Annotated in this window: 46 protein-coding genes (1 of these 46 running past the window's edge); 24 read left to right on the forward strand and 22 right to left on the reverse strand. The window is 63.9% G+C overall.

Going from position 1 to position 47,466, the window contains the following annotated elements; all coding sequences use genetic code 11:
• Nucleotides 1-709, reverse strand: the 5' end (the start) of a protein-coding gene (locus tag AC1DX6_RS28205) for a leucyl aminopeptidase (protein ID WP_477319450.1). It extends 788 nt beyond the left edge of the window; only the first 709 of its 1,497 coding nucleotides appear in the window; the start codon lies at nucleotides 707-709; the stop codon falls past the left edge of the window.
• Nucleotides 710-1,050: 341 nt separating this feature from the next.
• Here AC1DX6_RS28205 and lptF point away from each other — a divergent pair, with 341 nt between their 5' ends.
• From lptF to rsmA, 6 genes are all read left to right on the forward strand, one after another.
• A complete protein-coding gene (lptF, locus tag AC1DX6_RS28210; RefSeq protein ID WP_477319452.1) occupies nucleotides 1,051-2,253 on the forward strand; it encodes an LPS export ABC transporter permease LptF in 1,203 nt (400 codons plus the stop codon).
• Nucleotides 2,250-3,335: an LPS export ABC transporter permease LptG gene (lptG, locus tag AC1DX6_RS28215; protein WP_477319542.1), complete on the forward strand. Its 1,086-nt coding sequence runs from the start codon at nucleotides 2,250-2,252 to the stop codon at nucleotides 3,333-3,335. The genes lptF and lptG overlap by 4 nt, the downstream gene beginning before the upstream one ends.
• Complete coding sequence (locus AC1DX6_RS28220; RefSeq protein WP_477319454.1) at nucleotides 3,335-5,761, forward strand: LPS-assembly protein LptD; 2,427 nt, start codon at nucleotides 3,335-3,337, stop codon at nucleotides 5,759-5,761. Before lptG ends, AC1DX6_RS28220 begins: the two co-directional genes overlap by 1 nt.
• 221 nt (nucleotides 5,762-5,982) lie before the next feature.
• On the forward strand, nucleotides 5,983-6,918 hold the full coding sequence (locus tag AC1DX6_RS28225; RefSeq protein WP_477319456.1) for a peptidylprolyl isomerase: 936 nt from the start codon (nucleotides 5,983-5,985) through the stop codon (nucleotides 6,916-6,918).
• Nucleotides 6,919-6,930: 12 nt separating this feature from the next.
• Nucleotides 6,931-7,959, forward strand: coding sequence for a 4-hydroxythreonine-4-phosphate dehydrogenase PdxA (gene pdxA / locus AC1DX6_RS28230; RefSeq protein ID WP_477319458.1), 1,029 nt, complete (start codon nucleotides 6,931-6,933; stop codon nucleotides 7,957-7,959).
• 10 nt (nucleotides 7,960-7,969) lie between these two features.
• Nucleotides 7,970-8,824, forward strand: coding sequence for a 16S rRNA (adenine(1518)-N(6)/adenine(1519)-N(6))-dimethyltransferase RsmA (rsmA, locus tag AC1DX6_RS28235; protein WP_477319460.1), 855 nt, complete (start codon nucleotides 7,970-7,972; stop codon nucleotides 8,822-8,824).
• A gap of 19 nt (nucleotides 8,825-8,843) precedes the next feature.
• On the opposite strand, the gene AC1DX6_RS28240 is transcribed toward rsmA, so the two are convergent.
• Nucleotides 8,844-9,281: a DUF4260 domain-containing protein gene (locus AC1DX6_RS28240; RefSeq protein ID WP_477319462.1), complete on the reverse strand. Its 438-nt coding sequence runs from the start codon at nucleotides 9,279-9,281 to the stop codon at nucleotides 8,844-8,846.
• 90 nt (nucleotides 9,282-9,371) lie between these two features.
• On the opposite strand from AC1DX6_RS28240, the gene AC1DX6_RS28245 reads away from it, so the two are divergent.
• On the forward strand, nucleotides 9,372-9,656 hold the full coding sequence (locus tag AC1DX6_RS28245) for a LysR family transcriptional regulator (protein ID WP_477319464.1): 285 nt from the start codon (nucleotides 9,372-9,374) through the stop codon (nucleotides 9,654-9,656).
• A 118-nt stretch (nucleotides 9,657-9,774) separates the two neighbouring features.
• Here AC1DX6_RS28245 and gmk read toward each other — a convergent pair whose 3' ends face one another.
• The 7 genes from gmk to fabD all read right to left on the reverse strand — a co-directional run bounded on the left by gmk (nucleotide 9,775) and on the right by fabD (nucleotide 16,320).
• Nucleotides 9,775-10,431 (reverse strand): guanylate kinase, encoded by a 657-nt coding sequence (gmk, locus tag AC1DX6_RS28250; protein ID WP_477248296.1) that lies wholly within the window; start codon nucleotides 10,429-10,431, stop codon nucleotides 9,775-9,777.
• A gap of 5 nt (nucleotides 10,432-10,436) precedes the next feature.
• Nucleotides 10,437-11,327: a YicC/YloC family endoribonuclease gene (locus AC1DX6_RS28255; RefSeq protein ID WP_477319466.1), complete on the reverse strand. Its 891-nt coding sequence runs from the start codon at nucleotides 11,325-11,327 to the stop codon at nucleotides 10,437-10,439.
• Nucleotides 11,328-11,502: 175 nt separating this feature from the next.
• Nucleotides 11,503-12,759, reverse strand: coding sequence for an endolytic transglycosylase MltG (mltG, locus tag AC1DX6_RS28260; RefSeq protein WP_477319468.1), 1,257 nt, complete (start codon nucleotides 12,757-12,759; stop codon nucleotides 11,503-11,505).
• A 90-nt stretch (nucleotides 12,760-12,849) separates the two neighbouring features.
• Complete coding sequence (gene fabF, locus AC1DX6_RS28265) at nucleotides 12,850-14,112, reverse strand: beta-ketoacyl-ACP synthase II (RefSeq protein ID WP_477319470.1); 1,263 nt, start codon at nucleotides 14,110-14,112, stop codon at nucleotides 12,850-12,852.
• Nucleotides 14,113-14,146: 34 nt separating this feature from the next.
• Nucleotides 14,147-14,383, reverse strand: a complete 237-nt coding sequence (locus tag AC1DX6_RS28270; RefSeq protein ID WP_056109445.1) for an acyl carrier protein — start codon at nucleotides 14,381-14,383, stop codon at nucleotides 14,147-14,149.
• A gap of 190 nt (nucleotides 14,384-14,573) precedes the next feature.
• Nucleotides 14,574-15,311: a 3-oxoacyl-[acyl-carrier-protein] reductase gene (gene fabG, locus AC1DX6_RS28275; protein ID WP_477319472.1), complete on the reverse strand. Its 738-nt coding sequence runs from the start codon at nucleotides 15,309-15,311 to the stop codon at nucleotides 14,574-14,576.
• Between the two features lie 67 nt (nucleotides 15,312-15,378).
• The gene (fabD, locus tag AC1DX6_RS28280; RefSeq protein WP_477319474.1) at nucleotides 15,379-16,320 is read right to left on the reverse strand and encodes an ACP S-malonyltransferase; all 942 of its coding nucleotides are present in this window, start codon (nucleotides 16,318-16,320) and stop codon (nucleotides 15,379-15,381) included.
• Nucleotides 16,321-16,551: 231 nt separating this feature from the next.
• On the opposite strand from fabD, the gene AC1DX6_RS28285 reads away from it, so the two are divergent.
• The 13 genes from AC1DX6_RS28285 to AC1DX6_RS28345 all read left to right on the forward strand — a co-directional run bounded on the left by AC1DX6_RS28285 (nucleotide 16,552) and on the right by AC1DX6_RS28345 (nucleotide 30,387).
• On the forward strand, nucleotides 16,552-18,513 hold the full coding sequence (locus AC1DX6_RS28285; protein WP_477319476.1) for an LTA synthase family protein: 1,962 nt from the start codon (nucleotides 16,552-16,554) through the stop codon (nucleotides 18,511-18,513).
• A gap of 311 nt (nucleotides 18,514-18,824) precedes the next feature.
• Complete coding sequence (rpsF, locus tag AC1DX6_RS28290) at nucleotides 18,825-19,325, forward strand: 30S ribosomal protein S6 (protein WP_477272221.1); 501 nt, start codon at nucleotides 18,825-18,827, stop codon at nucleotides 19,323-19,325.
• Complete coding sequence (rpsR, locus tag AC1DX6_RS28295; protein WP_006203718.1) at nucleotides 19,325-19,573, forward strand: 30S ribosomal protein S18; 249 nt, start codon at nucleotides 19,325-19,327, stop codon at nucleotides 19,571-19,573. Before rpsF ends, rpsR begins: the two co-directional genes overlap by 1 nt.
• A gap of 216 nt (nucleotides 19,574-19,789) precedes the next feature.
• Nucleotides 19,790-20,374: a 50S ribosomal protein L9 gene (rplI, locus tag AC1DX6_RS28300; protein ID WP_477319478.1), complete on the forward strand. Its 585-nt coding sequence runs from the start codon at nucleotides 19,790-19,792 to the stop codon at nucleotides 20,372-20,374.
• A 177-nt stretch (nucleotides 20,375-20,551) separates the two neighbouring features.
• A complete protein-coding gene (locus tag AC1DX6_RS28305) occupies nucleotides 20,552-21,835 on the forward strand; it encodes a class I SAM-dependent methyltransferase (RefSeq protein ID WP_477319480.1) in 1,284 nt (427 codons plus the stop codon).
• Nucleotides 21,836-21,940: 105 nt separating this feature from the next.
• The gene (locus AC1DX6_RS28310) at nucleotides 21,941-22,915 is read left to right on the forward strand and encodes a small ribosomal subunit Rsm22 family protein (RefSeq protein ID WP_477319482.1); all 975 of its coding nucleotides are present in this window, start codon (nucleotides 21,941-21,943) and stop codon (nucleotides 22,913-22,915) included.
• A gap of 65 nt (nucleotides 22,916-22,980) precedes the next feature.
• Complete coding sequence (locus tag AC1DX6_RS28315) at nucleotides 22,981-23,475, forward strand: P-loop nucleotide/nucleoside kinase family protein (protein ID WP_477319484.1); 495 nt, start codon at nucleotides 22,981-22,983, stop codon at nucleotides 23,473-23,475.
• Between the two features lie 289 nt (nucleotides 23,476-23,764).
• Nucleotides 23,765-25,255: a replicative DNA helicase gene (locus AC1DX6_RS28320; RefSeq protein ID WP_477319486.1), complete on the forward strand. Its 1,491-nt coding sequence runs from the start codon at nucleotides 23,765-23,767 to the stop codon at nucleotides 25,253-25,255.
• A gap of 248 nt (nucleotides 25,256-25,503) precedes the next feature.
• A complete protein-coding gene (radA, locus tag AC1DX6_RS28325; RefSeq protein ID WP_477319488.1) occupies nucleotides 25,504-26,907 on the forward strand; it encodes a DNA repair protein RadA in 1,404 nt (467 codons plus the stop codon).
• A gap of 47 nt (nucleotides 26,908-26,954) precedes the next feature.
• Nucleotides 26,955-27,629, forward strand: coding sequence for a CvpA family protein (locus AC1DX6_RS28330; RefSeq protein ID WP_477319490.1), 675 nt, complete (start codon nucleotides 26,955-26,957; stop codon nucleotides 27,627-27,629).
• A 130-nt stretch (nucleotides 27,630-27,759) separates the two neighbouring features.
• Nucleotides 27,760-29,229 carry an amidophosphoribosyltransferase gene (purF, locus tag AC1DX6_RS28335; protein ID WP_477319492.1) on the forward strand — a complete coding sequence of 490 codons (1,470 nt, stop codon included), beginning with the start codon at nucleotides 27,760-27,762 and terminating at the stop codon, nucleotides 29,227-29,229.
• Nucleotides 29,230-29,277: 48 nt separating this feature from the next.
• Nucleotides 29,278-30,033: an SDR family NAD(P)-dependent oxidoreductase gene (locus tag AC1DX6_RS28340; RefSeq protein WP_477319494.1), complete on the forward strand. Its 756-nt coding sequence runs from the start codon at nucleotides 29,278-29,280 to the stop codon at nucleotides 30,031-30,033.
• Nucleotides 30,034-30,165: 132 nt separating this feature from the next.
• Nucleotides 30,166-30,387, forward strand: a complete 222-nt coding sequence (locus tag AC1DX6_RS28345) for a hypothetical protein (RefSeq protein ID WP_477319496.1) — start codon at nucleotides 30,166-30,168, stop codon at nucleotides 30,385-30,387.
• Nucleotides 30,388-30,423: 36 nt separating this feature from the next.
• Here AC1DX6_RS28345 and AC1DX6_RS28350 read toward each other — a convergent pair whose 3' ends face one another.
• Both AC1DX6_RS28350 and AC1DX6_RS28355 read right to left on the reverse strand, forming a co-directional pair.
• A complete protein-coding gene (locus tag AC1DX6_RS28350) occupies nucleotides 30,424-30,930 on the reverse strand; it encodes an OsmC family protein (RefSeq protein WP_477319498.1) in 507 nt (168 codons plus the stop codon).
• Between the two features lie 269 nt (nucleotides 30,931-31,199).
• Nucleotides 31,200-31,631 carry a nuclear transport factor 2 family protein gene (locus tag AC1DX6_RS28355; RefSeq protein ID WP_477319500.1) on the reverse strand — a complete coding sequence of 144 codons (432 nt, stop codon included), beginning with the start codon at nucleotides 31,629-31,631 and terminating at the stop codon, nucleotides 31,200-31,202.
• A 329-nt stretch (nucleotides 31,632-31,960) separates the two neighbouring features.
• On the opposite strand from AC1DX6_RS28355, the gene AC1DX6_RS28360 reads away from it, so the two are divergent.
• Nucleotides 31,961-32,902, forward strand: a complete 942-nt coding sequence (locus AC1DX6_RS28360; RefSeq protein WP_477319502.1) for a DMT family transporter — start codon at nucleotides 31,961-31,963, stop codon at nucleotides 32,900-32,902.
• A gap of 134 nt (nucleotides 32,903-33,036) precedes the next feature.
• Here the strand turns inward: AC1DX6_RS28360 and AC1DX6_RS28365 are convergent, their stop codons facing one another.
• Nucleotides 33,037-33,900, reverse strand: coding sequence for a LysR substrate-binding domain-containing protein (locus AC1DX6_RS28365; protein WP_477319504.1), 864 nt, complete (start codon nucleotides 33,898-33,900; stop codon nucleotides 33,037-33,039).
• Between the two features lie 115 nt (nucleotides 33,901-34,015).
• Here AC1DX6_RS28365 and AC1DX6_RS28370 point away from each other — a divergent pair, with 115 nt between their 5' ends.
• Both AC1DX6_RS28370 and AC1DX6_RS28375 read left to right on the forward strand, forming a co-directional pair.
• The gene (locus AC1DX6_RS28370; protein WP_477319506.1) at nucleotides 34,016-34,423 is read left to right on the forward strand and encodes a tautomerase family protein; all 408 of its coding nucleotides are present in this window, start codon (nucleotides 34,016-34,018) and stop codon (nucleotides 34,421-34,423) included.
• A 159-nt stretch (nucleotides 34,424-34,582) separates the two neighbouring features.
• On the forward strand, nucleotides 34,583-36,805 hold the full coding sequence (locus tag AC1DX6_RS28375) for an AMP-binding protein (RefSeq protein ID WP_477319508.1): 2,223 nt from the start codon (nucleotides 34,583-34,585) through the stop codon (nucleotides 36,803-36,805).
• Between the two features lie 34 nt (nucleotides 36,806-36,839).
• On the opposite strand, the gene AC1DX6_RS28380 is transcribed toward AC1DX6_RS28375, so the two are convergent.
• Nucleotides 36,840-37,655 carry a CDP-alcohol phosphatidyltransferase family protein gene (locus AC1DX6_RS28380; protein ID WP_477319510.1) on the reverse strand — a complete coding sequence of 272 codons (816 nt, stop codon included), beginning with the start codon at nucleotides 37,653-37,655 and terminating at the stop codon, nucleotides 36,840-36,842.
• 3 nt (nucleotides 37,656-37,658) lie between these two features.
• On the reverse strand, nucleotides 37,659-38,357 hold the full coding sequence (locus AC1DX6_RS28385; protein ID WP_477319512.1) for a phosphatidylserine decarboxylase: 699 nt from the start codon (nucleotides 38,355-38,357) through the stop codon (nucleotides 37,659-37,661).
• A gap of 211 nt (nucleotides 38,358-38,568) precedes the next feature.
• Here AC1DX6_RS28385 and AC1DX6_RS28390 point away from each other — a divergent pair, with 211 nt between their 5' ends.
• On the forward strand, nucleotides 38,569-39,462 hold the full coding sequence (locus AC1DX6_RS28390; RefSeq protein WP_477319514.1) for an SMP-30/gluconolactonase/LRE family protein: 894 nt from the start codon (nucleotides 38,569-38,571) through the stop codon (nucleotides 39,460-39,462).
• Here the strand turns inward: AC1DX6_RS28390 and AC1DX6_RS28395 are convergent.
• From AC1DX6_RS28395 to AC1DX6_RS28430, 8 genes are all read right to left on the reverse strand, one after another.
• A complete protein-coding gene (locus AC1DX6_RS28395; protein WP_477319516.1) occupies nucleotides 39,441-39,788 on the reverse strand; it encodes an antibiotic biosynthesis monooxygenase family protein in 348 nt (115 codons plus the stop codon). The genes AC1DX6_RS28390 and AC1DX6_RS28395 overlap by 22 nt on opposite strands.
• A 270-nt stretch (nucleotides 39,789-40,058) precedes the next feature.
• Nucleotides 40,059-41,945, reverse strand: coding sequence for an ABCB family ABC transporter ATP-binding protein/permease (locus AC1DX6_RS28400; protein ID WP_477319518.1), 1,887 nt, complete (start codon nucleotides 41,943-41,945; stop codon nucleotides 40,059-40,061).
• 24 nt (nucleotides 41,946-41,969) lie between these two features.
• The gene (locus AC1DX6_RS28405; RefSeq protein ID WP_477319520.1) at nucleotides 41,970-42,329 is read right to left on the reverse strand and encodes an ArsR/SmtB family transcription factor; all 360 of its coding nucleotides are present in this window, start codon (nucleotides 42,327-42,329) and stop codon (nucleotides 41,970-41,972) included.
• Between the two features lie 83 nt (nucleotides 42,330-42,412).
• Nucleotides 42,413-43,483 carry an alpha/beta hydrolase family protein gene (locus tag AC1DX6_RS28410; protein WP_477319522.1) on the reverse strand — a complete coding sequence of 357 codons (1,071 nt, stop codon included), beginning with the start codon at nucleotides 43,481-43,483 and terminating at the stop codon, nucleotides 42,413-42,415.
• A gap of 92 nt (nucleotides 43,484-43,575) precedes the next feature.
• Complete coding sequence (locus tag AC1DX6_RS28415; RefSeq protein ID WP_477319524.1) at nucleotides 43,576-43,959, reverse strand: DUF1330 domain-containing protein; 384 nt, start codon at nucleotides 43,957-43,959, stop codon at nucleotides 43,576-43,578.
• Between the two features lie 33 nt (nucleotides 43,960-43,992).
• A complete protein-coding gene (locus AC1DX6_RS28420; protein ID WP_477319526.1) occupies nucleotides 43,993-44,829 on the reverse strand; it encodes an SDR family oxidoreductase in 837 nt (278 codons plus the stop codon).
• A 127-nt stretch (nucleotides 44,830-44,956) separates the two neighbouring features.
• A complete protein-coding gene (locus AC1DX6_RS28425) occupies nucleotides 44,957-45,850 on the reverse strand; it encodes a LysR family transcriptional regulator (RefSeq protein ID WP_477319528.1) in 894 nt (297 codons plus the stop codon).
• Nucleotides 45,851-46,065: 215 nt separating this feature from the next.
• Nucleotides 46,066-47,466, reverse strand: a 1,401-nt coding sequence (locus AC1DX6_RS28430; protein WP_477319530.1) for a LysM peptidoglycan-binding domain-containing protein, incomplete at its 5' end; no start/stop codon positions are given.

Raw genomic sequence — 47,466 nt, forward strand, 5'->3', positions numbered from 1 at the left:
CCTGGGCGACGCCGAGCAGGGAGCCCATGCCGAGCTTCTTCATCTCCTTCTCGGCCAGGATCTCGACCTTGACGCCGAGCGCCTCCAACTCCTTGGCACGGGCGGCGAATTCCACCGGTCCCAGCGCATTGGCCGGTTCATTGACAAGATCGCGAGCGAGAAGCACGCCGTCGATCACCGCCACCTCGTCGGCAAAAGCCTTTTTCGCTGCGGCAGGGTCGGCGGTGTGGATGGTCACCTTGACCGGCTTCTTCGGTTCGTTCTTGCCGTCGTCCTTGTCTTTTTTGGTCTTGTATTTGTCGAAGGCATAGGCACGCAGAAGGATGCCCGCGGCAACGCTCGCCGCTTGGCTGCCGGCAATGGTGGCGCCCGGCACGTCGAGCACGACGGCCACTTCGGCCGCCTTGCGCAAAGAGGCGGCGATGGTGCCGCCAAGCTTCAGCCATGCATAGTCGTCGAGGCCGGACACCTTGCCGGCGCCGATCGCCACCAGCCGGTCGAGCGCTGTCCCCTCCGGCGCCAGCACTTCGACGAGACTGGCGAACTTGCCGGTGAAATCGGCCACCGGGAACGCCCGGTCGAGGGTTTTCGCCGGATCGCAGGCCTTGGCCGGCTCGCCAAGGCCGCCATCGTCAGCCGCCAGCACGAAGACGCTGCCCTTTTTGGGCGCGGCAAATTTGGCGAAGGCGATCGAAGGTCTCGAATTCATCAGGTCCTGCTTTCGGGGAACGGCTAGGCTTTCGGGGAAGTGTGCGCGACATTTGGTCGTTTTCCGGCATTTGGCAAGACTTTGCCGAAATTGCATCCCATATGCGCGGTTGAATCGATGGCGATTCGTCGCGGCACGGCCCCGCTTCCTGCCGCAACCTGTTGTTAACCATTGATGTTCGCCCTTTCTTATCCATTGCCGCCGACACTCCGGCACGCGGGACGGCGATGTGGAACGGGACCGGATCGAACCGCCGGATGGAAGCAGTTGTACAGGCGCCTGCGGACGACTACCTTGTCGGCAGGCATGATGCCGTTCGGCAAAATCGAGAAAAGCCTTAGATGAAGGTCGTTGAACGCTACATCATGCGTCGCGCTTTGGCGGTGTTCCTGGCTGCGCTGGTCTGGACGCTGGCCATTGTGTGGACGACGCAGGTGCTTGCCAAGATCGACCTCGTCACCGACAGCGGTCAGTCGGCGCTGACCTTCTTCGAGGTCGCGGCGCTGATCATCCCGACGATCGTTCCGATCGTGGTGCCGTTCGCCCTGGTGGTGGCGGTCGCGCAGACGCTCAGCGTCATGAATTCCGATTCGGAACTGGCCGTCATCAACGCCGCCGGTTCCTCGCGCTGGACCATTGTGCGGCCGATCATGCTTTTGGCGCTGGGCGCGGCGGTCTTTTCCTTCGCGGTCGACAATGGCGTCGAGCCCTATGCGCGGCAGAAGAATCGCGAGTTGGTGGCGTCGTCGCGCGCCGATCTGTTGTCGCTGATCATCCAGGAAGGCACGTTCCGCAAGATCGATGAGGGCCTGTTCCTGCAGATCGGCGAACGGCTTCCCGACAACCGGTTGGGCGGCATCTTCGTCGCCGATTCGCGCGAGGAAGGCGCGGATCTGGTCTACTACGCCAAGACCGGCAGCGTCGTCGAACGCGGCAACGAGAAGGTGCTGATGATGAATGACGGCGTCATCCATCGCAAGACACTGACCGGCGACCTCTCGGTCATCCGCTTTTCCTCCTATGCCTTCGACCTCTCGGCGTTCATGTCGGCGGCGAACGAGGTCACGCTTTTGCCCAAGGACCGCACGACGCAGTACCTGCTCAATCCTGATGCCAACGACAAGATGTACCAGCGCCAGCCGGGCCGCTACAGCGCCGAAATCAACCAGCGTTTTTCCGAATGGTCGTACTCGCTGGTGTTCGCGCTGATTGCGCTGGCGGTGGCCGGTGACGCGCGCTCGCACCGTGAGGCGCGTATCCATCCGCTGATCACGGCCATCGCGATTGCACTGTTCGTGCGCTGGCTCGGCTTCTTTGCCGCCGGCAAGGCCGACAAGATCCCGCAATACGCCTATATGGTCTACGGCGTGCCGATCGTGGCTTCATTGGTTGCGATCTGGTTCATCGTCTCCAACCGGGCCATGGAACTGCCCGGCGCCTGGGCCGACTGGATGACCAATTTCGCCGGCCGCGTCAGCGACGGCTGGACCGCCGTCAAGCTGCGCTTCGCCAGGCGCGGCGCGTCCGGGCAGGGAATCGGCTGATGGGCTGGACTCTGGGCCGCTACTTCTTCTTCCGCTATGTGGCGATCACGGTGTGGTTCTTCATCGGCCTGCTGGCGCTGGTGTTCCTGATCGATTTCACCGAGCTTTCCGGCCGCATCGTCGGCCTGCCGGGCTTCACCTATGGCTCGGCATTCGCCATTTCGGCGCTGCGAATGCCGATGATCATGCTGCAGACGGTGCCGTTCGTCGGCCTGTTCTCGGCAATGGCGACGCTGGTGTCGCTGAACCGCAAGTACGAGCTGGTCATCGCGCGCTCGGCCGGCGTTTCAGCCTGGCAGTTCCTGTTGCCGTGCTGTATCGGCGCGCTCTTGTTCGGGGTGTTGTCGGTCGGCATCATCAATCCGATTGCCGCGCACGCCTTCTCCTGGTCCGAACAGATAGAAACCGAGCTCCGCTCCGGCAAATCGAACGCTGTTTCGCCCGACGCGACGCCCTGGATCCGGCAGAAAACCAGCTCCGGCGACACCATCATCGGTGCCCGCGCCATTCTCAACCAGGGCCTTGAGATGTCCGACGCCGTCTTCTTCGTCCTGTCTCCGCAAGGCGACATCGTCGAACGCAAGGATGCGGCGCGGGCCTTCCTGCGCGACGGCTACTGGGAGCTGCAGGACGTCAAGGTGTTCAAGAACGGCACCGTCCAGTCGCTGCCCAGCGACCGGGTGGTGACCAATCTCAAGCCGGAATTCGTGCAGGAGCGCCTGGCGCGCCCGGAAACCATCCCTTTCTACGAGCTGCCGGGCAAGATTGAGGTTGCCCGTTCCTTCGGCCTGAAGGCAAATGCCTTCGCCATGCAGTTTGATTCGCTGGTGGCGTTGCCGTTCCTGCTTGTCGCCATGACGCTGATTGCGGCAACAGTATCAATGCGATTTGCGAGGATGGGGCAGTCGGCAACGATGATTCTGGGTGGCGTCCTGGCCGGCTTTCTGCTTTATGTCGTTTCGGTGCTGGTCAAGGCATTCGGCGTTGCGGGATTCGTTCCCACAGCCGTGGCTGCATGGGTTCCGGTTGTCGTGGCTATGTTCTTCGGGGTGACATTCCTGCTATACAAGGAAGACGGCTAGTGAGGGAGGCGGTTTTGCGCAGCCATAGGCAGGCCGGTTTGGCGCGCCTTTATGGGGCGAGCGCCTTGGCATGCCTGCTCGCCTACGCCGTGCCGATGGCCCCTGCGCTGGCGCAGGACGTTACCGACATGGCGTCGAAGGTTCCGGCCGGCACACAGATGCTTTTGGCCGCGGATACGCTTGTCTACAACAACGACAACCAGACCGTGACCGCCGTTGGCGCCGTCCAGATCGACTATGGCGGCAATCGCCTGGTCGCCCAGCGGGTCGTGTACGACCGCAACACCAAGCGCCTGGTTGCCAGCGGTGCTGTTGAAATCGTCAACAGCGACGGCACCAAGATCAATTCGGACCATATCGACATCACTGACGATTTCGCCGACGGCTTCGTCAACGCGTTGCGCGTCGAAACCCCGGAAAAGGCCTATTTCGCCGCCGAGAGCGCTGAGCGCATGGGCGGCGTGCTGACGACCTTCCACAACGGCGTCTACACCGCCTGCGAGCCCTGCGAGGACAAGCCGGACAAAGCGCCGACCTGGCGGGTCAAGGCCAGGAAGATCATCTGGAACGGCGAGAAGAAGACGGTCCGCTTCGAGAACGCGAATTTCGAGTTCTTCGGCTTTCCGCTGGCCTACCTCCCGGCATTCGAGATCGCCGACCCGACAGTCAAGCGCAAGAGCGGCTTCCTGATCCCCGGCATCGTCTACAAGAGCGACCTCGGCATCGGCGTCAAAATCCCCTACTATTTCGCGCTGTCGCCAACTTATGATCTCACCGTCACCGGCAGCGGCTATACCAAGCAGGGTTTCCTCGGCGAGGCCGAGTGGCGCCAGCGCTTCAACAATGGCGAGTACAGCCTGAAGATCGCCGGCATCCGGCAAGAGAATCCCGACGAATTCATCGACAGCAGTGGCAACAACGTCAATTCCGGTGCCGTCGGCGACCCGAACAAGTTCCGCGGCATGATGGGCACCAAGGGCCAGTTCGCCATCAACCCGCGCTGGGATTTCGGCTGGGATGTGATGCTGCAGTCCGACAAGAACTTTTCGCGCACCTATGCCATCGAAGGCTACAACGACGCCGTCCATCAGTCGACGGTCTACCTGACCGGCCTCAACGGCCGTAATTATTTCGACGTGCGCGCCATGCGGTTCCAGGTCCAGGAAAACACCCTCGACAGCAACATCACCGCACGCGCCGACAAGCAGCCATGGGTGCTGCCATCGCTCGACTATGCCTACATCCCCGACATGTCGGTGGCCGGCGGGCAGTTGTCGTTCAACGTCAACGCTCGGGTCATCCGCCGCGACGATCTCGATGAAGCCTATTTCACCCCCTATGTGCCGGCTTCGGGCACCCAGCGCGTGCGTGGCATCGAGGGCGAATCCGGCCGCCTCACAGCCGAGGCCGAGTGGAAGCGCACCTTCACCACCGATGGCGGCCTGCAGCTGACGCCGCTGCTGGCGCTACGCGGGGACGCCAACTACCTCACCGCATCCTCAGCCTCGCTGGCCGCTGTCAACGCCATGGCCACAGATCCTCGGATCAACGTCGACGACGACATGCGGTCGTCGCTGGCTCGCTATATGGCGACCGCCGGGCTTGAAATGCGCTGGCCGGTGCTGTTCTCGATGCCCGGCTCCAGCCATATCGTCGAACCGATGGCACAAGTCTTCATGCGCCCGAACGAGCAATATGTCGGCGGCCTCAGCGTTCCCAATGAGGACGCACAGAGCTTCGTCTTCGATGCCACGACGCTGTTCGAACGCGACAAGTTCTCCGGCTACGACCGCATGGAAGGCGGCACCCGCGCCAATGTCGGCTTTCGCTACTCCGGCGCCTACGACAATGGCTGGAGCACCAATGCGATCTTCGGCCAGTCCTACCAGCTGGCCGGCCAGAATTCGTTCACCGCGCCAGACCTGGTCAATGCTGGTGTTGCTTCGGGCCTCGACAAGCCTACCTCCGACTATGTCGGCCTCGTCGGCTTCAACAGCCCCAGCGGCTTCTCCGGTTCGCTCAGCGGCCGTTTCGACGAGCAGAGCTTCGAGGTTCGCCGCGCCGAGGTGAAGGCGGCCTATTCCGGCCTGCCGATTTCGCTGAGTGCAAAATACGCCTTCATCCAGGCGCAGCCGCTCTACGGCTTCACCACCGACCGTCACGAGGTCACACTTGGCGCCTCGACGCACCTTGCCGAGAACTGGCGCATCTTCGGCACCGGAACCTATGACCTGCAGCAAAGCGTGCTGGTCAAGGACGGGGTCGGCTTTGCCTACAATGATTCCTGCTTCACCTATTTGATGACGTTCTCGGAATCGCGCGACTCGGTCACCAAGGAAGTGTCGCAGAATGTCGGCTTCAACCTGTCGTTCCGCACGCTGGGCGATTTCGGTTCGTCCACCAGCGCCGTCGACACGATCCAGTAACAGGCGACCGGCTAACGAATCGGCCCGAAGTCCGGAATTGATTTTGCTGCGCTGACCTTCGATCAGGAAAAGCGCGATGTTTGGATTCAAAGTGTTAGAGCGTATTTTGTGCGTCCCGGAGTGGACGCACGCGACGCTAGCGACATTGTTTTGCCGCATAAAGCAGGCACGGGTTTTGGCTCCCTGGCACGGGGTTGGGCGGGAACCAGGATAGATTTGGGATGCTTTCGATGAGGAAATACCTCTTTTCTGCAGGTTTCGCGCTGCTTGTGGCGGCGACTTCGGTCTCGATCACCATGATGACGCCGCCGGCTTTCGCCAGCGAGATCAAATACGTCGTCAACGACGTACCGATCACCACCGGCGACATCGCGCACCGGGCCGCGTTCCTGCGCCTGCAGCACAAGAAGGGCGACGCCGCCAAGGAAATGGTCGACCAGACGCTGCGCGTCACCGAGGCCAGGCGCCTCGGCATCCGCGTCACCGACGCCCAAGTCGAGGCCGCCTATCAGCGCTTTGCCTCGACCAACAAGATGCAACTCAAGCAGCTTGACGGCGTCATGGCGCAGTCCGGCGTCAGCAAGGAGCATTTCAAGGAGTTCATCCGCGCCCAGATGGCCTGGAACCAGGCACTCAGCGCGCGTTACCGCGCGGACAGCGGCGGCGGGGCAGTCAGCGAACAGGATCTCGTCAAGAAGATGCTCGAGAAAGGCGGCACCAAGCCAAGCGCCACCGAATACATGCTGCAGCAGGTCATCTTCGTGGTGCCGGCGGCCGAGCGGGGCGCCACGCTGGCCAAGCGCAAGCGCGAGGCCGACGCCATGCGCGCCCGCTTCAACGGCTGCAACACCACGCGAGAATTCGCCAAGGGCCTGATCGACGTCACCGTGCGCGATCTTGGCCGGGTGCTGGCGCCGCAATTGCCACCGGACTGGGCCGAGCAGATCAAGGCCACCAAGGTCGGCGGCGCCACCACCACGCGCGAGACGGATCGTGGCGTCGAGTTCATCGGCATCTGTTCGTCGCGCGAAGTCTCCGACGACAAGGTCGCCCAGATGGTGTTCCAGGCCGAAGGCAGCACCGACAAGAACGCCGACGAGCTCAGCGTGAAGTATGTCGAGGAGCTGCGGAAGAAAGCCCGCATCGTCCAGCGCTGACCTGGCTTGGCCGTGCTTGACGCAGAGCTTCCGCTGGCGCTGAGCGTCGGCGATCCTTCCGGTGTCGGGCCGGAGATCGCCATTGCCGCGTGGCAGGCGCGCGACAGCGCCGGTGTACCGCCGTTCTACCTTCTCGCCGACCCGTCGCTGATTGCCGCGCGGGCGCATCGGCTCGGCGCCGATGTGGCGATCGTTGAGACGACGCCGGTGCAAGCGGCACGCGTCTTTCGCCGCGCCCTGCCCGTCGTGCCGCTGGTTGCCGGCTTCATCGACAGTCCCGGCCGGCCGGACCCGGCCAATGCCGCCGGCACCATCGAGGCCATCGACCGCGCCGTGGCCGACTGCCTTGCCAGCCGGGCCGCGGCCGTCGTTACCTGCCCGATCGCCAAGAAGCCGCTCTACGATGCCGGCTTCGGCTTCCCTGGCCACACCGAATATCTGGCGCATCTGGCGTCGCTTCACAGCGGCGTCGAGGTGACGCCGGTGATGCTGCTGGCCGGGCCTGAGTTGCGCACCGTTCCGGTGACCATCCACATCGCGCTGGCCGAGGTGCCGAAGGCGCTGACGACAGAGCTGATCGTCACCACCGGCCGCATCACCGCCGCCGATCTTGCAAGTCGTTTCGGCATCGCCAAGCCAAGGCTCGCCATTGCCGGGCTCAATCCGCATGCCGGCGAAGCCGGTGCGATGGGGAGCGAGGACGAGCGCATCATCCGCCCGGCGATCGACATGTTGCGCGCGCTTGGCATCGACGCCTTCGGGCCGCTGCCGGCCGATACGATGTTTCATGCGCGCGCCCGCGCGGGCTACGATGTGGCGATCTGCATGTATCACGACCAGGCGCTGATCCCGGCCAAGGCACTGGCCTTTGACGAGGCGGTCAACGTGACGCTCGGCCTGCCCTTCATCCGCACCTCGCCCGACCATGGCACCGCCTTCGACATCGCCGGCAAGGGCATAGCGCGCGCCGACAGCCTGATCGCGGCGCTGGTCCTCGCCCGCAGGCTGGCCAATACCGGAACGAAGGTCGCAGCCGCATGAGCCCTCGGACATGAGCATCGACGGGCTGCCGCCGCTGCGCGAGGTGATCGAGCGCCATGGACTGCAGGCGAAGAAGGCGCTCGGCCAGAATTTCCTGCTCGACCTCAACCTCACCGGCAAGATCGCGCGTACCGCCGGCGAGCTGACAAACTGCACGGTGATCGAGGTCGGCCCCGGCCCTGGCGGGCTGACCCGGGCGCTGCTGCTTGCCGGCGCCCGCCGCGTCGTCGCCATCGAGCGCGATGAGCGCTGCCTGGCGGCGCTGGCCGAGGTGTCGGACCACTATCCCGGCCGGCTCGAGATCATTGCCGGCGATGCCCTGAAGACGGATTTCGCCGCCCTTGCCCAGGAGTCATCAGAAAGTGGCATGCCTGGAAGTGGCGGGTCGGTGAAGATCGTCGCCAACCTGCCTTACAATATCGGCACCGAACTTCTGATCCGCTGGCTGACAATTGCCGAGTGGCCGCCCTTCTATGCCTCGATGACGCTGATGTTCCAGCGCGAGGTGGCAGAGCGCATCGCGGCCAACCCCGGCAGCGACGCCTATGGCCGGCTGGGCGTGCTGGCCGGCTGGCGAACAGAGGCGAGGATCGCCTTCGACGTGCCGCCGCAAGCCTTCACGCCGCCGCCCAAGGTGACGTCCTCGGTGGTGCATCTGGTGCCGCGCGCCAGCCCCTTGCCCACCGAGGTGGAGAAGCTCGGCCGCGTCACCGAAGCGGCCTTCGGCCAGCGCCGCAAGATGCTGCGGCAGAGCGTCAAAAGCCTCGGCGGCGAAGCCCTGCTGACCCGCGCCGGCATCGATCCGACACGGCGTGCGGAAACCTTGAGCGTCGAGGAATTCGTGCGGCTGACCAACGCGGTGTAAGCCGAACCGCTCGTTGCCGTCACGTGGCGCTGTTCGGCGTCGCCCGACCGATGCGGCCAAGATGGGTGTCGGAAAACGCAGTCGCATATTTGAGGCCATAGCCCAGCGCACGATCTATGCCGATATGCGCGACCCAGATCAGTGCCAGGCTGACGAACCAGGGCGCATGCGCCACCCAAGCCAATGCTGCCAACAGACCGGGTCCGACGTAGGTATGCACTGCGTTGTAAGCGATGGCACCGGCGCGCGGGCCGGCGAGAAAAGCAAACATCGAAAGGTCGGGTACCAGCAGCAATACGGCAAACCAGCCCCAGCTGCCGCCGGACAGCTGATAGGCCCACACCGTCGCGGCGACAGCGGCCAATCCCTCAAGGCGAAGCAGAATGCATGGGACGCCGGTGACCGCGAACGGCGACGAGGAAAAGCGCGAGCCGGGTAGAATGGCGTTGCTGGTCACAGTTCAAATACCTCAAAAAAATCAATGACACACGAACATTGCCTGGCATTCAGCTTCGAGTCTATCGTCGCAACATAACCAGCGCTTCGAATGAAAATGACCATGACGGCTTCTCCCAACTGGGATCTGTACACGACCTTTTTGTCCGTGATGCATAATGGCAGCCTGTCTGCGGCCGCACGCGCGCTTGACAGCGCGCAGCCCACGGTCAGGAGGCAAATTGCCGAACTCGAAGCCGCCCTGCGCTGGGTGTTGTTCACCCGATCCAAGGCAGGCCTGGTGCCCACCGAGGCTGCTCACGCGGCTTATCCTTTCGCGCAGACCATGGCCGGCCAATGCTCTGGCCCGCTCGATCTCGGGCCAGGAGCACGATAAAAGGGCTGGGTCGTCATGCATGAAGATCTGAAGGCGGTGCGCAGGGTGCGCCTGGTGTTCGACGCCCTGTCGAGAGGCCTGGCCGCCTATGCGCATGGATAGGTCTCGGGTTGGCGATCTAATCCGTCTTCTCGTCGAGCAGGCCCGAGACAAAATCGAACAGGCCCGGCCGGCGGTCGCGCCTTAGCCGCTCTGCGGTGACGATGCCGCGCACCTCGGCGAAGGCGCGGTCGAGATCGTCGTTGATGATGACGAAATCATATTCCTTCCAGTGCTCGATCTCGTTGCGGGCGTTTTTCAACCGCATCTCGATCACCGATTCCTGGTCCTCGGCGCGGCGCTTCAGCCGTGCCTTCAATTCCTTCATCGACGGCGGCAGGATGAAGATCGAGACGATGTCGGCGCGCATCTTCTCCTTGAGCTGCTGGGCGCCCTGCCAGTCGATGTCGAACAGCATGTCGCGGCCTTGCGCCAGCGCCAGTTCGGCCGGCTCGCGCGGCGTCGCGTAACAATTGCCATGAACCTCCGCCCATTCGAGCAGCGCGTCGGAATCGCGCAGCCGCTCGAACTCGCGCATGGTGCGGAAGTGATAGTGGACGCCTTCGATCTCTGAGCCGCGGCGCGGCCGTGTGGTGACGGAGACCGACAGTTCGAGGCTCGAATCGCTTTCCAGCAGATTGCGCGCGATCGTCGATTTGCCGGCGCCGGACGGCGACGACAAGACCAGCATCAGCCCCCGACGGCGAATGCGGGAACCTACATCCTTGGCGGCCATCGGGGTTACTCCAGATTCTGGACCTGTTCGCGAAACTGGTCGACCACTGCCTTCAGCTCCAGCCCGATGGCGGTCACCGCCGCGGCGTTCGACTTCGAGCACAGCGTATTCGATTCGCGGTTGAATTCCTGCGCCAGAAAATCGAGCTTGCGGCCAATGGCGCCGCCATTTTCCAGCAGTGCCCGGCCCGACGCCACATGCGTCTTCAGCCGGTCGATCTCTTCGCGGATGTCAGCCTTGGTGGCGAGAAACGCCGCTTCCATGTGCAGGCGGCCGGCGTCTAGATTGGCCGATGCGTCCATCAGCAGCCGGACCTGCTCGGCGATGCGTTCGCGGATCGCCGCCGGTTCGCGCGACGGATCGGCCTCGGCGCTGAGCGTCAGCACCTCGATGGCGTCGATGTGGCCGGACAGCAGCGCGGCAAGTGCGGCGCCCTCGCCCTGGCGCGCCAGCTCCAGCCCGCCCAGCGCCACTTCCAGCGCCGACACTATCGCCGTATCGAGGGCTGCCCGCGCCTCTTCGGTTTCAGTGCTTTCGGGAATGTCGAGCACGCCGCGCAGTGCCAGCAGTCCGTCGGCCGTCGCGGGTGCTACGCCGAACTGTTCCTGCAGCCGCTTGGCCAGTCCGGCCAGATCCTGCAGGAAGGCTTCGTTGACCACCGGCTGAGCTTGTGTGCCGGCGGCGCGACCGATGGTCAGCGTCGCCTGGAAATTGCCGCGCGAAAAGCGCTTCTGCAACGTCTGCCTGACCGCCGGCTCCAGCCGCTCAAAACCTTGCGGCAGCCGCAGCCTGACCTCGACGCTCTTGCCGTTGACCGACTTGACCTCCCAGGCGATCGACGTGCCGTCCTGTTCGGCGACAGCGCGCGCAAAACCGGTCATGCTCTGCAAACTCATGGTTTCCGTACGTCCCCCTGGCGGCACGACCCCGAAAGCGCTCCGGATCATGCCTGGCTTCAAAATGCCGGAGCGTCCCATGCGTGTTCAATCCGACGCTGGGCGCTCTTATTAAGTCTTAGAGCGTCCCTGGCGCGTTCAAATGGACACGCGAGGGGCGATTTCAAAATCGGCGCTACTGGGCGGCTCCGGCATCGCCGCCGGCGTCGCCATTGTCACCGGTATCGCTGCCGTCAGCGTCATCGCCGGTTTCGGCCGGCTTGTCGGCGCCAGTCTGGTCGGCGCCGGTTTTGGCGGCATCTTCGGCCTGCTTCTTCTGCAGCGCCCGGTAGCGGGCAACGTTCTCATTGTGCTCTTCGAGCGTCGCCGCAAAGACATGGCCGCCAGTGCCGTCGGCGACGAAATAGAGATCACCGGTCTTCGACGGATTGGCGACGGCTTCGAGCGCGGCGCGGCCTGGATTGGCAATCGGCGTCGGCGGCAGGCCGTTGATCAGATAGGTGTTGTAGGGCGTCGGCTTCTGGATGTCGGACTGGTAGATCGGGCGGTCGGCCGGTTTGCCCTTGCCGCCGAACAGGCCGTAGATAATGGTCGGGTCGGATTGCAACCGCATGCCCTTGGCCAGCCGGTTGAGGAAGACGGCAGCCACGCGCGAGCGCTCGTCACCCCTGCCCGTCTCCTTCTCGACGATCGAAGCCAGCGTCACGAAGTCCTCGACATTGGCCAGGGGCAGGTCGGGCGCGCGCCGCTGCCAGACGTCGTCGACCAGCTTCTTCTGGTCGGCCAGAAGCTTGTCGACCATCTGCTGGCGCGTGGCGCCACGGGTGAAGCGCAACGTGTCGGTGGCGAGGCTGCCCTCCAGCGGCATGGCCGCCGGCATGTCGCCGGTCAACGCTGCCTGATCGGCGATGCGCTGCATCGCCTGCTCGACGGTCAGCCCTTCGGGAATGGTCAGCGAATACATCACCGACTTGCCGCTCTTCAAAAGTTCCATGATCTCGCGCATCGAGGCCTTGGGCTTGATCTCGTATTCGCCGGCCTTCAGCGCGGAATCGTTGCCGTAGGCGCGCACGCCAAGGCGGAAGATGCGGGCATCGCTGATCAGTCCGCGCCGCTCGAGCTGGTCGGCGATATCCTGGACGCCGGAGTTCGACTTGACCAGGAACGTGTCACCATTGGCCGAAGGGCCGGCCTCGTTGAATGCCTGCTTGCCAAAATAAAGCGTGATGCCGGCCGCCAAAACCATCAGCATCACCGAGGAGATGACGAAGTTCATGAACACGACGACCTGGCTGCGCGAAGCGCGCGAACGCCGCGGCGGCGGTGTGCCGGCTTCAGGCCGCAATGCCTCGCTGGCCGTCTTCGGCACGATCGGACCGGGAGCAGCCTGTCGCTGCCCGAATTCTCCGTTGCCTGCCGGATTTGTGTTCATTGTGCCCTGCCGTTTGATCTCTCAACGAATCCCCTCGGGCAGAGTAGGGGCGAATATGGCAAAATTGACGACAGCGCGTTGACGGGCCGGTCAGCCATTGTAGCGCTGGAAGACGAGCGAGGCGTTGGTGCCGCCGAAGCCGAAGGAATTGGACAGCGCCACATCGATCTGGCGGACCCGCGGCGTGTTCGCCACCAGGTCGATCGCCGTCTCGCGCTCGGGGTTGTCGAGATTGATGGTCGCCGGCGCGATGTTGTCGCGAATGGCAAGGATCGAGAAGATCGCCTCGGCAGCACCCGCCGCCCCCAGGAGATGGCCAATCGACGACTTGGTCGACGACATCGAAATCTTCGACGCGGCATTGCCGACCAGCCGCTCAACAGCGCCGAGCTCGATGGTGTCGGCCATGGTCGAGGTGCCATGGGCGTTGATGTAGTCCAGATCGGACGGGGTGAGCTTGGCCCGGTTCAACGCCGCGGTCATGCAGCGGAAAGCGCCGCCGCCGTCTTCGGCAGGCGCAGTGATATGATAGGCGTCGCCGGTCAGGCCGTAGCCAGTGACCTCGGCATAGATTTTTGCGCCACGCGCCTTGGCGTGTTCGAGTTCTTCCAGCACGACAACGCCGGCGCCCTCGCCCATGACGAAGCCGTCACGGTCGCGGTCATACGGACGCGAGGCTTTTTCCGGCGTGTCGTTGCGCTCGGTGGACAGCGCCCGGCAAGCGGCGAAGCCGGCAAGCGAAAGCCGCGTCACCGGCGATTCGGCACCGCCGGCCAGCATCACGTCGGCGTCGCCGAAGATGATCAGCCGGGCGGCATCGCCAATGGCGTGCGCGCCGGTCGAACAAGCGGTGACGACGGCGTGGTTGGGGCCTTTCAGCCCGTGCCGGATCGACACTTGCCCGGACACCAGGTTGATGATGTTGCCAGGAATGAAGAATGGGCTGATGCGGCGCGGGCCGCGTTCCTTCAGGATGATGGCGTTTTCGGCGATGCCTTCAAGGCCGCCAATGCCGGAGCCAATCATGACGCCGGTGGCGCAGCGCTCCAGCTCGTTCGCAGGCTCCCAGCCGGAATCCTTCAGCGCTTCGTCGGCGGCCGCGATCCCGTAAAGGATGAAGTCGCCGATCTTGCGCAATTCCTTGGGCTCGAGCACGGCTTCGGGATTGAGCGTACCGTTGGAGCCATCACCGCGAGGAATGACGTGGGCGATCTTGCAGGCAAGATCTTCCACTTCAAACTCGGTGACGCGCTTCGCCGCACTGCGGCCGGTCAGAAGTTCCTTCCAGCTGTGCTCGAAGCCCATGCCGAAAGGCGAAACCAGGCCAAGGCCCGTGACGACGACACGCCTCATCGCAGGTCCTCCCCGGTGATGCCTGCGAAAAGCCTCAGGCCGAGGCCTTGTCGATGTACTTCACAGCGTCGCCGACGGTCAGGATGGTCTCGGCCGCATCGTCGGGAATCTCGACGCCGAACTCTTCTTCGAACGCCATGACGAGTTCGACCGTGTCGAGGCTGTCTGCGCCCAGATCATCGATGAAGCTCGCCTGCTCCGTCACCTTGTCGGCTTCGACGCCAAGGTGTTCGATGACGATCTTCTTGACGCGCTCTGCGGTGTCACTCATTTGGGGCATCCTCGTCTTTTGTTTGTCTGTCTTCGTTAGCGGGCAGAATGCCGCTAATCAAGCTGAAAGATGGTCCTGCCGGAAACGCAACGGCGACGGACCGGTTTTTGCCCGAACCGCCGGGTTGCGGGCCGCATTACACGAAAAATAGCGCGCGTCCAAGCCGAAATGGGGTGTTTTCCCGCAACTGTTAGATCATTGCCATGCCGCCATTCACATGAATGGTCTGGCCGGTAACGTAGGCCGCCTCGTTGGAAGCGAGATAGGCGACGGCAGAGGCGACTTCGGCGCTGGTGCCCATGCGCCGGGTCGGGATCGCTGCCATGATCGCCTCTTTCTGCTTGTCGTTGAGTTTGTCGGTCATTGCCGATTCGATGAAGCCCGGAGCGACGCAGTTGACGGTGATGTTGCGGGTGGCGATCTCCTGCGCCAAAGACTTGGAAAAGCCGATCATGCCGGCCTTGGTGGCACAGTAATTGGTCTGGCCGGGATTGCCGGTGACACCGACCACCGAGGTGATGTTGATGATGCGGCCGTGCCGGCGCCGCATCATCGGATGGGTTAGTTCGCGGGTCAGCCGAAACACGGCGGTCAGGTTGACCTCCATCACGCTGTCCCAGTCGGCGTCCGCCATGCGCACGAACAGCCCGTCCTTGGTGATGCCGGCATTGTTGACCAGAATGTCGACGCCTTCGAGATCGGCCTCTGCCTTCTGGCCGAGCGCCTTGACCTCGTCGCGGTTGGCGAGGTTGGCCGGAAAAAGTTTGACCCGGTCGCCGAGTTCGGCGGCTAGCGTCTCCAGTTTCTCGACGCGCGTGCCATGCAGGCCGACTATGGCGCCTTGCTCATGCAGTATCCTTGCGATCGCCTCGCCAATGCCCCCCGATGCGCCGGTGACGAGCGCCTTGCGGCCGGTCAATTCGAACATTTTTGTCTCCTGATCCAAGCGAGCCCCCTTCGCAGGGGTGGGGTCAATCACAGTCAATCACAGTTGATTATGCAAGCCCTGCCAGCGCCGCCTCGGCATCGGCCGCCGTGCCGACTGCGCCGGTGGCGATGTCGCGGTTGATGCGCCGCGCCAGCCCCGACAGCACCTTGCCGGCGCCCACTTCGTAGAGCGTGGTAACACCGTTTTGGCCGAACCACTCAACCGTTTCGCGCCAGCGCACGCGGCCGGTCACCTGTTCGACCAGCCGGCTGGCGATAGCGTCCGGATCGCTGGTCGGGGTCACCGACACGTTGGAGACGACGGGAACAGCCGGTGCGTTCTTCGTCACGCCGGCCAGCGCCTCGCGCATGACCTCGGCCGCCGGCGCCATCAGCGCCGAATGGAAGGGGGCGGAGACCTGCAGCATCAAGGCCCGCTTGGCGCCTTTTTCGGTGCACAGCTTCGCCGCCAGTTCGACCGCGGCCCTGGCGCCGGAGATGACCAGTTGGCCGCCGCCATTGTCATTGGCAATCTGGCAGACTGAGCCTTTGGAAGCCTCCGCGCAGGCGGCTTCTACATCGGCCTGCTCCAGGCCGATGATCGCCGCCATGGCGCCCTCGCCGGCCGGCACCGCCGCCTGCATGGCGTTGCCGCGAATGCGCAACAGCCGGGCGGCATCGGCGACGGACACGAAACCGGCGGCGGCAAGTGCCGAATATTCGCCGAGCGAATGGCCGGCGACATAGGCGACCTTGTCCTTCAGCGAAAAGCCGCGCGCTTCCAGCGCCCGGATCGCCGCCAGCGACACCGCCATCAGCGCCGGCTGGGCATTGGCGGTCAGCGTCAGCGTCTCCTCCGGCCCTTCCCAGATCAGCTTCGACAGGTTTTCGCCGAGCGCTTCGTCGACCTCCTCGAAGATCCGGCGCGATTCTGGAAAGGCGTCGGCAAGGTCCTTGCCCATGCCGACAGCCTGGCTGCCCTGTCCCGGAAAGGTGAATGCGACGGCCATGTGAGGCTCCAGAGGCTGGTTTTTCCCTGCCTGTGACGCAAGGCGGGCGGCCAAGTCAAGTCCACCGGGGGTCAATCGCGACCGGTTTCGGCACGGCTTCACTGGGCGAGTGTCTGATCCAAAAGGCTTTTTGGCGATCACTCATGATGAAAACCGAACACGATTCGTTTGCTGGCTCTTCTCATTTTCGCCACAGGCGCTAGCTTTGCGTGACAGTTCGATGACAATTCGATGACGCATTTGTTGCGGGCCGGGGATATTAAGGTGGCAAACCGTTTGAAGCGCGCTGGCAAGGCCGCGCCGCAGTTTCTGGAAGGCGATCCGTCCACCGGCTATCTGCCGGGCCGGAAATGGCCTGTTATCCGCTATGGCCTGCTCAGCCTGCTCGCGTCCGCGATCCTGGTTTTCGCAATCGAACTGATCGTGCGCGGCGACTTCATGGGCACTGTCGGCTTCTTCCTGCAGCCGTTCAAGCCGGGCTGGACCACCATCATTATCTTCGCGCTGATCCTCATCGGCCTCGATGCCGTGCTCGGCCGCAGCCACCAGAGCCTGATGATCGTCGCGCCGCTGACGTTGGCGCTTGCGTTTGTCGGCCACCAGAAGTCGCTCTATCTTGGCGACCCGCTCTATCCCACCGACTTCCTCTACTCCCGCCAGATCGTGGCGCTGATGCCGCTTCTGGTGCGTGATCGCCCGGGAACCGCCATCATGATGGCGGTTGGCATCGTCGGCGGGCTGTCGCTGCTCGTCTATGGTTGGCGGCTGTGGCGCCGCCGGGTGCCGGCGCTCAGCCACAAAGGCCGGCTTGCCCGGCTGACGCTGACCGTGCCGCTGCTCGCCTTCGTCGTCTCGATCATGGACTATGCCACCTTCTCGTGGACCCGGGATCGGCTGCAGATCATCCCGATCATGTGGGACCAGAAGGAAAACTACGCCTCAAACGGCTTTGCGCTCGCCTTCGCGCTCAACGTGCCGATGGCCCATGTCTCGGCGCCGGCGGGCTACTCCGAAAAGGCGATCGCGGCGATCGACAGGTCCGATGTGACGGCCTCGGTGCCGGCAGAGAAGCCCGACATCATCATCGTTATGAGCGAATCCTTCTGGGATGCGACCAAACTGCCGGGCGTCACCATCACGCCCGACCCGATCCCCAATGTGCGGGCGCTGCGCTCAGGCTATATGTTTTCGCCCGAATTCGGCGGCATGACCGCCAACATCGAATTCGAGGCGCTGACCGGCTTTTCCAATGCCTTCCTGCCGGCCGGCAGCATCCCTTACCAGCAGTATGTGCGCACGCCGACGCCTTCGCTGGCGACGTTCCTGAAAAGCGAGGGCTACAGGGCGCGCGCCATCCATCCCGGCACCAACTGGTTCTGGAACCGCGGCGCGGTCTATGCCGATTTTGGCTTCAACGACTTCAAGTCGGAAGAAAACCTGCCCTATCTGGAAAAGCGCGGACCCCTGGCCTCGGACGCGGCGATGACCGACGAGATCATCCGCGAGGCCGATGCCAGCGACGATCCGGTGTTCTTCTTCGCCGTCAGCCTGCAGAACCATGGCCCCTACGAGCCGCATCGCTATTACAATCCGACCCACAAGGTCGAAGCGCGGATCAGCCCGTGGGCGCGTGAATCGCTGTTGAGCTATGCCGAAGGCTCCGCCGACGCCGACCGCGGCCTGGAGCGGCTGATCGAATGGGCGAAGAAGCGCGACCGGCCGACGGTCATCGCCTTTTTCGGCGACCATCTGCCGCCGCTCGGTCCGGTCTATGTCGAGACCGGCTTCCTCAAGGACAATGTCGCGCCGCGCAAGGAGCCATCGGCCGAGGCAGCGCTTGAGCATCACCAGACGCCGCTGATCCTGTGGTCGAACCGGACCGGTCCGGCCGAGGACATGGGCGCGGTCAGCCCGGCCTTCCTGCCCTACCACATCCTGACCATGGCCGGCATCAGCCACCCCTATTACACCGGCTTCCTCGGCGCATTGCGCGAACACTACCGTGTCGTCGACCGCAATCTGCTTTTGACGCCTGCGGGCGACGCCACGCCCGACTGGGCACGGCAGAAGACGATCGATCCGGCGATCAACGACTTCCGCCTGCTGCAATACGACATGATGTTCGGCAAGCGCCACGCAGCGCCCGACTTCTTCCCCGAAACGGTCGACAAGCTCGTCGCCCATACGAGCTGAGGCCGGCGTTTTCGGCCCTGCGACGCCAAGGACACTGCCTGCAACGCTGCTTGCGCTTGCCTTCCAGCCGGATTGCTGTATAGACGCCCGCAATCTGCCGGTCCTTGCTGGGGGCTGAACGGAGGGCCGGAGGTTTTATGCAAAACCTTCGTGTGAAGCCAGAAGCGCTTCCGCCTCCCGTGTCTCCGCTCTCGACCGTCTCGAAATGCTCCTTTCTTCCCCGCCCCCTCAAGGGATCAGCGGGTCAGAGAAGTTGCAGAGGCTTTTGCCGCGAGAACCGGGAGAGAAACGAAGAAAGGCACTGAACCACTATGGCTCTATACGAACATGTGTTTCTTGCCCGGCAGGACCTCTCGCAGCAGCAGGTCGATGCGCTTGTCGAACAGTACAAGGGTGTCATCTCCGCGAATGGCGGGTCCGTCGGCCGGGTCGAGAACTGGGGATTGAAGTCCCTCACCTACCGGGTCAACAAGAACCGGAAGGCATACTACACGCTTATGGACCTCACCTGCCCGCCGGCAGCGCTCAACGAGATGGAGCGCCAGATGGGTCTGTCCGAGGACGTGCTGCGTTTCCTGACCGTCAAGGTCGAGGCGCATGAGGAAGGCCCGTCGGCCATGATGCAGAAGCGCGAAGAGCGCTCGGAACGCGGCGGCTTCGGCGACCGCGACCGTGGCGATCGTGGCCCGCGCTCGTTCGGCGACCGTGATCGCGGCGACCGTGGCGATCGTCCGCCGCGCTCGTTTGGCGACGCTGGTGCCGATCGTGGTCCGCGCCGTCCGCGCGAAGGCTTTGAAGGGGGTGCAGAATAATGGTCGACATCAATCAGATCCCGACCCGGCGCCCGTTCCACCGCCGCCGCAAGACCTGCCCGTTCTCCGGCGCCAACGCGCCCAAGATCGACTACAAGGACGTGCGTCTCTTGCAGCGCTACATTTCCGAGCGTGGCAAGATCGTGCCGTCGCGCATCACCGCCGTCAGCCAGAAGAAGCAGCGCGAACTCGCCAAGGCGATCAAGCGCGCCCGCTTCCTCGGCCTGCTGCCCTACGTGGTTCGCTAAGACTTTCGAGCGGGCGGTTCGCCGCCCGCTTTTTTCTCCCCACGGCGACGGGCGCCGCAGGGTTTGCTTCAAATCCCGGGTTGAGGTGAGAACCTCTAACTGCCGCGACAGGCAGGACAGCGACACCAGCGCCCAAGGCGCTCAAGCTTCCTGACCTGTTCCAGACAATTCGGCGCCGATCCCATGGATTGGCGCCTAAACCAAAGGAACAAAACCATGGAAGTCATTCTTCTCGAACGCGTTTCCCGCCTCGGCCAGATGGGCGACACCGTCAAGGTCAAGGACGGGTTCGCCCGCAATTTCCTGCTGCCGCAGGGCAAGGCGCTGCGCGCCAACGAAGCCAACAAGAAGAAGTTCGAGGGACAGCGCGCCCAGCTCGAAGCCCGCAACCTCGAGCGCAAGTCGGAAGCCTCAGAGGTTGCCGAAAAGCTCGACGGTAAGAGCTTCATCGCCGTGCGTTCGGCTGGTGAAACCGGCCAGCTCTACGGTTCGGTGTCGACCCGCGACATCGCCGATCTGCTGACGGCTGGCGGCTTCTCGGTCAACCGCAACCAGATCCTGCTCAATCAGCCGATCAAGACCATCGGCCTGACCAATGTGGCGATCGCGCTGCATCCGGAAGTCGAGGTCACCATCACCCTCAACATCGCCCGCACGGCCGACGAAGCCGAGCGTCAGGCCAAGGGCGAGACGCTGACCACCGCCGAAGCCATCTATGGCGACGACATCAACGACAACGCCCGCCCGGAAAACTTCTTCGACCCGAACACCGAGTTCGAAGGCGGCGAAGAGAACGCCTGATCAAGTCTGCGGGAGCGCCAGAGAGGCGCTCCCTCATCACTTTGTCGGCATCCAGCATTTGTGGACCAATGCCCGGGCCTCTTGCCCGGGCATTTTTGTGCCAAGCGGAACTTTTCGAAACCCTATATATTGTTGCAGAATTGGACAGGCTGTCTGACCGAAAGGGGACAATTGGTCATGAATATTCTGCTCAAACGGGTTCTCGACCGCCTGGTGCGCACGGGCAGTCTCAAGGTTACCGGACCCAAGGGCGCGTCAGTGGTGTTCGGCGACGGCAGCGGCGAGATGGTGCACATGCACATCAAGACCGCGCATGCCGAGCGCGCCATCACCTTCGACCCGATGCTGGCGGTGCCGGAAGCCTACATGGACGGCGAACTTGATATAATCGAGGGCGGCGCGCTGGGCGTGATGCGCATCGCCTTCCAGAACATGGGCAGCGGCGGTATCGACGCCACCTGGGCGAAGGCGATCGAGGGCCTGCGCCACGCTTTCCGCCGCCTGCAGCAGATCAACACCGCGACACGGGCACGCCGCAACGTACAGCGCCACTATGATCTGTCGGGCGACCTCTACCGGCTCTTCCTCGACGAGGACATGCAGTATTCCTGCGCCTATTTCGAACAGCCTGATATGACGCTCGACGAGGCGCAAGCGGCCAAGAAGCGCCATATCGCCGCCAAGCTTCGGTTGAAGGCCGGCCAGACGGTGCTCGACATCGGCTCCGGCTGGGGCGGGCTTGGCCTGTTTCTGGCAAGATCCTTCGACGTCGACGTGCAAGGCGTGACCCTGTCCACCGAACAGCACGGCGCCGCCACCGACCGGGCGCACGCGCAGGGCCTGGAAAACCGCGTGCATTTCGAACTCAAGGACTACCGCGAGCTCAACGAGCGCTTTGACCGCATCGTTTCGGTCGGCATGTTCGAACATGTCGGCGTCAACCACTACCGCACCTTCTTCGACAAGTCGGCGACGCTCTTGAAGCCGGACGGCGTCATGCTGCTGCACACGATCGGCCGCTCCGGCGTGCCGTGGGCAACCAGTGCCTTCATCCGCAAATACATTTTCCCGGGCGGCTACATCCCCTCGCTCTCCGAAGTGATGCCGGCGATTGAGAAGTCGGGCCTCGTCGTCACCGATGTCGAGATTCTGCGGCTGCACTATGCCGATACGCTGAAGCACTGGAGCCAGCGCTTTGCCGCCAACCGCGACAAGGCCAAGGCGATCTATGACGAGCGCTTCTGCCGCATGTGGGAGTTTTATCTGGCCGCCTCGGAAGCCGCCTTCCGCTGGCAGGATCTGGTGATCTTCCAGATCCAGATCGCGAAGAAGAACGATACGCTGCCGGTGGCCCGCGACTACATCGCCAAATGCGAGAAGGCGCTGGAAATGCGCGAGATCGGGCATCGCCACGAGCAGCCGGCGGCCAAGCCGGCTCGACGCCGCAAGGTGGCGGATTAGGAATAGACCGCCGAAGCTACCAATCGGCCATTGTTCTTGCCATTGCCTGCCCAACCATGAAAAAGGTCTCGTTATCGCGAGACCTTTTTCATGAGTGCCTGAACGATGGAACTGCCTGCCCCACTGCGACAGGGCGTCGAGCGCATCCTCGAAACGGTGCCGCTGCCGGTGCTCAAGCAAGCGGCGAAAACGCTGTCGGACCGCTACCGCGCCGAATTGCGGGACGGCCGCCTGCACATGGCCGAAGATATGGCGGTCAAAGCCTATCTGGCGACGCGGCTGCCGGCGACCTATGCCGCCGTCCGCGCCAGCCTCGACCAACTGAATGCGGCCCGGCCGGATTATGCGCCAAAGACCTTGCTCGACGTCGGCGCCGGCCCCGGCACGGTGCTTTGGGCGACGACCGACCTCTGGCCCGATCTCGAACAGGCGGTGCTGCTGGAAGCCAGTGCCGCAGTGCGCAAGATCGGCCAGTCGCTCGCTCTTGATGTCATCGCCGCCACGACAGACTGGCGCGCGGGCGACGTCACTATCGATCTTGGCGATCTCAAACCGGCCGATCTCGTCACCTGCGCCTATGTGCTTGACGAGATCGCGCCGGCATCGCTGCCGAAGCTCATCGGTCGGCTCTGGCAATTGACAGGTGATACACTGCTGATCGTCGAACCCGGCACGCCTGCTGGCTGGCAGCGCATCCTTGCCGTGCGCCGGCAGCTGATCGAGGCCGGCGCGCATGTGCTTGCCCCATGCCCGCATGACGCGCCCTGCCCTGTCAGCCCACCCGACTGGTGCCATTTCGCCCGCCGTGTCGCCCGCTCGCGCCTGCACCGGCTGGCCAAGGACGCCGACGTGCCGTGGGAGGACGAGAAGTTCATCTATGTCGCCGCCTCGCGGCAGGCCGCGTCCTCACACCCCGCGCGGGTGATCGCGCCGCCGAAATCGGGTTCCGGCAAGGTGTTGCTCAAACTATGCCAGCCCGACGGTAGCGCCAGCGAGACACTGTTCACCAAGCGTGACGGCGAGCTGTTCAAGGCTGCGCGGCGGCTGGACTGGGGCGACACACTTGGCGCTGACGACTGATCCGGCGGAGAAATCGTGGGCTTGTCGTGCTGGCAGGGAAACATCGGGCCGGGTATCCTGCTGATATGGAACACGGCAACCCAGCAACTTTGCACCTCCTTTGCGGAAAGATCGCCGCGGGGAAGTCGACGCTTGCGAGGCGCATTGCAGCGCGACCGGCGACCTTGCTCATCAGCGAAGATCACTGGACCTCACATCTGTTCTCGGATGAGCTGAAGACAATCGACGATTACGACCGTCTTTCAGCGCGGCTGCGCGTTGCCATGGCACCGCACATTGTCGATATCTTGCAGCAAGGCCTTTCGGTGGTTCTGGACTTTCCGGCGAACACTGTCAGCCATCGCGACTGGATGCGTTCGCTGATCGCCCAAGCCGGTGTGGCCCACGAGCTGCATCTGCTCGATATGCCCGATACGGTCTGCAAGCAAAGGCTCCTGGAGCGAAACAGACGTGGCGAACATCCGTTCCAGGTCAGCGAAGCGGACTACGATCTGTTCACAAGCTACTTTGTCCCTCCGCAGCCCGACGAAGGCTTCAACATCGTTACCCACACATCCTGAGCGGACAATCGAGCGCGGCCGGATTCACAGGTGTGATGAAGCCAACGGCAGGACACCTTAGCTCACGAGGTTCCGTCGATTGTTCTTGCTTCGTTCCTGACGCTCCCGTAGAATCACCAACTGGCGAGTCAACTGGAATCGGTGCCCGGGAATTCTGTCCTGTGGACGGCTTGCCGTCCCCTGTGAAAAGCGTGCATCAACGCTGATTGGGCGCAACTGATGCATATAAGTCAGCACCGGATCTTTCGCGTTCTGGTATCGAGGAGCCGGGATCGAAATCGGGGACATCATGGCTGAGGCAGCACGCAAATTCGGCGTGGCGGAAACACCGCTCTATCGCGAGGCACCAAACAACATCGAGGCCGAGCAGGCGCTGCTCGGCGCCATCCTCGTCAACAACGATGCATTCTACCGTGTCTCCGACTTTTTGAAGTCCGGCCATTTCTACGAGCCGCTGCATCGCAAGATCTTCGAGGTCGCGGCTGAACTCATCCGCATGGGCAAGGTGGCGACGCCGATCACGCTGAAAACCTTCCTGCCGGCCGACGAGAAGGTCGGCGACATGACGGTGGCGCAATATGTCGTGCGTCTCGCGGTCGAAGCCGTCACCGTCGTCAACGCCACCGACTATGGCCGCGCCATTTACGATCTGGCGACGCGGCGCGCGCTGATCACCGTCGGCGAGGACATGGTCAACATCGCCTATGACGCTCCGGTCGACATGTCGCCGTCCGAGCAGATCGAGGATGCCGAGCGGCGCCTGTTCGAACTGGCCGAGACCGGGCGCTACGATGGCGGCTTCGAAAGCTTCACCGATGCGGTCAAGACCGCCGTCGACATGGCCAATGCCGCCTATATGCGCGACGGGCATCTGTCGGGCCTTGCCACCGGCATGCGCGACCTCGACCGCCGCATGGGTGGCCTGCAGTCATCCGATCTGATCATCATCGCCGGACGCCCGGGCATGGGCAAGACATCTTTGGCCACCAACATCGCCTTCAACATTGCCGAGATGTATGAGCCGGCGCAGCAGGCGGATGGCTCGTTCAAGGCGGCCAATGGCGGCGTCGTAGGCTTCTTCTCGCTGGAAATGTCGTCCGAACAGCTCGCCACCCGCATCATTTCCGAACAGACGGAAATCTCGTCCTCGAAAATCCGCCGCGGCGAGATTTCCGAGATGGATTTCGAGAAGCTGGTCGCTTGCTCGCAGACAATGCAGAAGATTCCGCTGTTCATCGACCAGACCGGCGGCATTTCGATCGCCCAGCTGTCTGCCCGCGCGCGCCGCCTGAAGCGCCAGCGCGGCCTCGACCTCATCGTCATCGACTATATCCAGCTGATGCAGGGTTCCAGCGCCAAGTCCTCGCAGAACCGCGTGCAGGAAATCACCGAGATCACCACGGGCCTCAAGGCGTTGGCCAAGGAACTGGCCGTGCCGATCATCGCGCTGTCGCAGCTGTCGCGTCAGGTCGAAAGCCGCGAAGACAAGCGCCCGCAGCTCTCCGACCTGCGCGAATCCGGCTCAATCGAGCAGGATGCCGACGTGGTGATGTTCGTCTATCGCGAGGAATATTATCTGAAGAACCGCGAGCCGAAGCCCGGCACCGACGAATACATGAAGTGGCAAAACGAGATGGAAGAGATGCGCGGCAAGGCCGAGGTCATCGTCGCCAAGCAACGCCACGGCCCGACCGGCTCGGTCAGCCTCGCCTTCCACGGCGAATTCACGCGGTTTTCCGACCTTGCCGAAGAGCATCATTTGCCGGATCGGTTTGAGTAGCTTGTCCGAAATCGAAGCAAAGATGGGGGATCTTGGCGCTCTACGGCGCCCCCCTCTGTCCTGCCGGACATCTCCCCCACAAGTGGGGAGATCGGCTGTCGCCCACTGCGGCGCTCTTCGTTGCAACGTTGAAAATTGGCGAAACCTTTCGCGCAATCCGATCTCCCCCCTAATGGGGGAGATGTCCAGCAGGACAGAGGGGGGCGCGAAGGATCACTACGCTCGCCAATTGGCGGGAAGGTAACAGCGTGGCTAAATCCCGCGTTCAGTTCATCTGCCAGAATTGCGGATCGGTGCATCAGCGCTGGGCCGGCAAATGCGATGCGTGTGGCGAGTGGAACACGCTGGTCGAGGAAGGCACGTCGGGTGGCATCGGTTCGGGTCCGGCCAACACGCGCAACGCCCGCAAGGGCCGCGCCGTGGTGCTGACCACGCTGTCGGGCGACATCGAGGATGCGCCGCGCATCATCTCCGGCATCGGCGAATTCGACCGCGCCACAGGCGGCGGGTTCGTGCGCGGCTCCGCACTTCTGGTCGGCGGCGATCCCGGTATCGGCAAATCGACGCTTTTGACCCAGGCTGCCGCCGCACTCGCGGCAAAAGGCCACCGCATCGTCTATGTCTCGGGCGAAGAGGCGGTCGCCCAGATCAGGCTGCGCGCGCAGCGGCTTGGCGTCGCCGACACCCCGGTCGAACTCGCCGCCGAGACCAATGTCGAGGACATCCTGGCGACAATCGCCGATGGCAAGCGGCCTGACCTGGTGATCCTCGATTCGATCCAGACGCTGTGGACCGACATGGCCGATTCGGCGCCCGGCACCGTCACCCAGGTGCGCGCCTCCGCCCAGGCAATGATCCGCTATGCGAAATCCACGGGCGCGGCGATCGTGCTGGTCGGCCATGTCACCAAGGAAGGCCAGATCGCCGGCCCGCGCGTCGTCGAGCACATGGTCGACGCCGTGCTCTATTTCGAGGGCGAAGGCGGCCACCATTACCGGATCCTGCGCACGGTGAAGAACCGTTTCGGGCCGACCGACGAGATCGGCGTCTTCGAAATGTCGGACAAAGGCCTGCGCGAGGTCGCCAACCCGTCCGAGCTTTTCCTCGGCGAACGCCATGCGAAATCGCCGGGGGCCGCAGTTTTTGCCGGCATGGAAGGCACCAGGCCGGTGCTGGTCGAGATCCAGGCGCTGGTGGCGCCATCGTCGCTCGGCACGCCGCGCCGCGCCGTCGTCGGCTGGGACGGTGCCCGGCTGTCGATGATCCTGGCGGTGCTCGAGGCCCATTGCGGGGTGCGTTTCGGCACCCATGACGTCTATCTCAACGTCGCCGGCGGCTACCGGATTAGCGAGCCCGCCGCCGATCTCGCGGTCGCGGCGGCGCTGGTTTCCTCGCTCACCGGTCTTGCCCTTCCCGCCGATTGCGTCTATTTCGGCGAAATCAGCCTTTCGGGGGCGGTGAGACCGGTGGCGCATGCGCTGCAGCGCCTCAAGGAAGCCGAAAAGCTGGGTTTTGCAAGTGCGGTTCTGCCCTTGGGCAGCGAGGAACTTGCCGGGGGGATAGGGGCCGGCGCTTTCCAGCCCACCGAGCTTGCCGATCTCGTGGCGCGCATAGCCGGCTCACGGCGCAGCCGCGCCGACGAGGAAGAGTGACGCGGCTCGCCGAGCCGTGAAAAGAAAATCGGAGTGGGGCGAAAAACATGCCGATTACGCTGCTTGACGGAATTCTTGTCGGCTTCACCCTGGTTTCGGCGATGCTCGCCATGGTTCGCGGCCTTTCGCGCGAGATCCTGTCCGTCGTCTCCTGGGCAGCGGCGGCAGCGGCGGCGTTCTTCTTCTACAAGCCGGTGCTGCCCTATATCCAGCCTTATGTCGAAAACGACAAGATCGCCATGGCGGCTGCCGCCGGCGTCGTCTTCATCATCGCGCTGATCGTCGTTTCCGTCATCACCATGAAGCTCGCCGACTGGATCATCGATTCCAGGATCGGCGCGCTCGACCGCACCCTCGGCTTCCTCTACGGCGCGGCGCGCGGCATCCTGGTGGTTGCAGTGGCGCTGTTGTTCTTCAACTGGCTGGCCGGCGCCAAGGCACCGGCGTGGATCGCCAACGCCAAGTCGAAGCCGCTTCTGGAATCGATCGGCGCCAAGCTCGAAAGCCTGCTGCCCGAGGATCCGGAAAACGCCATCCTCAAGAAGCTCAATCCGAATCAGCCGGCCGCGCCCGAGGCGCCCCCGGCAGCCGACGCGCCGGCAGCCGATGCGCCTGCAACCGGCGACGATGCCGATGCGCCGGCGCCCGACGACAGCGAGACCGACGCGCCGCCGGCCGACAATGCGCCGGCCACTCCGGCCCCGGCTGCGCCGGCAAACTGACTTTTGGCAGGATGGCGCCCGCCAGACGGCGCCATCTTCGAACTGACGATGATGTGAACGCCGCGCGGCATGCGTTGCTTTCGACGCGCTATCACCTTATATGGCGATTTTAGCGGAGCTTGAGCCCCACATGGCAGACGCAGACGACGTGCTTTCCGCCGAGGCCGACGATCATTTCCACGACGAATGCGGTGTGTTCGGCATTTTTGGCCGGCAGGATGCAGCGGCAATCGTCACGCTCGGCCTGCATGCACTGCAGCATCGCGGCCAGGAAGCCGCCGGCATCGTGTCCTATGACGGCACCCAGTTCCATGTTGAACGCCATGTCGGCCTGATCGGCGACACCTTTACCAAGCAGCGCGTGATCGACAGCCTGCAAGGCAACCGCGCCATCGGCCACACCCGCTACGCCACCACCGGCGGCGCCGGCGTTCGCAACATCCAGCCGTTCTTCGCCGAGCTTGCCGATGGCGGTTTCGCCGTCGCCCATAACGGCAATCTCACCAACGCCATGACCGTGCAGCGTGCGCTGCAGAAACAGGGCGCGATCTTCTCGTCGACCTCCGACACCGAGACGCTGCTGCATCTGGTCGCCACCAGCAAGGAGCGCGATCTGAATTCGCGCTTCATCGATGCGGTGCGGCAGGTCGAAGGCGCCTTCTCGCTGGTGGCGATGACGTCCAAGAAGATGATCGGCTGCCGCGATCCGCTCGGCATCCGCCCGCTGGTGCTCGGCGATCTCGACGGCGCCTGGATCCTGGCCTCCGAAACCTGCGCGCTCGACATCATCGGCGCGCGCTTCGTGCGCGACCTGAAGCCCGGCGAAATGGTCGTCGTCACCAGCAAGGGCATCGAGAGCCTGTTCCCGTTCGAGCCGCAGAAGACCCGCTTCTGCGTCTTCGAATATGTCTATTTCGCCCGACCCGATTCATCGGTCGAAGGCCGCAATGTCTATGAGGTGCGCAAGCGCATCGGCGCCGAACTGGCGCAGGAAAGCCCTGTGGAGGCCGACATCGTCGTGCCGGTGCCGGATTCGGGCACGCCGGCGGCGATCGGTTTTTCCCAGGCCGCGGGCATTCCCTTCGAACTCGGCATCATCCGCAACCACTATGTCGGCCGCACCTTCATCCAGCCGGGCGATTCGATCCGCCATATGGGCGTCAAGCTCAAGCACAACGCCAACCGGCGCATGATCGAGGGCAAGCGCGTGGTGCTGGTCGACGATTCCATCGTGCGCGGCACCACAAGCCAGAAGATCGTGCAGATGGTGCGCGATGCCGGCGCCAAGGAAGTGCATATGCGCATTGCCTCGCCGCCGACACGCGCTTCCTGCTTCTATGGCGTCGACACGCCGGAGAAGTCGAAGCTTCTGGCCTCGCGCATGTCGGTTGAGGAGATGGCCGAGTTCATCCGCGTCGATTCGCTCGGTTTCCTCTCGATCGACGGGCTCTATCGCGCCGTCGGCGAGACGGGCCGCGACAATGAGCAGCCGCAATTCTGCGACGCCTGCTTCACCGGCCAGTACCCGACCCGCCTGCTCGACTTCGAAGGCCACGACAATGTGCGCACGCTGTCGCTGCTGGCGACGAGCGGGGCATAGGATTGGCGGACCGCCATTTTCCCTAGTCAAGTTTCCGGAATCCATCGCATGACCCTCGACCTTTCCGGCCGCGTTGCGGTCGTCACCGGCGCCTCGCGCGGCATCGGCTACTTCATCGCCAAAGAGCTTGCCGCTGCCGGCGCGCATGTCATCGCCGTTGCCCGCACGGTTGGCGGGCTGGAGGAGCTCGACGACCAGATCAAGGCCGAACACGCCAAAACCGGCAAGGGCGAAGCGACGCTGGTGCCGCTCGACCTCGCCGACATGGCCGGCATCGACCGGCTGGGCGGCGCCATCCATGAGCGCTGGGGCAAGCTCGACATCCTCGTTGCCAACGCCAGCGTGCTTGGCGTCATTTCACCAATCGGTCACATCGAAGCCAAGACCTTCGAGAAGGTGATGACCATCAATGTCACCTCGACCTGGCGGCTGATCCGCTCTGTGGACCCGCTGCTCAGGCTTTCCGATGCCGGCCGCGCCATCTTGCTGTCCTCCAGCGTCGCGCATTCGGCACGCGCCTTCTGGGGGCCCTATGCGGCCTCGAAAGCGGCGGTCGAAACCATGATGCGCTCGTGGGCGCATGAGACGCAAAGTCTGCCGCTGCGGGTCAATGCCGCCGATCCTGGCGCCACGCGCACCGCCATGCGGGCGCAGGCCTTGCCTGGCGAAGATCCGGAGACGTTGCCGCATCCCTCGGAGATCGCCCGGCGCATCGTGCCGCTGGCAAGCCCGGACCTGAAAGAAACCGGGCTGATCTTCCAGGCCAAGCACAACCGGTTCGTCGCCTACCGGCAGCCGGAATAGGCCTGCTTTGGGATGCCGGCATCACGGGGCTGTGATGTCGTCGTGGAAGGCTGCGCGACGGCCACGCTTTCCCCATCGGTGCGAAGTTGATAGGATCACCCGACTCCCACAACAGCAGAACGAGGAATTCCCATGGCTGCTCCAAGCGTAGCGTTGGTCTGGTATCTGGTGATCGCCGGGCCGCAAGGCGGCATGGTGGTGCTGCCCAGCACCTTCGACACCCGCGAACAATGCACCAACGCCGTCACCGAATATCAGAAGCAGCCGTCGCCGGCCGGCTGGGCGGTGAACTGCGTGCCGAGCGCCTCGCCCTTCACCGACGAGGGTGATGCGGAAGAGCCGGCGGCGCAGTAAAAGCTTGGTCTGCCCCTCCGGGGGAGATTGGCAGCGTCAGCGCCGTGCGCTGACCGTCATTTCCGGTTTGGTGTTGATTGTCTGGAACACCACGCAGTAGCGTTCGGTCAGCTTGAGGAGCGCATCGATGCGCTCCTGCGGCTCGTCGGTGTCGAGGCTGAAACTCAGCCGTATGGCGCGAAAGCCGACCGCCGCGTCCCTTGCCACACCCAGCGTACCGCGAAAGTCGAGATCGCCTTCGGCCTCGACCGTGGCGCCGCCCAGCTTGAATTCCAGCGCCGTCGCCACCGCCTTCAGCGTCACCCCGGCACAAGCCACCAACGCCTCCAGCAGCATGTCGCCCGAGCACAGTTCGAGCCCGGAGCCGCCGGTTGCCGGATGCAGGCCGGCCACCGCCAGCGCTCTGCCCGTCTCCACCTTGCAGGCGATCGACTGGTCGTCGATCGAGCCCTTGGCGCGAAGCGTGATAAGCGCCCGCGAGGCATCGTCGCGATAAGCCTCCTTCAGCGGTGCCTGCATGGCCTTCAGTGCGGTGGCGTCCATTTCCGATCCTTTTCGATAGTCCTTTGGCGCCATGGCGCCCGCCAGGGTTTGGAACGAAGCGATTGCGCGCGGTTGCGTCCATGTCTGCCGTTCATGGCGGCCACATGCTGATGCAGGTTCGGCCGGCCAAGACCAACGGCCAGGTTCGGGAACAACTACATACCAGATTTCGCGAGCCTGAGCCGAACGGGCCTTCCCCCCTTCAAGGCCCAAATACCCCTTGGGCGCATAGCCCAGCGAAGCTGTCTCCGCCGCGGGCGGTGATAAGGTCAGGAACCGGTTCCACTGCTGGCTGTTGGCGGACGGCGCCCGGAGAGGGCTTCAACCGCCTCTTCGATGCCGACAACCTGCCGCTCGACGTCCTCCAGATACAGGCGCCCGGCCACAATCTGACCCTCGATGATCTCGAACAGCGTGACCCCGCGCACCTCGAAGATTTGCCCGTCGCTGCGAGTGCCTGACCAATGCCATTCGCTCCACGTCGTGTCACCGTCTTGGACCGAGCGCGTGACCGCAGCATGGAAGTCAGGTATTCCAGAGAACATGGCCTCCCAGTTGGCGCGCATCTGGTCCCGCCCGACGAAGGCCCTGCTCGGGTGCGCCGGCTGAACGCTCCTATAGTTCTCGTGGATGAGAGCGGTGACGGCATCGAGGTGATGCGCGTTCATCGCCATCACCAGTCGATCGATCACCTCGGTCATCGAAACTCCCGGACTTATACAGCGCACGCGCCGGCCAGCCCTCTCCGTGGTCCGGGACGCGCCATGCCATTCGTGGCCTCGAAATTACCTGATTAAGCTGTAGCCGTCCAGCATTGCAACACGCCGAGAACGCGCGTCCGCCGCCTCGCATAACAGCATCAGCGATCACTGCGGAGTGGTTTTGTCAGCGCAAGCATCGGCCGAATGAAAGGCCGCCAGTCCCTGCCCCAACACAAGCCCGAAGTTGGCTTAGCTGCATCAGCCCTTGCCATGGGATCGTAGCTGCTGCTGACAGCAAGGTGTCAGGACAGGAAGCGTAGTCTGGTGACATGGCTGACTCTCTCGATCGACCTGAGACGCAGGTGCAAGGCGCGCCCGACCTCGCCGCCGAGCGCACCCTTGGCATTATCCTGGTTTCGTCGTCGGCGGCCGTCTTTGGCCTGACCGGCGTCTTGACCAAGTCGATCCATACCGACCCGCTGACCATCATCTGCTGGCGCGGCTTTGTCGGCTCGATCCTGGTCGCACTCTACGTGCTGTGGCGACGACACCGTTCCGGCGGCCGCGAAAGCCTGCGGCTGGGATGGCGGGGCTGGCTGCTGGCGGTGGAAGGGGCGCTGGCCAGCATTGCCTTCATCTCGGCGTTCAAATTCACCTTCGTCGCCAATGTCGCCATCATCTACGCCACCGCGCCCTTCGTCACCGCGCTGCTGGCCTGGGTTCTGACGCGTGAACCATTCCGATTGCAGACAATGGTCGCCGCCACAGTGTCGCTTTGCGGCGTGGCAATCATGGTGTGGTCCGGATTCGGCACCGGCCACCTGTTCGGCGACGGGCTGGCGCTGCTGATGACGATCGGCAGTGCGCTCTACATGATCATGGTGCGCGCCTTCCGCGACACGCCGGTGGTGTGGGCGGGTGCGGTGTCGGCATTCCTTTTGTTCGTACTCGGCTGGTTCGTCACCGATCCGCTGGCGGTGTCGGCCAGGGACGCCCTGCTGCTTGCCACGTTTGGCGCCTCCTTCGCGCTGTCCTCGATCCTGTGGACGGAGGGCGCTCGGCTCATCCCGGCGACCGAATCCGGCCTGCTCGGCTCGGCCGAAGTGCCGTTCGCGATCCTGTTTGCCTTCCTGTTCCTGGGCGAGATCGCGCCGGCCGCCAGCCTGATCGGCGGCGCCATCGTTTTGTGCGCGGTGTTTGCGCATGCCGGCCGCGACTGGCTGGTGGCCAGACAGAGTGTGGTCGACACGCAGAGCGCGCCTGTTGCCTGAAAAAAATTTTCGATGTCACGGAACCATCATCGGACTCACGCATTGTTGGTGCGACGGGCCACCCCCAAGTCCCCCCAAACCCCTCGGCCCGTCCTACTTAGAAGCCGACCGCAAGGTCGGCTTTTTCTTTGCGTTCAGGGCGGAGCAACCGACAGAGCAAGGTTGCCGCTGAGCAGCGCCGCCAGATCCTGCGCCGGACGGTCGGCGCCCTCACGCAGCCGGATGGCGAATTCGGCAACCGGAACCGGCGGCAGGCCAAGCTCGCGCGGCGCTTCGACAATGCCGGAATGGGCAAAGCGCGTCGTCCGCAACGTCAGCGCAATGCCGGCAACCACCGCGGTGCGCAAGCCGGCCAGGCTGGCGCTGCCTGCGGCGATGCGGTAGCGGCGGCCGGCGGCGTCGAAGGCCGCAATTGCTGCTTCGCGAAAGCCGCAGTACGGATCGAGCAGCGCCAGTGGCACCTCGTCCTGGCGCGAGACCAGCCCCTTTTGCGAACAGAGCCAGACCATCGGCTCGCGCAGCACGCCGACTTCGTCCGCCGAAGCGGCCTGGCGCATGGCGATCGCCAGATCGAGCGAGCCGGATTGCAGCCCCTGCCCAAGTTCGGCGGAGCGGCCGACGCGCAGTTCGATGCGGACGCGCGGATGGCTGACGGCAAAGGCCCTGAGCAGCTCAGGCAGGCCGCTGTCGGCGAAATCCTGCGTCGTGCCGATGGTGACGCGGCCGTCAGCGCGCGCGCCCTTCAGCGCCAGCCACGCCTCGCTGTGCACGGCAAGGATGCGCCTGGCATGTCCCACCAGATCCTCGCCGGCCGGCGTCAGGCCGCGACCGCGCCCCTGTGCGAGAAGCAGCGGTTCGCCGACAATCTCCTCCAGCCGCTGCATCTGCGTCGTCACCGCCGAGGGTGAACGGCCGACGGTCGATGCCGCCTGCGCCAGCGAGCCGCCGTCAACGAAGGCGAGGAAGGTTTTCAGAAGGTCGGGATCGAGCGTTTGCATAATTTGACATTATCGAATCATAAATTAAAAACAATTCGATTTTTCTGATCTATGGGTCGTGACATGGTCTCCTCAACGGCGAACAGACGCCGCGAGAAACCAAGGAGACAAGAACATGCCGATCATCAATGTGAGCGTCACCGGCAAGCCCAACGCCACCCTTTCCGCAGCAATTGCCAAGGAAGTGACCGAACTGACCGCAACGCATCTGCGCAAGGATCCAACCATCACCGCGGTTGCCATATCCTATCTCGACCCGCAGCACTGGTTCGCCGGCGGCAAGTCGCTGGCCGAGCACGGCGCCAACACGTTCTGGCTCGACATCAAGGTGGTCGACGGCACCAACACCAAGCTTGAGCTGGAAGCCTATCTGAAGGCGATCTTCGCCGCCTTCGGCCGTTTGCTGGGCGCGGTGCACGAGGAGAGCTACGCCTTCGTGCATGAAGTGCCGGCCGCAGCCTATGGCTATGGCGGCAAGACGCAGGAGTTCCGGTTTATCAGCGGGCGGTTGAAGGCGGCTTGAGACATCGGTGCCGCCCCTCATCCGCCCTTCGGGCACCTTCTCCCCGTGAACGGGGAGAAGGAAAAAGCTGCGCATTGACCTTGCCCGCACTTCGGCTAGGCTCTGCCCCGAAGCGGCCGGAAAAGAGCCGCAGCGTGAAAACGCTGGGAGAGATGCGGCATGTTCCTGACACTGGCGCTGCTTGCGGGTCTGGTTGTGGCCTGGCTGCTGATCGGCGTGGTGGAAAAATTCCGCCTCGGCCTGCGCTTCACCCAGGCGCTGCTCTACGTGCCGTTCAAGCTCGCCTACCGGATCGACGACGATCGGATGAAGATCGCGCGCGCGGCACCGGCGCCGGTCATCTATGTCATCTCGCACCAGTCGCGCTTCGAGCCGGCGCTGATGCTGTCGCTGCTGCCGGAGGACACGCTGCACATTCTCGACGAGGTCTCGGCGCGGTCGCCGTGGCTCGAGCCGTGGCGCGAGCTTGGCCGCACGATCGCCTTCAATGCCGAGCATCTCTTCGTCAGCCGCCGGCTGGTGCGGGTGCTGAAGGGCAAAGGCCGGCTCGCCGTCTATCTGCCGGATGCGGTCGAGCCTGACGTCAAAACGTTTCGGCTGTTTCGCGCCGTCACCCGCATCGCCATGCAGGCGGATGCCCGCATTGTCCCGATCTTCGTTGGTGGCGCGCGCAGCCTGCCGGTGTCGCTGACGCCGGCCGACAAGGCACCGCGGCACTGGTTTCCACACCTGTCGATCAGTGTGCTGGAGCCGATGACCATCGCCGAGCTTTTGGCGCAAAACCCCGACCAGTCCTCGAACACCAATGCGCTGTTCGATCGCGTCGCCGAGGCCCGGCTTTTCGGCACGAATCTCGATCGCGGCCTGTTCCTGGCCATGCGCGATGCCGCCGACCGGGTTGGCGCCTCGCATCCGATCATCGAGGACGTCATTTCAGGCGCGCTGAGCTACCGGAAGATGTTTATCGGCGCGCGGGTGCTGGGCCGCCGCTTCGAAGCGGTGACGGCGCCGGGCGAAGCGGTGGGTATCTTGCTGCCCAACGCCAATGGCGTGGTGCTGTCCTTCGTTGGCCTGTTGTCGGCCGGGCGGGTTGCGGCGATGATCAACTACACCGCCGGGCCGGCGAGCGTCACAGCGGCGGTGCGCACGGCCGTCATCCGCACCGTCGTGTCCTCCCGCGCCTTCATCGAGAAGGCCGGCATCGACGATATCGTCGCCGCGGTCGAGGCGGGCGGCGCGAAAATGCTGTGGCTGGAGGATGTGCGCGCCAGCGTGACAACGCTGGACAAGCTTGCGGCAGCGGCGCTCTGGCGTTTCCCGCTGCAGCCGCAGGATGCGGCCAAGCCGGCAGTGATCCTGTTCACCTCGGGTTCGGAAGGCACGCCCAAGGCAGTGGTGCTGTCGCACAAGAACCTTGTGGCCAATGCCATGCAGGCAGAGGCGCGCATCACCATCTCACCGGTCGACATCCTGCTCAACGTGCTGCCGGTGTTCCACTCGTTCGGGCTGACCGGCGGCACCATCCTGCCGCTGGTGACCGGGGTAAAACTGTTCCTCTACCCCTCGCCTCTCCACTACAAGATCATCCCCGAGATCGCCCGCAAGGTGAAGCCGACGATCATGTTCGGCACCGACACGTTCCTCGCCAATTACGCGCGCACCGCCAAGGATGGCGACTTCTCCAGCCTGCGCTTCGTCGTCGCCGGCGCCGAGGCGGTGAAGCCGGAGACGCGCCGCGTCTACCGCGAGCGCTTCCAGGCCGAGATCATCGAAGGGTTCGGGTTGACCGAGGCGGCACCCGTGGTTGCCGTCAACACCGCCATCCATGGCCGCGACGGCACGGTCGGGCGGCTCTTGCCGGCGATGCGCATGAAGCTCGAACCGGTCGAGGGCATCGAGGATGCCGGCCGGCTGTGGCTCGACGGACCCAACCTGATGATGGGCTACATGACATCGGACCGGCCCGGCGAATTGCAGCCGCTCGAGGGCTGGCACGACACCGGCGACATCGTCGCGGTCGACCGCGAAGGCTTCATCACCATTCGCGGCCGCGCCAAGCGCTTTGCCAAAATCGCCGGCGAGATGGTGTCGCTGGGCGCAGTCGAGATGCTGGTGCAGTCGCTGTGGCCGGAAGAGCGCCATGCGGCGGTGGCGGTGCCGGACAAAAGGCGCGGCGAGCGCATCGTGCTGGTCACCACCGCCGACGACGCCAACCCGGAAGAACTGCGCAAGTTCGGCAAGCAGGCGGGTGCGGCAGAGCTGATGGTGCCCAACGACATCGTCAAGGTCGAGGAAATCCCGGTGCTGGGCTCGGGCAAGACCGACTATGTCTCGACGCGGAAGCTGGCGATCGAGAAGCTGGGGCTGGGTGTAGCGGCTTAGCAAGCTCGAAACGTAGAGCGGGCGATGATCCAGCCTACCCTATATCCGAAGGCGGAACCTTCTCGCCCTCGCGCTTGGCGCGTTTCGTGTAGGCGCGGACGCTGAACGGCAGGAACAGCAAATAACCGGCGACCGACGCGGTCAGCGTGTACCAGGGATAGGTCATCAAAAGCAGGATGTAGAGCACGACGGCGAGGATGATCGGCAGAACCTTGTCGCCCGGCACTTTCAGGCTCTTGCCGGAATAGACCGGCAGCCGGCTGACCAGCAGGAAGGCGACCAGGATGGTGAAGCCGGTGGCGACAAAGGCGGCGGGGCGGCTGGGCTCGACGCCAACCCTGAGGAACGACAGATAGAGCGGCAGCATGACCAGCACGGCGCCCGCCGGCGCCGGCACGCCGACGAAATATTCGCTCTGCCAGATCGGGCGATCGTGATCCTCGTCGAGAACGTTGAAGCGGGCAAGCCTCAGCCCGCAGGCGATGGCGAACAGCAGCACCGCGATCCAGCCCGGCGATCCCGCCCGGTCGAGCAGGAAGGCATAGAGCACCAAAGCGGGCGCGACGCCGAAATTGACGATGTCGGCCAGCGAATCCATCTGCGCGCCGAATTTCGAGGTCGCCTTCAGCATCCGCGCCAGGCGCCCGTCAATGCCGTCGAGAAAGGCGGCCAGCAGCACCATCACCACCGCCGGCTCGAAGCGGCCTTCGAAGCCGAAGCGGATGCCGGACAGGCCGGCGCAGATGGCAAGCACGGTGACAAGGTTGGGCAGCACCATGCGCATCGGGATTTCGCGGATGCGCGGACCGCCGCTGCCATGCGCCTCGAATTTCTTGAATGGCGCGCCCATCGCCTACGAAATCCTGACCAAAGGCGTTGCAGCAACGCCGCCGAATTCGGCGATCACGGTTTCGCCGCCGACAGCGGTCTGGCCGACGGCGACGCGCGGCACGGCGGTCAAGGGAAGGAACACGTCGACGCGCGAGCCGAAGCGGATCAGCCCGAAACGCTCGCCGATGGCAATCGAGCCGCCGGTCTCGGCCCAGCAGACGATGCGGCGCGCCACCAGGCCGGCAATCTGCACCGCGACAACCGTGCCGTTGGGGCTGTCGATGATCAGGCCGTTGCGCTCGTTTTCGGTGCTGGCCTTGTCGAGTTCGGCATTGAGGAATTTGCCCGGCCGATGCTCGATCCGGGAGATGCGGCCGCGCACCGGGGCGCGGTTCACATGGCAGGAAAAGACATTCATGAACACCGAGATGCGGGTCATTTCGGTGCTGCCAAGGCCAAGTTCGCGCGGCGGCACTGCCGGGCCGACGGCCGAGACGATGCCGTCGGCGGGGCTGACCACCAGCCGGTCGTCGACCGGGGTGACGCGCTCTGGGTCACGGAAGAAATAGACGCACCAGGCCGTCAGGATGAGGCCGATCCAGAACAGGATCGAGGAGAAATAGCCGAGGAAAAGCGTGCCAGCGCCGAAGGCGGCGATGAACGGATAGCCCTCGCGATGGATCGGAACGAGCGCATTCTTGACCGTGTCGACGAGGCTCATGGGATGGGGGCAACCCTTGTTTCAGGTCCGGCCTCAATAGCGGAAAGCCCCCGTCGTCGCAACGCAACAATGGGCGACGCCCAAGGCATGGGATAGATGCGTTCTGGCCGGCTGATAAAAACCAACGCTATTGTCGGGGCGAACCTCGCTCGCTCGTCCTTGGGAGATAGCGCTCCTTCGAAGCGCTGCCGAACCAACCATGGAGCCCGCAATGCCGTCGCAGAAATCAGCAGTCCGTAAAGCGCATATCGTGATGACTGGCCTCGCCTTCGGCGAGTCGCCGCGCTGGTATGACGGACGCCTTTGGCTTTGCAATTGGGGCACCGGCGAGATCGTCGCTGTCGATGCCGAAGGCAACAGTGAAATCGTGCTGACCGGGCCAGCGACCCTGCCCTATTCGATCGACTGGCTGCCGGACGGGAGGCTGCTCGTTGTCTCCGGGCGCGACGGGCTTGTGCTGCGGCAGGAGGCTGACGGGACGCTGGTCACCCATGCCGATCTGAGAGGGCTTTCAAAGAGCCCGTGGAACGAGATCGTCGTTGACGGGCGCGGCAACATCTATGTCAATGGCGGCGGGCCGGCGCCTGCTCCGGACGAGCATTTCGGGCCGGGCACCATCGTGCTGATCACACCGAACGGCGCGGTCCGCCAGGTGGCCGAGGACATCGCCTTCGCCAACGGCATGGCGGTGACGCCTGACAACAGGACGCTGATCGTCGCCGAATCGCATGCCAACCGGCTGACGGCCTTCGACATCGGTGCCGATGGCAGCCTTACCAACCGGCGGGTCTGGGCCGATCTCGGCGACGGCTTTCCCGACGGCATCTGCATCGATGCCGAGGGCGCTGTCTGGTATGCCGACGTGCCCAACCGGCATTGCGTGCGGGTGCGCGAAGGCGGCGACGTGCTGCAACCCGTCGACGTCGATCGCGGCTGCTTTGCCTGCATGCTCGGCGGTCCCGACGGCAAGACGCTGTTCATCGTCGCCGCCGAGTGGCGCGGCTTCGAACATATGATCAGCGATGCCCGCACCGGCCAGGTGCTCGGCGCCGAGGCGCCGGCACCAGGTGCCGGCTGGCCCTCCTACAGCTCGGGCAAGCGCTGATAGTTGGCGATGTCGGCCCGGACACCGAGCCGGGCGATCGTCTCCTGCGGGTTGAAGGCGATGCGCTCATGCGCGGCCTTGACGATCGGCACGACCTTGTCGACTGCCGCCTGGCTTTCCCATTCGACGATGGTGACGAGGTTGAACTCGCCCGGTCCCGAGAACTGCTCGAGCAGGAAATCCTGGACGAAGCCTTGCTGCTGGCGCAGCAATTCATGCGTCGTGCGGACTTTTGTGAGGATCTCATCGCGGGCCGCGACTGGCACGACAAACTTGTCGACCCGGAACACGCTGCCATTGCCATGCTGTTGATTTACCTGATCCATTTCTCGTCGCTCCAATCGCAAACAGGCGCGTCATGCACCTTCGATCGGCGGTCTACGATCTCAACCTAAGTTGAGGTCAAGCGGAATTTTCAGCGAACGCGGAGGCAGCGCACTCCCCTTCTCCCCTTGTGGGAGAAGGTGGATCGGCGCGCAGCGCGAGACGGTTGAGGGGTGCTGGACGGAGTGCCGACGCTGCCAAGCTGGAACACCTCTCATCCGGCCGAGCTGCGCTCGGCCACCTTCTCCCACACGGGGAGAAGGAAAGTGGTGCTAATTCACCTCTGCGGTACGTCGGCGCACCACGACACCCAGCTCGTCGCTTTCGCGCGCAATGCGCAGCCGCTCCTCGGCCTCCGTCGCTTCGCGCTGGCGATCCCACATCGAGGCGTAGAGGCCGCGCTTGCGCATCAGGGCGGCATGGGTGCCGCGCTCGGCGATCTGGCCGTCCTGCAGCACGATGATCTCGTCGGCGGTGATCACCGTCGACAGGCGGTGCGCGATGACGATGGTGGTACGGCCCTGGCTGACCAGGTCGAGCGCTGCCTGGATCTCCTGTTCGGTGTGGCTGTCCAGCGCCGAGGTCGCCTCGTCGAGCATCAGGATCGGCGGCGCCTTCAAAATGGTTCGGGCGATCGCCACGCGCTGCTTCTCGCCACCCGACAGTTTCAGCCCGCGCTCACCGACCATCGATTTGTAGCCGTCAGGCAGCCGTTCGATGAACGGACCGATCTGGGCGAGTTCTGCTGCCTTGCGGACATCCTCCTCGCTGGCACCGATGCGGCCGTAGCGGATGTTGTAAGCGATGGTGTCGTTGAACAGCACGGTGTCCTGCGGCACCATGCCGATCGCGCCGCGCAGGCTCTCTTGCGTCACATCGCGCACGTCCTGGCCGTCGATCAGCACCGCCCCGCTCTGGATGTCGTAGAAGCGGAACAAAAGCCTGGAAATGGTCGACTTGCCGGCGCCCGAGGGCCCGACGATGGCGACCGTCTTGCCGGCCGGCACCTCGAAGCTGATGCCTTTGAGGATCTTGCGGTTTGGGTCGTAGGAAAAATGCACGTCGCGGAACTCGACCTTGCCGGCGCCGACCGCCAAAGGCCTGGCACCCGGCTTGTCGAGGATCTCCTGCGGCACATCGAGCAGGTCGAACATCTGCTCGATGTCGGTCAGCCCCTGGCGGATTTCGCGGTAGATGAAGCCGATGAAATTGAGCGGCACCGAAAGCTGCACCAGCATGGCGTTGATGAAGACGAAATCGCCGACGGTCTGCGTGCCGGCCTGCACTTCCAGCGCCGACATGCACATGACGACGACCGTGCCGAGGCCGAAGATGATGCCCTGGCCGAAATTCAGCCAGCCGAGGGAGGTCCAGATTCTGGTGGCGGCAATCTCGTAGCGTGCCATCGAGCGGTCGAAACGCTCGGCCTCCATACCCTCATTGTTGAAATACTTGACCGTCTCGTAGTTGAGCAGCGAGTCGATCGCCTTGGTGCTGGCGTCGGTGTCGCTGTCATTCATGTCGCGGCGGATGACGATGCGCCAGTCGCTGGCCCGGACGGTGAACCAGATGTAGAGCAGCACCGTGACCGCAACGACCGCCACGTATTTCCAGCCATAGGTGACGGCGAAGATGCCGGCAGTCAGCCCGAATTCGAGGATGGTCGGCAAGGTGTTGAGCACGGTGAAGCGCACGATCGTCTCGATGCCCTTGGTGCCGCGCTCGATGATGCGCGACAGGCCGCCGGTGCGGCGTTCCAGGTGAAAGCGCAGCGACAGCTCGTGCATGTGGACGAAGGTGCGGAAGGCGAGCTGGCGCACCGCATACTGGCCGACGCGGGCAAACAGCGCGTCGCGCAGCTGGTTGAAACCGAGCTGCACCAGCCGCACGACATTGTAGGCGACGACCAGCATGACCGGCGCCAGCAGGAAGGACGGCAGCGGCGGCACCGATTTGGCGTCGCCAGCCAGCGCATCGGTCGCCCATTTGAAGAAATAGGGGCCGGCGACCAGCGTCAGCTTGGCGACGACCAAAAGCACGGTTGCCCACACCACGCGCGCCCTGAGGTCGGCGCGGTCGGCCGGCCACATATACGGCCACAGATTGCGCAAGGTCTTGAAGGTCGAGCCGGAGTCGGCGGAGACGGTTTTTTCGGCCATTTTTGGTGCCTTCTTCTTATCTCTCTAGCGGCCGGAGCAGCAGGAATTGACGAGCGCGGTCAGCGATGCCGAGACATCGGCGAGCGCCACACGGTCGACCTCGTAGCGCGAGCGCTGGCGGTCGGGCTCGAAGCGGACCAGTCCGGCGTCGACGAGGATCTTCAGATGTTGGGAAACGGTGGATTGCGCCAGGTCGAGATGGTCGACAACCTCACGGCAGCAGCAGGAATTGCTGGCCGACAGATGTTTCAGGATTTCGATGCGCGCCGGATGCGACAGCGCGGCAAGCCGGGCGGCGACGGCGCGGCTGTCAGGAACGCAATTGGCCGGGCCGCATTTTTCTGCGGCGCGGCGTCCGTTCATCTCAAGGGGGGATTCGGTCATCGTCCATCGGCGATAAACGATGACCGTATCCAGGGCAAGCTGCCCTTATGGGCAGATCAGGCGTGGTGTTTGCGGAACGCCGCTCAGGCAATGTTAATGTGCGTGTCGAACCAGTCCAGCACCAGCTGCGGGTTCCTGCCGAAGTAGTTGTAGCCTTCGAACCGCTGGTCCGTGCCTTCGATCCAGAACAGTTTCTTGTCCTTGGAGGAGATGGTGTCGTAGATTTCCTGCACATTGGAGGGCTTGGTCAGGAAATCATTGCGGACCTGCGCGACCAGCGTCGGAACCGTCACGTCCCTGGCATAGTCCATCGGCCAGACGTCGGCGAGGTGAAAGCCGGTCTGCTTGTGAAAGGCCACGTCGAACAGTTCGACACCGTTTGCGATTTTCTGGTTCTCCATCGCCGTCTGGACGAACACCGCCGGCGACACCGGCTGCAAGGCGATCATCGCCTTGACGTGGGCGAATTCTTCCGGGTGCTTCTTCATTCCGACGATGGTGGCATTGGCCCCAAGGCAGCGGCTGTAGAGCGCCGTCTTCATGTCCTTGGTATCGGGCCGGGATTTCGCGTAACGCAATGATCCGATCACGTCACGATATTCCAGCACGCCATGGCCGTTGATGCCGCCGCTGCCCGTGCCGCTGCGGCCATGGTTGCGCATGTCGTAGGTAGTGATGTTGTAGCCGGCATCATGCAGGATCTTGTATTCCGGCAGGAAGTTCACCTCGAAGCCGCCGAAATTTGTCCAGGGTTCCAGATGCCCCGGATAACCGTAGCGATTGCAGGGCATGGGGTGATTGAAGACCAGCAATTTGTCGGAGTCGGCAGGAATGAACCAACCCTCGATCGTCACGCCGTCCAGCGCCGGAAAGAAAATCTCCTCGTAGTCCATGCCGTACTCATTCGGCCACCGCAGGATCGGGGTACGGGTTGAGTGCGCCATCAAATCGGCCATGCCATTGATGAACTCTGCTGATTTGGCGTCTGTCATGATTGCACCTGTTGTCGTTTGATTGTCCGCGGCCGTTGCAACGGCAGATGAGGCGGCGATGAGAGGGAGCGCGGCGAGCGCCGCTCCGGCTTTCAGAAGCTGTCGGCGGCCATTCGAAAGAGCGCCTTCCTGCTGGACGGAATTGTCACGTTCGTTGCCCATTGGGGGCTCCTTGATTCTCGGTGAAAGGTCGATGTCGACTGAGACTTATGGAGCAAGATGCGATGATCGTCGCACCCTACTCCAGTCAGCGGTCACTGCTGCGGCGGGACAAAGCCTTCAGTAATGATGACCGAGCCTTCGGTCGAAGCGACGCGGAATTTCCGTGCGGCTGTGTATTCCGGCGAGTTGTAGAAGCGCTGCGCGTCGGCGACGCTCGGGAACTCGGCGATGGCCATGACCTTCTTCGGCTGGCCTTCCACAGCGGTCGCATTCAGGTTGAAGACGATGATCTTGCCGCCGAACTTCGGCGCCAGCGGACCCGCCTCCTGCATGTACTTGTTGTAGCCGGCCTGATCCTTGATCGTGTAGTTGGCGATCATGTAGCCTGGCGGCTGCGTGTCCTGGGCATAGCCGGTTGCGGCAAGAGCGATGGTGAGGGCTGCAGCAGCGGCCACGCCGATTGCGCGTTTCTTCATTGTATTGGTCCCTTTGAGTTTGAGTTGGAGTGATCAGAAAGAGCCGTCTGTCGACCTCGACAGGTTCTCGTAAGCGCGCAGTTCCTCGAGGCGTCCTTCGAGGACCGGCTGGTAGGCCGCCAGGGCGTCGCTGCCGGCCAGGAACTGCCGTGGCGGATTTTCCATCCCCGCGAGGTCCACAAAGACCTCGCCGAGCCTGGCCGGATCGCCTTGCTGCTTGCCGTCATAGCCCGACCACATGTCTTCGGCTGCGCCTTCAGCGGCATAGTCTTCGATGGTGCTGGCGCTGTACTTGGCGTTCTGCGCGTCGAGGAGATCCGTGCGGAAGAAGCCCGGTGCGACCACGACGATCTTGATGCCGAACTGTTCGACCTCCTGGGCCACCGAAAGCGATAGGCCTTCGACGGCAAATTTGGCGGCGCTGTAGGCGCCGCAATGCTTGAAGCCCATGATGCCGGCAAGCGAACTGATGTTGATGATCCGGCCTGATCGCTGCTTGCGCATGACCGGAAGCACCGCGCGCATGACGTGGATCACGCCGTACAGATTGGTCGAGATCAGCCCCTCGATCTGAGCGCTGCTCAACTCCTCGAAATTGCCGAGCAGGCTGTAGCCGGCATTGTTGACGAGAACGTCGATGCGGCCGAACGCCTGCATCGCCTCGTCGACCGCAGCCTTCGCCTGCGCTTCGCTGGCGACATCCAGTTGGACGAACACGAGCCTGTCGCCGGCGACATCGTTCAGGGCATTGCGGACCTTGTCGAGATTGCGGCCAGTCGCGATCACTCGATCGCCTGCCTTCAGGGCCGCCCTGGCAGTGGCGGCGCCGATGCCGCTGCCGGCACCCGTGATGAACCAGACCTTGCTCATGTTTGTCTCCTGTTTTCGATGAACAGGAGATAGATCGCGCTAATCAATCTGATTAGACGCCATTATCCGCATGAACTTAGAAATGGGATAGATAAATGGCGAGCGCCTATCGCCTCACCAGTCGCACTTACCCTTTGTGGCGGAGCGCTTCGAGCAGCAGGGCAAAAGCCGGGGTCTGCTGCCGTCTGCTTGGATAGTAGAGGTGATAGCCGGAGAATGGCGGGCACCAGTCTTCCAGCACACGGATCAGACGTCCGTCGGCAACATGCTGGGCAACCTGAGCTTCGAAGGTGTAGACCAGCCCCAGCCCGCCAAGGGCGGCGCCTACCAGCATCTCGTTGTCGTTGATAACGAGCGGCCCGTTGACCCGGACCTCGAGTTCGACGCCATCGCGCTCGAACTCCCAGGCATAGAGCCCGCCCCCGGCGCTCTGCCGGTAGCTTACGCAACTGTGGTTGCTCAAGTCGCGCGGCGTTAGCGGGATCTCCCGATTGGCAAAGTAGGATGGCGAGCCGACCACCGCCATGCGGATATCCGCGCTCACCCGAACCGCAATCATATCCTTCTGGACCTGCTCGCCGACGCGGATGCCGGCGTCGAATCTGCCGGCGACGATGTCGGTAAGCCCTTCATCGACATTGATCTCGACAGCGATGTCCGGATAGTCCGGCAGCAGCTTCAACAGGACGGGCAGGAGCACCATCCGCGCGGCGTGGCGGAAGGTGGTGATGCGGATCGTGCCAGCGGGCTTGTCGCGCAGAGCGGAGAGCTGGGCAATTTCACTGTCGATGTGGTCGAATGCCGGACGCAGGCTATGAAGTAGCTTTTCTCCTGCATCGGTGAGCGACAGGCTGCGCGTCGTTCGCGAGATCAGTCTGACTTTCAGCCGCTCCTCGAGCATGCGGACGGCATAGCTGAGTGCCGACTGGGAAAGCCCAAGCTTTGCCGCCGCTCGTGTAAAGCTTCCCTCTTCGGCGACCGCGATGAACATGGCCAGTTCGCTGAAGTCGCCTTTTCTCATTTATAAACACCGTTTCTAACCAAGCGCCGATTATAGCGCCCAATCAGTATGCTCGTCCTCGGCTATTTGCTCTCCGAGGCCCTGTTCTGTCGAACGCCAAACCGATCGGCTGGCCGAGGCGGACGGCGAACGGATAGACTCCCCTTGGAAGAAATAACGCCCGCCTCGTGACGGAGGCGGGCGCAATGGCTTCAATGCAAGTTGGTCTTGGACGTCTAGTTCGCCTTGGTGGGCGCTGTCGTCATCTGGTCGCCCATCGCTTTGAGGTCGGCGGCTTCGCCTTCCTTCGACTTTTCCGGCACCTTGAACACCTGCCCCGGCCAGATGCGGTCGGGATCGCTGATCTGGTCCTGGTTGGCGAGATAGATGGTCGAGTAGCGGACGCCGTGGCCGTAGACGCGCCGCGAAATCCGCCACAGCGTGTCGTGGCGGCGGATGATGACGGCGCCGTCGGCATGCTCGAGCTTGGGCGCAACGGTCTCCGGCACTTCGGCCGGCGGCGTCGCTGCCGCCACCACGGCCGGGGCCTCGGCGGCAGGAGCCGGCGTCGTCGCCGGTGCCGCGGCAACGGCCGGCGCTTCCGCGGCGGGTGCCGCGGGTGCGGGCGTTTCTGCGACCACTGCCGGCGCAGGCTGCGCGGCGGGTTCGGTTGCCGCGGGCTGTGTCGCCGGCGCGGCAGGCGCTTCAGCCACCGTCGCCGGCGCGGCTGGCTTGACCTCGGCAGGCGCCACGGCGGCAACCGCCTCGCCCGGCTCACGCTCGAACGGCACGGCGGCACGGGCCACCACCTTCACCCCGTCGGCATCGAGGCCGTCGACATGGATGGTGTAGCTGCCGACCGGAATGTCGCGCGTCGCCTCGACCAGGAAGTGGCCATCGGGCGAGGTCAGCGCGTCACCGAGCAGGATGTCGTTGGCATAGGCGCGCACCTTGCGGCCGGCGTCGGCGAGGCCGGCGACGAAGATCTTGTTGCCGTCGATCTCGACCGCCTCGACGACGATCTTGGGTTCGCCCACAGCTGTTGCCGGCGGCGTCGCCGGAGCGGCGGGTGCCGGCGCTGCCTCGACCACGGCCGGCGCGGGGCCTGCAGGTTCAGCGGCTGCAGCCGGCGCTGGCGCTGCAGCGGCGGGCGCTTCGGGCGCTGGAGCGGCGGCCTGATCGCCAGCAGCCGGAGCGGCAGGCTTTGTCTCGGGCGCCGGAACGGTCAGCAGTTCGGCCGGTTTGCCCGGCTCCTCGACCATCGCCAGCACCTGGCCGGCGGCATCCTTGGGAACCGAAACGACGGCGGTCTGCACCGATGGGGTGACGACATCGCCGGTCGTCGCGCGCAGCGCGATCGTGTAATCACCGGGCTTCAGCGGATCGTCGAGAACGATGACAAAGGCGCCATCGCGGCCGGCGACTGTCGAGCCGAGTACCGTCGAGCCGTCGAGGATCTCGACCTTGGCGTTGGGCGCCGCATTGCCGGCAACGACGATGGAGCCGTTGCTTTCAACGCGCACGACATCGAAGCTCGGCGCAATCGGACCGGTCGTGGCCGGCGCTGCGGCAGGCGGGGTCGCCTCCGCGGCAGGTGCCGCGGGCGCCGCCGCAGGTGCTGCAGGCGCCGCCGGTGC

The sequence above is a fragment of the Mesorhizobium sp. P2_C4 genome (assembly GCF_056404575.1).

Coding starts and splice junctions, on each gene's coding strand:
- lptF (WP_477319452.1), top strand. CDS start 1,051: ATGAAGGTCGTTGAACGCTACATCATGCGTCGCGCTTTGGCGGTGTTC.
- AC1DX6_RS28225 (WP_477319456.1), top strand. CDS start 5,983: ATGCTTTCGATGAGGAAATACCTCTTTTCTGCAGGTTTCGCGCTGCTT.
- rsmA (WP_477319460.1), top strand. CDS start 7,970: ATGAGCATCGACGGGCTGCCGCCGCTGCGCGAGGTGATCGAGCGCCAT.
- AC1DX6_RS28245 (WP_477319464.1), top strand. CDS start 9,372: ATGAAAATGACCATGACGGCTTCTCCCAACTGGGATCTGTACACGACC.
- gmk (WP_477248296.1), bottom strand. CDS start 10,431: ATGGCCGCCAAGGATGTAGGTTCCCGCATTCGCCGTCGGGGGCTGATG.
- AC1DX6_RS28255 (WP_477319466.1), bottom strand. CDS start 11,327: ATGAGTTTGCAGAGCATGACCGGTTTTGCGCGCGCTGTCGCCGAACAG.
- mltG (WP_477319468.1), bottom strand. CDS start 12,759: ATGAACACAAATCCGGCAGGCAACGGAGAATTCGGGCAGCGACAGGCT.
- fabF (WP_477319470.1), bottom strand. CDS start 14,112: ATGAGGCGTGTCGTCGTCACGGGCCTTGGCCTGGTTTCGCCTTTCGGC.
- AC1DX6_RS28270 (WP_056109445.1), bottom strand. CDS start 14,383: ATGAGTGACACCGCAGAGCGCGTCAAGAAGATCGTCATCGAACACCTT.
- fabG (WP_477319472.1), bottom strand. CDS start 15,311: ATGTTCGAATTGACCGGCCGCAAGGCGCTCGTCACCGGCGCATCGGGG.
- fabD (WP_477319474.1), bottom strand. CDS start 16,320: ATGGCCGTCGCATTCACCTTTCCGGGACAGGGCAGCCAGGCTGTCGGC.
- AC1DX6_RS28285 (WP_477319476.1), top strand. CDS start 16,552: ATGACGCATTTGTTGCGGGCCGGGGATATTAAGGTGGCAAACCGTTTG.
- rpsF (WP_477272221.1), top strand. CDS start 18,825: ATGGCTCTATACGAACATGTGTTTCTTGCCCGGCAGGACCTCTCGCAG.
- rpsR (WP_006203718.1), top strand. CDS start 19,325: ATGGTCGACATCAATCAGATCCCGACCCGGCGCCCGTTCCACCGCCGC.
- rplI (WP_477319478.1), top strand. CDS start 19,790: ATGGAAGTCATTCTTCTCGAACGCGTTTCCCGCCTCGGCCAGATGGGC.
- AC1DX6_RS28305 (WP_477319480.1), top strand. CDS start 20,552: ATGAATATTCTGCTCAAACGGGTTCTCGACCGCCTGGTGCGCACGGGC.
- AC1DX6_RS28310 (WP_477319482.1), top strand. CDS start 21,941: ATGGAACTGCCTGCCCCACTGCGACAGGGCGTCGAGCGCATCCTCGAA.
- AC1DX6_RS28315 (WP_477319484.1), top strand. CDS start 22,981: ATGGAACACGGCAACCCAGCAACTTTGCACCTCCTTTGCGGAAAGATC.
- AC1DX6_RS28320 (WP_477319486.1), top strand. CDS start 23,765: ATGGCTGAGGCAGCACGCAAATTCGGCGTGGCGGAAACACCGCTCTAT.
- AC1DX6_RS28330 (WP_477319490.1), top strand. CDS start 26,955: ATGCCGATTACGCTGCTTGACGGAATTCTTGTCGGCTTCACCCTGGTT.
- purF (WP_477319492.1), top strand. CDS start 27,760: ATGGCAGACGCAGACGACGTGCTTTCCGCCGAGGCCGACGATCATTTC.
- AC1DX6_RS28340 (WP_477319494.1), top strand. CDS start 29,278: ATGACCCTCGACCTTTCCGGCCGCGTTGCGGTCGTCACCGGCGCCTCG.
- AC1DX6_RS28345 (WP_477319496.1), top strand. CDS start 30,166: ATGGCTGCTCCAAGCGTAGCGTTGGTCTGGTATCTGGTGATCGCCGGG.
- AC1DX6_RS28350 (WP_477319498.1), bottom strand. CDS start 30,930: ATGGACGCCACCGCACTGAAGGCCATGCAGGCACCGCTGAAGGAGGCT.
- AC1DX6_RS28355 (WP_477319500.1), bottom strand. CDS start 31,631: ATGACCGAGGTGATCGATCGACTGGTGATGGCGATGAACGCGCATCAC.
- AC1DX6_RS28360 (WP_477319502.1), top strand. CDS start 31,961: ATGGCTGACTCTCTCGATCGACCTGAGACGCAGGTGCAAGGCGCGCCC.
- AC1DX6_RS28365 (WP_477319504.1), bottom strand. CDS start 33,900: ATGCAAACGCTCGATCCCGACCTTCTGAAAACCTTCCTCGCCTTCGTT.
- AC1DX6_RS28370 (WP_477319506.1), top strand. CDS start 34,016: ATGCCGATCATCAATGTGAGCGTCACCGGCAAGCCCAACGCCACCCTT.
- AC1DX6_RS28375 (WP_477319508.1), top strand. CDS start 34,583: ATGTTCCTGACACTGGCGCTGCTTGCGGGTCTGGTTGTGGCCTGGCTG.
- AC1DX6_RS28380 (WP_477319510.1), bottom strand. CDS start 37,655: ATGGGCGCGCCATTCAAGAAATTCGAGGCGCATGGCAGCGGCGGTCCG.
- AC1DX6_RS28385 (WP_477319512.1), bottom strand. CDS start 38,357: ATGAGCCTCGTCGACACGGTCAAGAATGCGCTCGTTCCGATCCATCGC.
- AC1DX6_RS28390 (WP_477319514.1), top strand. CDS start 38,569: ATGCCGTCGCAGAAATCAGCAGTCCGTAAAGCGCATATCGTGATGACT.
- AC1DX6_RS28395 (WP_477319516.1), bottom strand. CDS start 39,788: ATGGATCAGGTAAATCAACAGCATGGCAATGGCAGCGTGTTCCGGGTC.
- AC1DX6_RS28400 (WP_477319518.1), bottom strand. CDS start 41,945: ATGGCCGAAAAAACCGTCTCCGCCGACTCCGGCTCGACCTTCAAGACC.
- AC1DX6_RS28405 (WP_477319520.1), bottom strand. CDS start 42,329: ATGACCGAATCCCCCCTTGAGATGAACGGACGCCGCGCCGCAGAAAAA.
- AC1DX6_RS28410 (WP_477319522.1), bottom strand. CDS start 43,483: ATGGGCAACGAACGTGACAATTCCGTCCAGCAGGAAGGCGCTCTTTCG.
- AC1DX6_RS28415 (WP_477319524.1), bottom strand. CDS start 43,959: ATGAAGAAACGCGCAATCGGCGTGGCCGCTGCTGCAGCCCTCACCATC.
- AC1DX6_RS28420 (WP_477319526.1), bottom strand. CDS start 44,829: ATGAGCAAGGTCTGGTTCATCACGGGTGCCGGCAGCGGCATCGGCGCC.
- AC1DX6_RS28425 (WP_477319528.1), bottom strand. CDS start 45,850: ATGAGAAAAGGCGACTTCAGCGAACTGGCCATGTTCATCGCGGTCGCC.